Below are 57,671 nucleotides of genomic sequence, written 5' to 3' on the forward strand. Positions count from 1 at the left end.
ACACGCTCACCGCTGTCGGAGTCGAGTGGGCCCACTGCACCCGTTCAGGCAAGGGGTACAACATCTCCGTCGCCCGACGGGCGTCCGTCGCGCTCATGGACGCCCACGTCGGGCCGAAGTACTGAGGACCGACCCTACTTCGGGCCGTCGTCCTCACCGATGTGGTGGACCCGGACCAGGTTCGTCGAGCCCGGGACTCCCGGCGGGGAGCCGGCCGTGATGATCACGACGTCGCCCTTCTCGCAGCGGCCGATCTTCAGCAGCTCCTCGTCGACCTGGGCCACCATCGCGTCCGTCGATTCCACCTGCGGGCCGAGGAAGGTCTCGACGCCCCAGGTCAGGTTGAGCTGGGAGCGGGTGGCCGGGGCCGGGGTGAAGGCCAGGAGCGGGATGGGCGAGCGGTAGCGGGAGAGGCGCCTGACCGTGTCGCCGCTCTGGGTGAAGGCGACCAGGAACTTGGCGCCCAGGAAGTCGCCCATCTCGGCTGCCGCGCGGGCCACCGCGCCGCCCTGGGTGCGGGGCTTGTTGCGGTCGGTCAGGGGCGGGAGGCCCTTGGCGAGGATGTCCTCCTCGGCGGCCTCCACGATGCGGGACATCGTGCGGACCGTCTCGATGGGGTACTTGCCGACGCTGGTCTCACCGGAGAGCATCACCGCGTCCGTGCCGTCGATGACCGCGTTGGCGACGTCGGAGGCCTCGGCGCGGGTGGGGCGGGAGTTGTCGATCATCGAGTCGAGCATCTGGGTGGCGACGATGACCGGCTTGGCGTTGCGCCTGGCGAGTTTGATCGCGCGCTTCTGGACGATCGGCACTTGTTCCAGGGGCATTTCGACACCGAGGTCGCCGCGGGCGACCATGATGCCGTCGAAGGCGGCGACGATGCCGTCGATGTTGTCGACGGCCTGGGGTTTCTCCACCTTGGCGATGACGGGGAGGCGGCGGCCCTCCTCGTCCATGATGCGGTGGACGTCCTCGATGTCGCATCCGCTGCGTACGAAGGAGAGGGCGATGATGTCGGCGCCGGTGCGCAGGGCCCAGCGGAGGTCTTCGATGTCCTTTTCGGAGAGTGCGGGGACGGAGACGGCGACGCCGGGGAGGTTGAGGCCCTTGTGGTCGGAGACCATGCCGCCCTCGATGACGGTGGTGTGGACGCGGGGGCCGTCCACTTCGGTGACTTCGAGGGTGACGCGGCCGTCGTCGACGAGGATGCGTTCGCCTGTGGTGACGTCGGTGGCGAGGCCGTCGTAGGTGGTGCCGCAGGTGTGGCGGTCGCCTTCGATGGGTTCGACGGTGATGGTGAAGTCGTCGCCGCGTTCAAGGAGTACGGGGCCTTCGCGGAAGCGTCCGAGGCGGATCTTCGGTCCTTGAAGGTCGGCGAGGATGCCGACGCTGTGTCCGCTTTCGTCGGAGGCCTTGCGTACGTGGCGGTATCGCTCTTCGTGTTCGGCGTAGGTGCCGTGGCTGAGGTTGAGGCGGGCGATGTCCATTCCCGCGTCGACCAATGCCTTGATCTGGTCGTATGTGTCGGTGGCGGGTCCCAGGGTGCAAACGATTTTTGCTCGGCGCATGGTTCGAGCCTAGACCTTACCTACGGGTAGCTATTTGGCCGCACATGACTGCTCAACAACCTCTGGATGAAGGGTTATTGACAAGTGTTGAATTGTGCGCCGGGGTGCTCGGATGAGCATTCTCTTTATAGTTTTGGCGGTGACATGGTGAAGCGGGCGTTCACCTGGGCGTAGACGGTCTGGCGTTGTGGTTCGAGGTCGAGGGCGGGGGCGGGTTCGGCTGCCGCTCCGCCGTAGGCGGCGCGGCTGCGGTGCCCGCCGGGTGCGGCGGGCATGGGGGCTGCGGTGATGGCGTTCTCCGCGCCGAGGTCGGCGAGTTCGACGAGGGCGGTGAGGTGGGCGCCGAGGGCGTCGGCGTATTCGCGGGCGCGTTGGACGGCTTCGTGTACGGCTTGGCGGCGGGCGTTCGCGTGGGCGGGTGAGTCGGGGCGCAGTGCCCACCAGGGGCCGTTGACGTGGGTCATGTCGAGGTCGGCGACGCGGGTGGTGAATTCGCCGAGTGCGGTGAAGTCGTTGAGGACGGCGGTGACGTGGACGCGGCCGTGGTAGGCGCGGATTTTTTCGTCGCGGCCGCGTTGGGTGAGTTCGGGGGTGATGGAGAATGTGCCGGTTTCGAGTTTTTCGACCGCTTGTCCGTAGGTTCGTGCGAGTTCGAGGACGTGGTTGTTGCGTCGGGTGAGGTCTTCGAGGGCGGCGCGGCGGTCTTTGCCGCGGGCGGTGATGGTGATGGCGATGTGGGCGGTCTCGGGGTCGGCTTCGAGGCGGGCTTCACCTCGGACGGCGACGCGGGGGTGGTCGGGGGTGCCGTAGGGCGGTGGGGTGTCGGTCACGTGTTCACTGTCGCATTCGGGTGCGACAGCTGGTGGTCATCAGATCGAAACCTGCAGGGGGTGTTGCCGGGTGTGGCTCCTGGGTCATTATCTACGCGCGTTGTGTGCTGGGGGCGCTGAGCTGTACGAGCACTGAGCCGTACCAGAACTGAGCTGTACGAGCGAGCACTGAGCTGTACCTGAACTGAGCTGTACGAGATCTGAGATGTGGGAGACGAAATGCCGCTGAACCGTAGGACGTTCCTGGGCACATCGGCGGCTGCCGGTGCCGGTGTGGCGCTCGCGGGTGGCTCCGCCGTTCCCGCGGCCGCCCAGGGTGGTGGCGACGGGAATGGCCAGGGGCATCCGTCGAAGCGGTACTCGTTCACCGTGATGGGGACCACCGATCTGCACGGGAACGTCTTCAACTGGGACTACTTCACCGACGCGGAGTTCGACGACAACGCTCACAACGACGTCGGTCTGGCCAAGATCTCGACCCTGGTGGACCAGGTGCGCCGGGAGAAGGGCCGTCACAACACCCTGTTGATCGATGCGGGTGACACGATCCAGGGCACCCAGTTGTCGTACTACTACGCGAAGATCGATCCGATCACGGCGAAGCGTGGGCCGGTGCACCCGATGGCGCAGGCGATGAACGCGATCGGTTACGACGCGGCGGCGCTCGGCAACCACGAGTTCAATTACGGTATTCCGGTGCTGCGGAAGTTCGAGGAGCAGTGCGATTTCCCGCTGCTGGGTGCGAACGCGCTGGATGCGAAGACGTTGCGGCCGGCGTTCGCCCCGTACGTCATCAAGAAGCTGCGTACTCCGCAGGGCCGGGATGTGAGGGTGGCGATCCTGGGGCTGACCAACCCGGGCATCGCCATCTGGGACAAGGCGAACGTCAGCGGGAAGATGGTGTTCCCGGGACTGGAGGAGCAGGCGGCGAAGTTCGTGCCGCGGCTGCGTTCCATGGGTGCGGATGTCGTGATCGTCTCGGCGCACTCGGGTACCAGTGGTACGTCGTCGTACGGTGATCAGGTCCCGTATGTCGAGAATGCGGCGGGTCTGGTGGCCGAGCAGGTGCCGGGTATCGACGCGATTCTGGTCGGGCATGCGCATCTGGAGATCCCCGAGTACTTCGTGGAGAACAAGCAGACCGGCAAGAAGGTGGTGCTCTCGGAGCCGTTGAAGTGGGGGCAGCGGTTGACGCTGTTCGACTTCGATCTGGTGTGGGAGAAGGGTCGTTGGGTGGTGGAGAAGGCGGGTTCGCGGGTGTTGAACTCCAACACCGTGGATGAGGACCCGAAGATCACGGGGTTGCTCGTGGACGAGCACAAGAAGGTCGTGGCGTACGTCAATCAGGTCATCGGTACGTCGACGGCGGCGATGACGACGGCGGAGGCGGCGTGGAAGGACGAGCCGATCATCGATCTGATCAATGTCGTCCAGGCGGAGACGGTGCAGGCGGCGCTGGCGGGTGGGGCGTACGCGACGCTTCCGGTGCTGTCGCAGGCTTCGTGTTTCTCGCGTACGGCGCGGATCCCGGCCGGGAAGGTGACGATCAAGGATGCGGCGGGGCTGTATCCGTTCGAGAACACCCTTGAGGCGCGGTTGCTGACCGGTGCGCAGATCAAGGATTATCTGGAGTTCTCGGCCCGGTACTACGTGCAGACGGCGGCGGGTGCTCCGGTGGACACGGCGAAGCTGACGAATGCGGCCAACACGCCGGACTACAACTATGACGCGGTGTCGGGTCTGACGTATGAGATCGACATCGCGAAGCCGAATGGTTCGCGGATCGTTGGTCTGGCGTTCGAGGGGAAGCCGATCGATCCGGCGGCGCAGTTCGTGCTGGCGGTGAACAACTACCGGGCGAGTGGCGGTGGCAATTTCCCGCATGTGGCGGGTGCGAAGCAGTTGTGGGCGAACTCGGAGGAGATCCGTAACACGATCATCGGCTGGGTGCAGGCGAAGGGGTCGGTGGATGGTGCGCAGTTCGCTTCGGTGGACTGGCGTCTGACGCGGGACGGTACGCCGGTGTTCTAGGCGTTTGTTCGTCGGGTGGGCGGCCGTCCTTTCCTTGTGGAGGGGGCGGCCGCCTGTTGTCTGTGTGCGGGGGGGGTCAGTTGCCGTGGGCGAGGGGGATGAGGTCGGGGTTCTGGGTGGGGACGGTGGGGGTTTGGGGGGTGAGGCCGAAGGTGGTGAAGGCGGTGCGTGCGGGGAGGGGGTAGGTGTTGGTGCCGGTGAGGTCGTTGAGGATGGTGGCGCTGCGCCAGGCGGCGAGTCCGAGGTCGGGGGCGCCGACGCCGTGGGTGTGCCGTTCGGCGTTCTGTACGTAGACGTGGCCGGTGACGGTGGGGTCGAGGATGAGGCGGAACCGGTCGTCGATGCGGGGGCGTTCGGAGGTGTCGCGGCGGATGTGGGGGTCGAGGCCGGTGAGGATGCGGTCGAGGGAGCGTTCGCGGTAGCCGGTGGCGAGGATGACGGCGTCGGTGGTGAGGCTGGAGCGGGTGTTCTGCTGGGTGTGTTCGAGGTGGAGTTCGACGCGGGTGTTGGCGAGGCGTCCTGCGGTGCGTACGGAGACGCCGGGGGTGAGGGTGGTGTCTGGCCAGCCGCCGTGGAGGGTGCGGCGGTAGAGCTCGTCGTGGATGGCGGCGATGGTGTCGGCGTCGATGCCTTTGTGGAGTTGCCATTGGTGGGGGACGAGTTCGTCGCGTACGGATTCGGGGAGGGCGTGGAAGTAGCGGCTGTAGTCGGGGGTGAAGTGTTCGAGGCCGAGTTTGGAGTACTCCATGGGGGCGAAGGCCTGGGTGCGGGCGAGCCAGTGGAGTTTTTCGCGGCCGGTGGGGCGGGCGCGCAGGAGGTCGAGGAAGATTTCGGCGCCGGACTGTCCTGAGCCGATGACGGTGATGTGTTCGGCGGTGAGGAGTTTTTCGCGGTGGTGGAGGTAGTCGGCGGAGTGGATGACGGGGACGGATTCGGCTTCGGCGAGGGGTTTGAGGGGTTCGGGGATGTGGGGTTCGGTGCCGATTCCGAGGGCGATGTGGCGGGTGTGGGCGCGGCCGAGTGCTTCGGCTTCGCCGTGGGTGTCGAGTTGGGTGAAGTCGACTTCGAAGAGGCCTCGTTCGTTGTTCCAGCGGACGGCGTCGACCTGGTGGCTGAAGTGGAGGCCGGGGAGTTGGTCGCTGACCCAGCGGCAGTAGGCGTCGTATTCGGCGCGTTGGATGTGGAAGCGTTCGGCGAAGTAGAAGGGGAAGAGGCGGTCGCGGGTGCGCAGGTAGTTGAGGAAGGTCCAGGGGCTTGCGGGGTCGGCGAGGGTGACGAGGTCGGCGAGGAAGGGGACTTGGAGGCTGGCTCCGTCGATGAGGAGGCCGGGGTGCCAGTGGAAGGCGGGTCGTTGTTCGTAGAAGGTGGCGGTGAGTGGGTGGGGGTTGCCGGGGATGCCGTGGGCGAGGGCGGCGAGGGAGAGGTTGAAGGGGCCGATGCCGATGCCGACGAGGTCGTGTGGCTGGTTGGTTTCGGGGGTGGGTTGGTCGGTCATCGGGTGGTGTTGCCTTCCGCGAGGTCGGTGGTGAGTCGGGTGACGAGGGCGAGGAGTGTGCGGAGGTCGTCGGGGGTGGTGTGGGGGTTGAGGAGGGTGGCTTTGAGCCAGAGGCGGTCGTCGGTGTGGGCGCGGCCGAGTACGGCGTGGCCGCGGGTGAGGAGGGTGCGGCGGATGGTGGCGACGGTGTGGTCGTCGGCGTCGGTGGGGCGGAAGAGGACGGTGCTGATGGTGGGGCGGTCGTAGAGGTCGAGGGTGGGGGTGTGGGCGATGAGGTCGGCGAGGTGGTGGGCGGTGGCGATGGTGCGGTCGATGAGGTCGGCGAGTCCGGTGCGGCCGAGGGCTTTGAGGGTGACGGCGATCTTGAGGGCGTCGGGGCGGCGGGTGGTGCGCAGGGAGCGGCCGAGGAGGTCGGGGAGGCCGGCCTCGGTGTCGTCGTCGGCGTTGAGGTAGGAGGCGCGGTGGTGGAGTGCGTGGAGGTGGGTGTGGTGGGGGACGGCGAGGATGCCTGCGGAGGCGGGTTGCCAGCCGAGTTTGTGGAGGTCGAGGGTGACGCTGTGGGCGCGGTCGAGGCCGTGGACCTTGCCTCGGTGGGTGGGGCTGAAGAGGAGGGGGCCGCCGTAGGCGGCGTCGATGTGGAGTTCGGCGCCGTGGGTGGTGCAGAGGTCGGCGATGTCGGCGAGGGGGTCGATCTGGCCGGTGTCGGTGGTGCCTGCGGTGGCGGTGACGAGGAATGGGCGGTGGTGTTCGGTGAGGGCTTCGTCGAGTGCGGTGAGGTCCATGACGCCGGTGGGGGCGGGGATGACGACAGGGGTGGGGAGGCCGAGGAGCCAGGTGGCGCGGGTGATGCTGTGGTGGGCGTTGGCGGCGCAGATGGTTTGTACGGGGCCGTTGCGTTCGCGGGCGAGGAGCAGGGCGAGTTGGTTGGCTTCGGTGCCGCCGGTGGTGACGAGTGCGTCGGGTGAGGGGTGGTGGGGGTAGATCTCGGCGGCGAGTGCGGCGGTGATGTCGGCTTCGAGGGTGGAGGCGGCGGGGGCCTGGTCCCAGGAGTCCATGGAGGGGTTGAGGGCGGAGGCGGCGAGGTCGGCGGCGGTGGCGAGGGCGAGGGGTGGGGTGTGGAGGTGGGCGGCGCAGAGTGGGTGTGCGGGGTCTGCGGCGCCTTCGGCGAGGGCGGTGACGAGGGTGCGCAGGGCGTCGTGGGGGTCGGTGCCGTGGTCGGGGATGACGGGGTGGGTGGTGGTGCGTGTGCGGGGGGTGACGGCGTCGGGTCCGCCTGCGGGGAGGGGGCCGTCGCGTCGGTGGGCGCCGTCGTGGAGTGCGGTGAGGACGGTGTCGATGAGGGGGCGTAGGGCGGCGGGGCCGTTGGTGGAGCCGGCGAGGGGTGGGGTGGGCATGGTGGTGGGCCTTCGGGTGCGCGTGGGTGGGTGTGGGCGGGCATGGGTGGACGTGCCAGCTTGTCCGGGTTTTGGGGGGCGCGGCTGGAGAGCTCGGTGATCTGAACTCGAAAGGGGGATGTGGGAGGGGTGGGGGGCCGTATTCGGGGGTTCTGGTGGTATGGGTGTGGCGCCGGATATGGGTGTGCCCGACGCCTCCCTGTGTGGTGGGGGTGGCGTCGGGCACGGGTGGTGCGGGCTTTGCTTCGGGGCCCGTACGGGTGGTGCGGGCCGTGTGGGTCAGTGGGCGTTGCGTACGGCGAGGGCGCGGCGCAGGTCGTCGATCTGGTCGATGAGTTTGCGGCGGAGGGCGGGGATGAGGTCCTTGTCGTTCAGGGCCTGTTCGCCGAGGTGGAGGCTTTCCGCGTCGATGGCGTGTGCGGGGAATGCGTAGCGGCCGGCGGCTTCGGCGATGGCGGGGCCGCGGCGGGCGGCGAGCCGGGTCGCCTCGGGGTAGTAGCGGGGCACGTAGTCCCGTACGAGGTCGGCCTGTTCGGGTTGCCAGAAGCCTTGGGCGGTGGCGGTGAAGAGGTAGTTGGAGAGGCTGTCGTCGTTGAACAGGGCGTGCCAGGCGGCGGCCTTGGCCTCGGGGGTGGGGAGGGCGGCGCGGCAGCGGGCGGCGCCTTGCTGTCCGGTGGCGCTGGGGTCGTCTTCGAGTTCGGCGGCGATGGTGGTTTCGTCGGTGGCGCCGAGGACGGCGAGGCGGGTGAGGATGCGCCAGCGCAGTTCGGGGTCGAGTTCGGGTCCGCCGGGGACGGTGCCGTTGGTGAGCCAGTCGTGGATGGTGTCGGGCTGGGTGGCGGCGTCGATGAGGTGGCGTACGGCGATGAGGCGGAGGCCGGGGTTGTGGCCGTCCTCGGTGCGGCGGATGACGTCGCGGCACAGTGCGGTGAGGGTGGCGAGGGCGGCGGGTCGGTGCTCGGGGGTGAGGTAGTGGTCGGTGATGTGGATGCCGGCGAAGGCGAGTACGCCCTGGGCGAGGGCGAGGTCGGTCTCGTGCGGGAGGTGTGCGCGGGCCGCTTCGAGGTAGACGGTGGGGGTGAGTTCGCCGTCGCGGACCATGTCTCGGGCGGTGTTCCAGATGACGGCGCGGGTCAGTGCGTCGGGGATGCCGGAGAGGTGGCGTACGGCGGTTTCCCAGGATGTGGGGTCGAGGCGGACCTTGGCGTAGCTGAGGTCGCCGTCGTTGAGGACGACGAGGGCGGGGCGGCGGCCGGGCAGGGCCTTGGCCGTGCCGTTGTGGGGGATGTCGATCTCGAACCGGTCGCGCAGGACGAGGCGGTCGGGGCCGGAGTGGGTGTCGGGGTCGTGGTCGTAGGCGCCGACGGCGATGCGGTGGGGGCGGCTGCCGTCGTGGTCGACGGTGAGGGACCAGGTGCCGTCGGATTCCTCGACGTGGGGGGTGAGGGTGTCGACTCCGGTGGTGCGCAGCCAGGCGTCGGCCCAGGCGTGGACGTCGCGGTCGGTGGCCGATGCGAGGTTGTCGATGAAGTCGGCGAGGGTGGCGTTGGCGAACTTGTGGCGGGCGAAGTGGGTGTTGATGCCGGCCAGGAAGTCCTTCTCGCCGAGCCAGGCGACGAGTTGGCGCAGGGCGGATGCGCCCTTGGCGTAGGAGATGCCGTCGAAGTTGAGCATGGCGGACGCGGTGTCGGGGACGGCGGCCGGGTCGGGGGCGACGGGGTGGGTGGAGGGGCGCTGGTCGGCGTCGTATCCCCAGCCCTTGCGGGCGACGCCGAAGTCGACCCAGGTGTCGGGGAAGCGGGTGGCTTCGGCGAGGGTCTGGTAGCCCATGTACTCGGCGAAGGACTCGTTGAGCCAGATGTCGTCCCACCAGGCGAGGGTGACGAGGTCGCCGAACCACATGTGGGCCATTTCGTGGGCGATGACCATGCCGCGGGTCTGGCGTTCGGTGTCGGTGACGGCGGAGCGGTAGATGAACTCGTCGCGGAAGGTGACGAGTCCGGGGTTCTCCATGGCGCCGGCGTTGAACTCGGGTACGAAGGCCTGGTCGTAGGAGTCGAAGGGGTAGGGCTCGTCGAACTTCTCGTGGAAGCGGTCGAAGCAGGCGCGGGTGATGTCGAGGATCTCGTCGGCGTCCGTGTCGAGGTACGGGGCGAGCGAGCGGCGGCAGTGAATGCCGAAAGGCAGTCCGGCGTGTTCGGTGGTCACGGAGTGCCAGGGGCCCGCGGCGACGGCGACGAGGTAGGTGGAGATCGGCGGGGTCGCGGCCAGGGTCCAGCGGCCGTCGGCCCGGTGCTCGGCGATGCCGTTGCCGAGGACGGTCCAGCCGTCGGGGGCGGTGACGGTGAGCTCGAAGACGGACTTGAGGTCGGGCTGGTCGAAGGCGGCGAAGACGCGCTGGACGTCCTCCATGAACAGCTGGGTGTAGACGTATGTTTCGCCGTCGGTCGGGTCGGTGAAGCGGTGCATGCCTTCGCCGGTGCGGGAGTAGCGCATGGCGGCTTCGATGCGCAGTTCGTGTGCGCCGGTGGTGAGTGCGGTGAGCGGGAAGCGGTTCTCGGTGAGGTCGGCGGGGTCGAGGGGCTGTCCGTCGAGGCTGATCGAGCGCAGGGTGGCCGGCTTGAGCTCGACGAACGTGTCTCCGGCCGTGGCCGTGGTGAACCGGATGACGGTACGGGAGTCGAAGGTCTCCTCCCCTCCGGTCAGATCGAGGTCGATCGTGTACCGGTGTACGTCGAGGAATTGGGCTCGGGTCTGCGCTTCGTCGCGCGTCAGTACGGACATGCGTCCATGCTGCCGTACGGGGTGGGCGGGGCGCAGGCGGGTTCTGCCAACGGTGGCCTGGCGGCACTACGCGCTGCGCCACCCGCACCGCTGCTCGGCACTCGTCCAGCCACCCCGAGCCGCACACGGCCGAGGCCGGGGCGCGACTGATCAACATCATGCTCGCCGCCTTCCGCGCCTATGGAATGGCCGACTCCGCGGCGATTCACGCGGCCCGCTGCCTGCGAGCGGCCGTCCACGGCTTCGCGGTTCTGGAGGCCGAGGGCGCCTTCGGACTGCCGGAGAAACTGGACGAGAGCTACGACCTGCTGATCCACATGGTGATCACGGGCTTGCGCGCACCTCGCTGATCAGCCAGTGATGAGGGACCACCGGCCGAGCACCTCGCGGGGCCGCGTCGTCCGCGGCGGCCGAGGTCGGCAGGGGTGATCCCCCGGAGCCGTCCCACGGTGCTCATGACGTCTCCCCGTTCGTCGCCGACTCCTCCGCGATCCGCTCGTGATGGCGGATGACTTCCGCCACGATGAAGTTCAGCAGCTTCTCCGCGAAGGCCGGGTCCAGGTGCGCGCTCTCCGCCAGCTGCCTCAGCCGGGCGATCTGCCGGCTCTCGCGGGCCGGGTCGGCCGGGGGCAGTTGGTGGGCGGCCTTGAGGTGGCCGACCTGTTGGGTGCACTTGAAGCGCTCGGCGAGCATATGGACGACAGCGGCGTCAATGTTGTCGATGCTCTCGCGCAGCCGGTTCAGTTCCGCGCTCACGGACTCGTCGATGTCCCTCGTGGTCATGGTCAGCGAGCTTAGCCCGGCCGGCGAGGGGCGAGTCGCTCAGAGGGCCGGGCCCAGGGGGCTGATCGTCGGCGGGTGATCCGGGTCCGGGACCTGGTCGCTCCAGCCGCCCGGGACGTTGCGGCCCTGCTGTTCGCGGAACCGGACCGGAGCGGCCCCCACCCGGCGGGCGAAGAGGCGGGAGAAGTACGCCGGGTCGTCGTAGCCGACGCGTCGGGCGACCGCGGCGACCGGCAGGTCGGTGGCGGCGAGGAGCTCCTTGGCACGGCCGAGCCGGATGCCGAGGAGGTAGTCCTTGGGGCTGCAGCCCGCGCCCCGCCGAACCACCGTGCGCAGTTCGGCGGGTGTCATGCCGTGCCGGGCCGCGTGTTCGGCGACGGACAGCGGCTGGAAGGCGTCGCGGGCGAGGGCCTGGAGGACCGGGTCGCCGTCGGGGCTGACATCGGCGCGGGCCCGGCGCAGGGCGACGAGGAGTTCGTGGACGGCGGCACCGGTCTCCACCTCCAGCAGCGGGTTGCCGCGCCGGGCCGCCCGCACCATCCGTCCCACCGCGGCCCGGGGGCCGGCCGTGTCGGCGAGCGGGACGAGCGGGCGGTCGGGCTCGATGTAGCCGAGTTCGGTGTACGTGGCGGTGGCGGGGCCGGTGAAGTCGACGAAGCTCTCGTCCCAGCCGGTGCCGGGGTCGGCGCCGTAGTGGTGCGGGGTGCCGGGGGTCAGCCAGATCAGGCTGGGGGCGACGACGGGGACCCGGCGGCCGTCCGTGCCGCTGAACCAGCCGCTGCCGGAGTTGATGACGACGGCCACGTGGTGGTCCAGGGTGCGCGGGCCGACCGTCGGCAGGGCGCCGTGCTGCAGGCCCACGCCGAGGCAGACGAGGCCCAGCCGGTGGTGGAGCGGGCTGGGAGTGAAGAAGCGCATCCAGGTGTGGTACATCGGCCGTTCTTCCTCCCCTTTCATCTTCATCTTCATCGCATTGGTCCGAACAATTGTGTCCAAACAGCAGTGATCTTTGTCCATGGACCGGCCGCACGCCAGGGGGCGAAGGTTGGTTGCAACATTTCTCCCGGGTTCGCCCGCTCCGTGGTGCGTGCCGTCGTGCGACCCGGGGCCGCGCGGCTCCGGGGGACCGCACGCACAGGAGAGTACGAGCACAATGGCTGACTTCACCGTGGGGGACGACCACTTCCGGCTCGACGGGAAGCCCGTACGGCTGCTGTCGGGGGCCCTGCACTACTTCCGGGTCCACGAGGCGCAGTGGGACCACCGGCTGTCGATGCTGCGCGCCATGGGTCTCAACTGCGTCGAAACGTATGTTCCGTGGAATCTCCATGAGCCGCGGCCCGGCCGGTTCCGGGACGTGGCGGCTCTGGGCCGGTTCCTGGACGCGGCGCAGCGGGCCGGGCTGTGGGCGATCGTCCGCCCGGGCCCGTACATCTGTGCCGAATGGGAGAACGGTGGTCTGCCGGCCTGGGTGACGGGGCGGTTCGGACGGCGGGTGCGGACGCGTGACGAGGAGTACCTGGGTGCCGTGGAGCGGTGGTTCACGGCGCTGCTGCCGCAGGTGGTGCAGCGGCAGATCGGGCGCGGCGGCCCGGTGATCATGGTCCAGGCGGAGAACGAGTACGGGAGCTACGGCACCGATCAGGTCTATCTCCGGCGGGTGGCCGGGATGCTGCGGGAGCGCGGGGTGACCGTGCCGCTGTTCACCTCCGACGGGCCGGAGGACCACATGCTCACGGGCGGTTCCGTGCCGGGGCTGCTCGCCACGGCGAACTTCGGGTCGGGTGCGCGGGAGGCGTTCGAGGTGCTGCGCCGCCATCAGCCGAAGGGGCCGCTGATGTGCATGGAGTTCTGGTGCGGATGGTTCGAGCACTGGGGTGCCGAGCCGGTCGTACACGATCCGGAGCGGGCCGCCGGCTCGCTGCGGGAGATCCTGGAGTGCGGGGCCTCGGTGAACATCTACATGGCGCACGGGGGCACGAACTTCGCCGGGTGGGCGGGGGCCAACCGGTCCGGTCCGTTGCAGGACGGCGACTTCCAGCCGACGGTGACGTCGTACGACTACGACGCGCCGATCGACGAGTACGGCCGCCCCACGGAGAAGTTCCGGCAGTTCCGCAAGGTGCTCGCCGAGTACGCGGACGGGCCGCTTCCGGAGCTTCCGCCCGAGCCCGCCGGTCTTGCCGCTCCGGTACGGGCGGAGCTGACGGACTGGGCTCCGCTGACCGCTGTACTGGAGGCGCTGGGCGATGAGGAATCGGCGCCGTCCGGCGTTCCGCCGACCTTCGAGGAGCTGGGGGTCGACCGGGGCCTGGTGCGCTATCAGGTCGCGGTGCCGGGTCCGCGCCGCCCGTACACCCTGGGTGTGGCGGGGCTCCGGGACCGGGCCGTGGTGTACGTGGACGGTGTCCGCGAGGGTGTGCTGAGCGAGGAGAGCAGCACTCTGGACGAGCCGGTGGCCGGGCCTGCGGAGGTCGAGCTGTGGGTGGAGTCCCTGGGCCGCGTCAACTACGGGCCGCGGCTCGGTGAGCCCAAGGGGATCACGGGCGGGGTGCTGCACGAACGGCAGTTCCTGCACGGTGTACGGGCCCGGGCGCTGCGGCTGGAGGCGTTCGAGGAGCCGGACGTGCTGGCCGCAGTGGCTTTCGGGAGCGTCGAGGGGGCCGGGCGTACGGGGCTGTTCCGGGGGGAGTTCGAGGCCGCGGGGGTGGCCGGCACCGGGCATGCGGGGCTCGAACTGCCGGGCTGGACGCGCGGGTTCGTGTGGGTGAACGGCTTCTGCCTGGGACGCTACTGGTCGGCGGGGCCGCAACGGACGCTGTACGTGCCGGGGCCGGTGCTGCGGGAGGGCACCAACGAGGTGTGGGTGCTGGAACTGGAGGACGCGGGCGCGCCGTACGCCGAGCTGGGTCCGGGGGTGCCCGTCCGGACGGGCACCCCCGGGGAGGTTCAGGTGTGAGCCGGACACCGGCCGTGGCAGGAGCCGGTACCGGGGACCGGGGACCGGGGTCAGAGCGTCGACGCCGCGGAGGCGATGGCGGCGGCGAACGTCGAGACCTCGCTGTACACACCCGGGTAGCCGGGCTCGGCGCAGCCCTGGCCCCAGCTGACGATGCCCACCTGGATCCAGGCTCCGGCGTTGTCCTTGCGGAACATGGGGCCGCCGGAGTCGCCCTGGCAGGTGTCCACGCCACCGGTGTCGATCAGCCCGGCGCAGATCTCCTCACCGGGGATGAGATCGCCGCCGTAGGCGGCCTGGCAGTCGGCGTCGGAGACGAACGGCACGGTGGCTTTCGGCAGATAGCGCTGCTGGCCGCCGCCCTCGGTGGCGGCACCCCAGCCGGCGATGGTGAAGGTGCCGTTGTTGTACGTGGTGCTGGTGGCGATCTTCAGGGTCGGCAGGTCGATGGGCTTGGCGAGCTTGATCAGTGCCCAGTCCTTGCCCGCGCCGTTGTAGCCGGGGGCCTGGAGGACCTTGGTGGACTTGACCTCGATCGCATCGGCGGACTGCAGGTCGACGACGCCCGCGGTGGCGGTGATGGAGGTGTTGTTGCCGGAGCCGTCCACGCAGTGCGCGGCGGTGAGGACGATGTCCTTGGCGTAGAGGGCACCGCCGCAGCCCGTCGACAGCCGGACCATGAACGGGAATCCGCCCTGGGCGGCGCGGGTTCCGCCGACGACCGGGGTGGGGGCCGCGGAGGCTCCGGCGGGCTGGAGGCTGACGGCCGCGAGGACCACGGCGGCTATGACGGAGCATCTTTTCACCGCACGCAGAAGCTGCTTCAACGGACTGTCTTCTTTCGTGGGGGGGGGGTTCTTGTGGGGGGTGTACGTGCCCTCGCCGGGGGGCCGGACACGGGCAGAGCCAGCACCCGATAGTCATGCTCCCGACAAACACGCGGTTCGGATTATCGGAACGTGCTCACGCGGCCCACAAGATTCACTTTTCAGCCGAGATCATCCCTAACGCTCCGGCTACAGTGGAGCCCGGTACGCGCGTCACGGAGGGGGTGGGGACGTGCCGGACAACAGCCGGAGGAACGGCCAGGGGACCGGCCGGGACAACAGCCAGGGCAACGGCCGGGGCGGCGGCCCGGTGGTCCACGGCTTCCCCCACCTCGACACCGTCCGGTCCGCGATCACGGCGCTGTACCGGAGGCTGTCGTACGACGGTGTCCGCGGCTACGCCACGAGCCTGGCGCCCGCCGACGCCGCCTTCTGCGACCAGGACGATCTGCACCTCGGCGCCCAGCGGGTGGCGCGCGCCATCGTCCAGCACCTGCATCTGCCGGACGCCCGGGTGATCGTCGGCTTCCGGACGATGGAACACGCCGCCGGTGTCGAACTCGCCGCGGGCCCCGAGTACTTCATCGAACTCAACGACCGCTTCCGCACCCATCGCAGGGACATCGGCGCCGCGCTCTCGCATGAAATCACGCATGTGCTGCTGCACCGCCTCGGCCTGGAGTTCCCCGGTACGCGCGACAACGAGATCCTCACCGACACGGCGACGACGTACCTGGGCGCGGGCTGGCTGCTGCTGGACGCGTTCCGCGAGGACGCCGTCTCCAGCCAGAAGCTCGGCTATCTCACCCCGGAGGAGTTCGGATACGTCCTCGCCAAGCGGGCGTTCGCCTTCGACGAGGACCCCTCCCCGTGGTTCACGAGCCCGCAGGCGTACACGGCCTACACCAAGGGCCGCGCCCAAGCCCTCCACGACACCCGGCTGCCGCCCCTCACGGCCGCGGGCTGGGCGGGCCGGCACCGCTACGCCAAGGACCGGCGGCACGCCCAGGACCACCCGGCCACAGGAGCGGCCCAGGGCTCCGACGCCCCGTACGCCTTCGAGAACGGCCCGCAAGGGCTCCGGGTCTCCTTCGCCTGCCCCACCTGCCACCAGCGCATCCGCGTTCCGGTGCGCGGCCGGGTTCGGGCCCGGTGCGGACTGTGCCGGACCGTCCTGGACTGCACCACCTGAAACAACCGGGGGGCTCCGCCCCGGAACCAGCCGCCCGGCGGCTGAGGACCATGTGGTGACCGGACGGGGCCGCCCGGTCACCACACTCGGTCCGCGACGCTACGCGGCCCTGCGGCCACGCCCCGCCGCCGCACCACCGCGTCCGGCCCCGGAACGCCCGGCCCCGGCACCACGCGCCTCACCGCCGCCACGGCCCCCGCCCGCACCGGCGCCACGGGAAGAACCGCCCGCGCCCCGGCCCTCGACGCCGCCGCCCTGTCCGGCACCACCGCGCCGACCCCGGCCGCGGCTGCCCGAGCGGAAGGCGGAGCCACCGGCCGCCGCCCCGCCCGACCGGGCACGCGCCTTCGGCTGGGTCGGCTGCGGGACCTCGATGACGATCGCGACGCCGGACGGCTCACGGGCCCCGGTGATCCGGGTGAGCTCCTCGTCGCTGGACTTGATGCGGGTGGTCCGCGGGGCGATGCCCGCATCGGCCATCAGCCGGGTCATCTCCCGCTTCTCCTCGGGCAGCACCAGGGTGACGACGCTGCCGGACTCCCCGGCACGCGCCGTGCGCCCACCGCGGTGGAGGTAGTCCTTGTGATCGGTCGGCGGGTCCACGTTCACGACCAGGTCGAGGTCGTCGACGTGGATGCCGCGCGCCGCCACGTTCGTCGCCACGAGCGCGGTGACCTGGCCGTTCTTGAACTGGTCCAGCGTCCGGTTGCGCTGCGGCTGCGAGCGCCCGCCGTGCAGGGCGGCGGCCCGTACACCGCTGGCCAGCAGCCGCTTGGCGAAGCGGTCGGCGCCACGCTTGGTGTCCACGAACATGATCACCCGGCCGTCACGGGCGGCGATCCGGGTGGCGACGGCCTTCTTGTCGGTCTCGTCGGCCACATGCAGCACATGGTGCTCCATGGTGGTGACCGCGCCCGCGGACGGGTCCACCGAGTGCACGACCGGGTCCGTCAGGAACATCTTGACCAGGCGGTCGATGTTCTTGTCGAGCGTCGCGGAGAACAGCATCCGCTGACCGTCCGGCTCGACCTGCTTGAGCAGCGCGACGACCTGCGGCATGAAGCCCATGTCGGCCATCTGGTCGGCCTCGTCGAGGACGGTGATGGCGACCTGGTCGAGGCGGCAGTCGCCACGCTCGATGAGGTCCTTCAGCCGGCCCGGAGTGGCGACGAGCACCTCGGCGCCGCGGCGCAGCGTACCGGACTGCTTGCTGATCGACATGCCGCCGACGACGGTGGCCAGGCGCAGGTTCACGGCCGTGGCGTACGGCGTCAGCGCGTCGGTGACCTGCTGGGCGAGCTCGCGGGTCGGCACGAGGACGAGCGCGAGCGGAGCGCACGGCTCGGCGCGCCGTCCGCCGGTACGGGCCAGCAGCGCGAGGCCGAAGGCGAGGGTCTTGCCGGAGCCGGTGCGGCCGCGGCCGAGGATGTCCCGGCCGGCGAGCGAGTTCGGCAGGGTGGCGCCCTGGATCGGGAACGGATCGGTGACGCCCTGCGCGGCAAGGGTCTTCAGCAGGGCTGCGGGCATGTCCAGCTCGGCGAACGCCTCGACGGCGGGCAGTGCGGGGGTCATGGTTTCGGGCAGGGCGAATTCGCCCTGCGGCGGCGTGGCCCTGCGACGGGGCGACGCCTTGCCGGATCCCTTGCCGGAACCCTTAGCGGTTGCCTGTGCCGGGGCCGTGCCGCGCCCCCTCGACGGGCGGTTGCGGGCGGGTCGGTCCTGGCGTTCGGAGCGGGTCATACGGAATTGCCCTCCTGGGGGATTCCTGAGGATTCCTAGGGATTCCTGGGAACTGCTTGGGACTGCTGGGGACTACTGAGGAGTGCTGGGGACCTCCGCGGGACGGGCGGTGCTTCTTCGCCCTGTCCCGTGGACAGCACAAGCCGGGACCCGCACCTTCACGGTGCGGGCCCCGGCTGCGAGGTACGCGTCCGGCAATTAGGCCGGGACGATGTTCTCCGCCTGCGGGCCCTTCTGGCCCTGCGTGACGTCGAAGGAGACCTTCTGGCCCTCCTGGAGCTCACGGAAGCCCGAGGTGGCGATGTTCGAGTAGTGGGCGAAGACGTCGGCGCCGCCGCCGTCCTGCTCGATGAAGCCGAAGCCCTTTTCCGAGTTGAACCACTTCACGGTTCCAGTAGCCATGTCATTCTCCTAAAAGAGGTGCAGTGCCGGAAATCCGCACTTTACGAATTCCAAGTCGCCGCATTGAGCCCCATCCGGAGAAAGCCGGAAAACAATAATGCGCCTGAGGAAGCATTCCCGTCAGGCGCACATAATGTTCATGGGTACCAAAACTGCAACACGGCAACCGTAGCACGATCTGTCGGTCAGTGGTGGAACACGCCGCGCCGCCGGTCGGCAGATTTTTGCCCGGACCCATGGGCCAACTGGCCGGGAGCAGGCTCGACACGCCGCCGAAAATTTCCCGCGGCAGGTGTCGGCGCGGCCGGGCAGCCCCGGTCCGCAGGCCGTAGCGGCCGCCGGTCCGGGCTCCGGCTCATGCGGCGTCGTCATCAAATTCTGGACCGGTTACGCCGCGTGGGTGACTCGGCACGATCGCACACCGTTGACGTCGGCCTCGTCCTGGGGCGTGTCGCTGCCACTCCCTCTCGTGGGGTCAGATGTCCAGGGCGATGCCGTCCAGGACCATCGAGAGGTACTGACGGGCGATCTCCTCGGGGCTGTGCTGTCCGCCGGGCCGGTACCAGGACGCCGCGACCCAGACGGTGTCGCGGACGAAGCGGTAGGTCAGGCGGATGTCGAGGTCGGCGCGGAAGGCCCGGTCGGCGACGCCGCGTTCCAGCGTGCCGAGCCAGACCTTCTCGAACTTCTGCTGGGAGTCGACGAGGTACTGGAAGCGCGGCTGGGTGGCCAGGTGCTTGGACTCCTGCTGGTAGATGGCGACGGCGGCGCGGTGCCGGTCGATCTCCCGGAAGGACTCGGTGACGAGCGCCTCGATGGTCTCCCGGGGGCCGAGTCCGGCGGCGAGCACCGCGTCGTACCCCTCCCAGAGTTCGGCGAGGAAGGTCGAGAGGATCTCGTCGATCATCGATTCCTTGGAATCGAAGTGGTAGTAGAGGCTGCCCGCGAGCATCCCGGCCGCGTCCGCGATCCTGCGGACGGTGGTGGCGTTGTATCCCTGCGCGGCGAACACCTCGGCGGCGGTGTCGAGCAGTTCGCGGCGGCGCTCGGGCGCAGGGGTCACCTGGGGCTTCTTCTTGTTAGGCACGCGCCCATTCTCCGCCCGCCGGGAAACCGCCCGGGACACCCGCCCGGCCGGGCCGGGCGGGTGTCCCGGGCGGAGGTCAGGAGCAGAGGTCAGGAACAGCGGTCAGGACTCGTACGGGGCGCTGTCGTCCCCGGTCCGGCGGATTGTGCGCAGGGGCTTTCCGGGCCGCCACACCTGGACCACCAGCTCGTCGGAGTCCAGCGTCGTCCGGACCACCTCCTGGAGTTCCGCGCGGAAGAGGTGGAACGGCTCCGGCGGCTTCACCTCCTCGGTGAAGCGGGCCAGGATCCCGGGGTCGGTCTCCTCGACCGCGCGGCCGGAGACCCGGACGTCGCCGTCGGCCATCTCGGCGTCCGGTCCCGGATTGGCCTGTACCGCGAACCGGGGATCGCGCAGCAGGTCCAGCGCCTTGCGCGAGTTCGGCATCATGCCGAGCCACAGTTCACCGAAGAGGACGTACACCTCCAGGCCGGTCACCCGTGGCGATCCGTCCTTGCGCAGGGTCGCCAGGACCTGGTGCTTGTACTGCCCGAAACGGGCCTGGACGGTGTCGGCGAAGGCCGGCTCTGCGGACTGGAACTCTTTCCAGGAACTCGATGTCATGAGGCCATAAAACTCTGGAATCCCGACATCCCCTGTCCGGAATTCCGCTCGGCCCGAAGGTTCGTCCGCCCGACGGCTCGTCCGCCCGCGGCCTCATCCCCTCGACAGGGTCACCACCAGCGCCCACCCCTGGGTCCGGAGCACCCCCGGCGATTCCCCCTGCGCCAACAACGCGTCGTAGCGGTCGAGTGCGACGTCCTGGCCATCGAGCACCGCACCGTCCTCCAGCGCGACGGCCAGCACCGCCCCGCCCCGCGGCACCGCCAGCCGGACGGTGCCGCGTACCACCGCGACCTCCGCGCTCGTACGCTCCCTGCGGTACATCACGTTGAAGTTCACGACCGGGCCGCCGAGCAGCCGGCCGTATGTCTCCAGGTCGCCGGGGAATTCGTGCGGCCAGTACGGCTCGTCGACGATGTGGTGCTCACCGCCCACCATGAGGTCCATCCCGGCGCCCTCGACCACGGTCAGCGTCCGGTCGACGCCGGGGAACGAGGAGAACGGCCCGTCCCCGGACACATCGGCCAGGCTGACCCGCCAGTCGAAGGCGTCCAGCGGCGCGCCCTCGGGGTACGCCGCGATCTCCCGGGTGACTCCCCCGCCGTTCTTCCAGGGCGTGGCCGTGCGGTCGGCCGCCCGCAGCACCCGGGCCGTCACTCGACGATCCCCTGCGTCCGGGCCGCCAGGGCCTGGACGCCGCCGTCCCGGGCGGTCTCCTCGAACTCGCGGAGGCTGATGGCCGGACCTGTGGTGGCGGACGAGCCGACCATGCGCGTTCTCCGAATCCCCGACGTGTCAGAACACTGAGAACACCGAGCGTAAGGCACCCGGATCCGTCCCGGACGGCGGCGTTCGCTATCTTGATCGCCGCCGCCCCCACCGGCCGCTCGTGTCTGCCCACCGTGAAGGAGCCTGCCGTGGAGGCCGCGGTCACCACCTGTTTTCGCCATCCGTCGTACGAGACGTATGTGAGCTGCACGCGCTGCGACCGCTTCATCTGCCCCGACTGCATGCGTGAGGCCGCCGTCGGCCACCACTGCGTGGAGTGCGTGAAGGAGGGGCAGCGCTCGGTCCGGCAGGCGCGCACGGTGTTCGGCGGTGCGGTGCCCAGGAGCGCGGTGCCGCTCGTCACGTACGTGCTGATGGGTCTCAACATCCTGGTGTACCTGGGCGAGTTGGTCCGTCCGGGGATCGTCGACCGGTTCGCGATGCTCGGCGCGGGTATGAACGGCCCGGACGGCGCCCAGTACGTCTACGAGGCCGGGGACTTCCCCGGCTTCGATGTGATCGGTGTAGTGGGTGGTGAGTGGTACCGGCTGCTGACCGGGGCTTTCCTGCATCTCCCGCCGGACGGGTCGTCCTTCGGCTCGCTGCCGTTCGGGGTGCTGCACATCCTCTTCAACATGTACGCGCTGTGGAATCTGGGCCGCGTCGTCGAGGAGCAGCTCGGCCGGGCCCGTTACGTCGCGCTGTATCTGCTGTCCGCGCTGGGCGGTTCGGTCCTGGTGTATCTGATCGCGCCGTCCGACAGCACGGTGGGCGCTTCCGGGGCGATCTTCGGTCTCGGTGCGGCGTTCTACGTCATCAACCGGCGTCTGGGCCGCGACATGCAGGCGGTGAACCGGTTCATGGCCGGGTTCCTGATCTGGATGCTGATCTCGGCCGGATTCACCTCGTGGCAGGGCCACTTGGGCGGGCTGCTGACGGGGGCCGTCGTCACGGTCGCGTACGCGTACGCCCCGGCGAAGCAGCGTACGGCGATTCAGGTGGGCGCGGGTGTGGTGCTGCTCGCCGTGCTGGTGCTGCTGGTGGTGCTCAAGACGTCGGCGCTGACGGGCGGTGCGTGAGCACCGCCCCGGCGGTGTCCCCTCAGAGGGCTTCGCCCAGCGCCAGCCGGTTCACCCCCGGCAGATACGGATCCAGCTCGCCGGGGGCGAACCGGGACATGCCCACCACGTGCCAGAATTCGCCGGCCACATCGCCGTCGTACTTGTAGCCCCCGGCCGGGGTGAGCGTCGCCCAGCCGCCCGGCACCCCGATCAGGGTGGCCGTGGGTTCGGGCACCGTACGGTCGTCGGAAAGGGTCCACAGGCGCACCGTGCCGTCCTCTCCCGCGCTCGCGAGGATGTGCCCGTCCGGGCTGAATGCGAGGGAGAGGACCCGTCCGGCGTGGCCGTCGAGCGCCGCCAGCCGCTCGCCCGACTCCGCGTGCCACAGCCCGATCGTGCGGTCGTCACCCGCCGTGGCGAGCAGGTGGCGTGCGGGGTGCGCCGCGACGGCCCAGAGCTTGCCGGCGTGTCCGGTCAGCCGAAGCTCCGGGACGCCGTCCCGCCACACGACCGTGCGGCCGTCCCAGCCCGCCGTGGCCAGCCATGCGCCAGCGGGTCCGAACGCCACCCCGTACACCCGGTCCGTGTGCTCACGCAGCTCCGCCAGGAGCTCGCCCGTGCCGGGACGCCACAGACGTACGGCCCCGTCGTCGCAGCCGGTGGCGAGCTCGCCTCCGGGGCCGGTACCGAAGGCGATGGAGCGGACCCGGCCCCGGTGCTCGGTCAGGGTGGCGACGGGTGCGCCGGTCGAGCGGTACCAGAGGCGGACGGTGTCGTCGTCGTTGGCGGTGGCGAGGAGGGAGCCGTCGGCGCTGAACGCCCCGGCCCAGATGTGCTCGGTCTCGGCGTCCACCTCGCGCAGGTGGGCACCGTCCGATGCGCTGCGGAGGTAGATGTCGCCGTCATTGCTCGCCGTGGCCAGGATTTCCTCGGCCGGGCTGAAGAAGGCGGAGACCAGGCGGTTGCCCCGGCCCGTCAACTCAGCGGTGCACCGGCCGGTCCGGGTTTCCCACAGCCGTACCGTTCCGTCGTTCCCCGCCGCAGCGAGCTGGGTGCCGTCGGCGCTGAACGACAGTCCGGTGACCCGGCGGCCGTGGCCACGCAGGATGCGGCGGCCGTGCCCGGTGTCGGCGTCCCAGATCTGGGCACCGCCGTCGTTGCCGACGGTGAGGAGCTGCCGGTTCCCCGGACAGAAGGCGCAGGCCCACGCGGAGCCCCGGTGCGCGGTGGGCTGGCGGTCGTGCAGGGCGACGGTGCGGCCCGTGCGGGGAGTGCCGGAGACCGTCCAGAGACGGACCTGGCCGCTGCTGTCGCAGGAGGTGAGGAGCTTCCCGGAGGAGTGGAAGAGCACCTGGTAGACCGCGCCGGCGCAATGTTCCATGGTTCCCGCGGGGGTGCCGACGACCGGATCCCAGAGGCGGACCTCGCCGTCGGTGTCACCGCTGACCAGAAGAGTTCCGTCGGGGTGGAAATCGAGCGCGTACACGCGTCCGGTATGGCCGGTGAACGTGTGCAGCAGCCGGGTGTCCTCGGCCCGCCAGATCCGTACCGTACCGCCGCCCGCCGCACCCTGGTCGGCGGTGGCCAGGAGGGTGCCGTCAGGGCTGAACCTGGCCCGGTAGACAGCGCCCTGATGGCCGGTCAGTTCGCCGTCGACGGAGCCGTCGGACAGGTTCCAGCGGCGGACCCGGGCCCCGGCGTCCCCGGTGATCAGGGTGCGTCCGTCCGGGGAGTACACGGCCGTGTAGACGGGGGCGGTGTGACCGGGAAGCCGGTGCAGGGGCCGCCCGGTGGCCACGGACCAGACAGTGACCAGGCCCTCGCGGTCTCCGGTGGCGACCAGGGTGCCCTCCGGGTCCAGCGCGAGCGGCCACACTCCTTCGGGATGGACGTCGAGCCGGTGGCGGCAGGCCCCGGAGACCGGGTCCCACAGGCGTACGGTGCCGTCGGAGCCGCCCGTCGCGATGGTGTCGCCGGCGAACTTCACCGCGTACACGCGTCCGGAGTGGCCCTGCAGCGTGCGCAGGGCCCGGCCGGTGTCCGCGCCGCAGATCAGCACGCCACCGTCCTCGCTGCCGACGGCGAGGAGTTCCCCGTCGGGACTGTAGGCGATGGGTTCGGGGAGTCTGCTGGTCCGCATGTTGAATCCGTAGGGGACGCCGACGGCCGACGGCCGGTATCCGGCTTCGACGGGCATGCCCGGGGCGATGGCCGCGGCCCGGAGCTCGGGGGCCCGGCGCACGGCATCGTCCAGGATCGGTGCGATCAGCGCGGCCCGGTGCCAGCGGCTCCCGGTGAGTTCGGCGCCGGTGAGTTCGGCGCGGGTGAGGCGGCTGCCGGTGAGGTCGGCACCCGTCAGGTCCGCCCGGGAGAGGTCGGCGTGGTCGAGCCGGGCGCCGGCGAGCCTGCTGTCGCGGAGTACGGCACCGGAGAGGTTGGCTCCGGTGAGACGGGCGTCGGTCAGGTCCGCGCCGGAGAGGTCGGCGCCGGAGAAGTCCCGGTACGAGAGGTCCTCGCCGGCCAGCCGTGCGCCGCGCAGGTCGGCGTTGGCGGGGACCCGGAGCCGGTCACCGATCCGCAGCGCGTTGCGACGGGCCGCTTCGCTGACGACGGGGCCGTCCGGGGCGAGGGTGTCGCGGACCCAGTCGGCGCAGGTCTCATGGTCGGCGAGGTCGCAGAGGAATTCGACGGCGAGCTGGCTGAACGGACGCGCGGCCAGGAGCGCGTCCTGGCCCTCGTCGAGCTGCCGCGCGGCCTGCCGGGCGACCAGCCATTCGAGCACCGAGCCGTGGATGAACTGGAACACTCCGTCGTCGCTGCGGACCAGCAGGCTGCCGGCACCGACCGCCTGGGCCTGTTCGGCGGTGGAAAGCGTGGAGGGCGCCGGCGTGGGCCCGGTGAGTCCGCCGAGGGTGGCGGCCACGGTCTCGGTCAGTTCGTCCAGGCGCAGCGCGGTACGACCGGACTCCCACAGCCGCAGGGCGAGCGCGGTGACGGAGGACCACAGCGCGGCAGCGCCGAGTCCGGGTGCGGCGCCCGCGCCGCCCTGGCCGCGCTGTTCCTCGTAGTCGATCCAGGAGGTGAAGACGTCCTCGTAGAGCCGGGCGGGGCTGAGGGTGCGGCCCGCTCCGGCGACCGCGCGCAGCCGGTCCGGGCTGAGGGCCGCGGCGAAGGAGAGCAGCCGGGGGTTGCCGCACAGGGTGAGCAGGTCGGGGATGTTGCGCAGCAGCTGGAACCGCTGTTCGGCCTGGTGTTCGTCGCCGTAGGTGCGGACGAGGTAGGAACGGACCTGGTCGGGCGTGAACCCTTCGACGGCGAGGATGCGGCGTTGGGGCAGCAGCCCGACGCGTTCGCCGAGCGCGGTCAGGATCTGGTCGTGGGACTTGAAGTGCTGGGTGCGGCTGCTGACGACGATCTTCGCCCGGTCGACGGCGGCGTCGAGAAGGACCTGGAGGTGGTCGGCGGCCCTGTCGTAGCTGACCCGGTTGACGAGTTCGTCGAAACCGTCGAAGAGCAGGACGACGCGGCCCTGGGCGAGCATGTAGCGCAGGGCCCGCAGGTCGATGGTGTCGACGCCGTGGCCCGCGAGGTGGGCGGCGACGAGCCCTTCGAGGCTGTGGGCGCGGTCCAGGGTGTTGAGCGGGATGAGCAGCGGAGTGAGGTGAGGGAGCTGTTCGGGAATGCACCGGGCCAGTTCACGCAGGGCGAAGGTCTTGCCGTGGCCGAAGTCGCCGAGGAGCAGCAGGAACCGGCCGTGGTCGCTCTCCAGCAGGTCGATGAGGTCCTCGACGAGCCCGGTGTGTTCGGCGCCTTCGGGCCGGTCGGCGTCGCGGTAGCGCTGCGGGAGGTAGCGGGCGGGCGGGTACTGTTCACTGCTGTTCAGCCGGGCGGTCTGCGCGGCCACGTAGCCGCGCAGATCCAGCAGCCCCTGGAACTCGACGAAACTGCGCAGCCTGATGCGGACCGTGCGGGTGGCGGCACGGTCGCGCAGCGCCTGGTCGGGCGTGTCCCCCGCGTGCACCAGCACGGCGTCGGCCGCCGCTCCGGTGGCGTGTACCTGGGCGGTGAACCGGTCGAGTTCGGCCTCGGTGGGAACGCCCGGGTGGACGGCGATGCGCTGTTGGCGCACCACCCCGTCCTCCTGCCAGGTGGCCATGACCTGGGCCATGTCGGCGGGGTCGCGGCGGGGGATGTCGCGCAGCCGTACACCGTCCCTGCGGGCGAGGCAGATCTCCTTGACGCGTTCGGTGAGGGAGTCGACGGGTGCGTCGGTGGCCGGCCGGTCGAAGTCGGGTGTGGCCGGGGTGGCGGCCGGGCCGGGGACCGGGAAGACCCGGCCGGTACGACGCCATTCGCCGGGCAGCCGGACGGGGGACGCCGCGGTGGTGCGGTCGTCCCAGCGGGTGACGCCGTCCGCGGCGATCCGCAGGAGCTGGAAGCGGGCGGGGGCCGAGGCGCCGAAGACCGGAAGCCGCGCGGGCCCCGCCGCGACCGTGGTGTGGCTCGGTTCGCCGCCGGTGGTGCGGGGGCCGCCGGTGGGGCCGTGCAGCAGGAGGTTGAGCCGGGGGCCGGTGAGCCGGGTGAGGGCGTCCGCGTCCCGCAGCGCGCCGGGTCCACTGGTGGCGTCGGCGTAGTGGCGGGCGGCGGTGAGCGGGTGGCGTACGGCTCCGATCCGCAGCCAGCCCTCCTCCTCGTATCTGCGCAGGGCCTCGGCGAACCAGGCGGCCTGGTCGCGGCCGATGGAGCCGTACTGGTCGTCGGGGCGGTGGCTGAAGGCCATGGAGGAGTTGAACCCGGCGACCACGGTGCTGAGTTCGGGGACCGGGAACAGGGTCCAGGGCTGGTCGCTGTCGAAGACGGTGTCCAGCCCGTGATAGAAGCTGCGGAAGAGCCGGGTGTGGTGGCGCCACTTGGGCCAGTACGGGGGCTGCGGGGCGACCTCGTCCGCCTCACAGGTGTGGAAGTAGCCGCGGCAGGCGGCCTGGTTCACGTCCTGCGCGCCGGGCACCACCATGACCCGCTGCGGCGGCAGGTCGAGCTGTGATCGGATCGCGGTCAGGAAGCTGAGGGCCTGGTCGCACTCGCGGGGGCTGCCGGACGCGGTGAGGTCGCCGGTGACGACCAGCAGATCGGGGGCGGGTGCCCCGGCGTCCCGGAGTTCGACGATGTCGCCTCGCAGCTGCCGGCTGAGGGAGTCGGGTTCCCGGCCGCGCCCGAAGCCGGGTCCGGCGAGGTGGAGGACGGTGACGGTGTCGCGGGCCACGCCGGCGCCGGTGGCGGGCGGGTATCCGGGGGCGCGGGCGGGTCTGCGCCGGCCCGCCCAGCCGGGGCCGCCGGGCCTGCGGCCGGGCAGGCGGTCCGGGTCGGCGGGGTGCGGGTCCTGCCCGGGCAGGACGACACCGCTGCCGGACGGTCCGGAGCCGGGGTAGCCGGGGCGACGGACCGGCCGGGCGTGCCCGTCCATCGCCTGTCCCACCCGGTTCAGCAGCAGGGAGCGCGCGGTGTCCGCGTCGGCGATGCCGACCAGGTCGACATAGGTGATGGTGGCGAGGAGACCCTCGATGGGCATGTCGTCGACCCGTACGGTCAGCAACCGGCGCTCCGGCGCCTCCGGGGCCGCGCGGAGCGCTGCCTGCCATTCCATGCGGCCGTAGGTGGAGCGTTCGTAATGGCGGGAGAGCACGGCAATGACGGCGGTGGACTCGCTGACTCCGCGGTCCATGTAGTCGATGAAATTGGTGCCGGGCACGAAGTCCCACGCTTGGAGGACGGTGCGGTACCCGGCGTCCTCCAGTGACCACGCTATCCATGAGGCCCACTGTTCATCAGCCGGCGAATAGCTGATGAAAAAATCGAACTCGCTTACTGATAAACCCAGTTCGCTGTCTGCCACCATTACTCCATGGTAGAAGACCTTTCGCCGCAGCGGCTACGAACCAGGCTGCCCAAAAGCCTCGGCCTGTTGCATCCGCTGGACTGGCTGGCCGGCGGGTTGCTCGTGCTCGGGGTGGGCGCGGTGGCGACGGGGCTGCTGCCCGCGGACCCGGCGGCGGCGCAGCTGCGGCGTATCGGTCCGCTGCTGGTGTTCCTGGCCTCGGTGATCGTGCTGGCCGAACTGACCGGCCGGGCCCAGGTCTTCGACGTGGTGGCGACCTGGGTGGCGCGGGCGGGCCGGGGCCGCTATGCGCTGCTGTTCGGGCTCTGTGTGCTGTTCGCCTCGCTCACCACGGTCACGCTGAATCTGGACACGACCGCGGTGCTCCTCACTCCGGTGATGCTGGCACTGGCCACCCGGGTGGGGATCGCGGCGGTGCCGTTGGCGATGACGACGGTGTGGCTGGCCAACACCGCGAGCCTGCTGCTGCCGGTGTCGAACCTGACGAATCTGCTGGCGGCGGACCGGGTGGCGCTGTCGCCGTCCGGACTGGCCGCAGTGATGTGGCTGCCTCAGCTGGTCACGGTCGGAGTGACGGCCGCCTGTCTGTGGGCCTTTTACTGGCGCCGAGGCCGCCGGGGGCAGGACCGGTACACCCCGCCGTCCGCGCCGATCCCCGGCGATCCGGTGCTGCTGCGGATCTGTTCGGTGGCGTGCGCCGGTTTTCTGCTGGCGATCCTGCTCGCCGACGTGCCGCTGTGGGCCGCGTCGACGGTGGCGATGCTGATCGTCGTGGCGGCCTTCGCGCTGCGCCGCAGAGCGGAGTTGCGGCTGTCACTGGTCCCGTGGCGGCTGCTGGTGCTGGTTCCCGGGATGTTCCTGGTGGTGGAGACGGTCAACGCGCACGGTCTGCACGCGCTGCTGGCGTCGGCGCTCGGCTCGGACGACGGATGGGCCGGAATGCTGAGGTCGGCGGGGGTGGGCGCGGGGGTGTCCAACGTACTGAACAACCTTCCGGCGTACGTGGCGGGCGAGGCGGTCGTTCCCGCGGGCAATCACCACCAGTTGCTGGCGCTGCTGATCGGGGTCAACGCGGGGCCGGTCATCACTCCGTGGGCCTCGCTGGCGACCCTTCTCTGGTTCGAACGGTGTCGCTGGCACGGGACGCGGATCGACACGGGCCGGTTCGTGCGGACCGGGCTGGTGCTGTCGGTGACCGGCACGGCGGCCGCCACCTGTGCGCTGGCGCTGATCACCTGACGGCCGGCCCGGGGTCGCGCCGCCCGGTCACCGAAGCCACCTGCGCGAGGACGTAGTCGAGCGTGTCGGTACGGGCGGCGACGAAGCTTCGGTCCGCACCGGATCCCGCGAACCCGGGCCGGAACACCTCGCCGTGCAAGGTGCGCAGTTCCACCCCGGCCTCGGCCGCGAGCAGCGCCCCGGCCGGCAGGTCGAGCCCCTCGGCCCGGTATCCGACGAAACCGTCGATGGTCCCCCGGGCCAGCATGGACCAGCCCAGCAGCGGCGCCCACAGCTGGAGCACCCGCCGACAGCGCAGCTCCAGGTGCTGGCGGAGCACGGCGGCCGCCGTGTCGGCCCGGCCCACCGCGTGACCCTGGGTCCAGGCGATGACCGGGCCGGGGGCGGGGAGCCTGCCGTCGGGACCGGTGAGCGGACCGGAATCGCTGTGCGCGCCGTGGCCGGACACCGCGTGCCAGGTCCGGCCGGTGAGCGGTTCGTGGACCACTCCGACCACCGGCGCCCCCGCGACGCAGAGCGCGATGCCCACGACGTAGGCGGGCAGTCCGATGGCCACGTTGTTGGTGCCGTCGAGCGGATCGACCAACCAGGTGCGGGAACCGGTCCCGTCCAGCAGTCCGGCTTCCTCCGACAGGATGCGGTCGTGCGGGAAGTACCGCCGCAGCCTGCTCAGCACGATCTCCTCGGCAGCCAGGTCGAGTTCGGTGACCACATCGCCCGAGGCGTCCTTCGTACGGACCGTCAGCGGTGCCCGGAACCGGTCCCGGAGCATGGTTCCGGCTTCCTCGGCCGCGGCCACCGCCACCGCGCGCTCACGCGCGTACGGTCCCGCTCCGCCGGCCGCGGAGGCCATTTCCGGATCAGACATCGACGTGTCCATCGAACCTCCCGAGCGCGGTACGGACCGTGCGTAATGTCTGTTCCTCGTCGCACAGCCGGCGCGTCATGGTGCGCGCCGGCCCGTCGAGCGGGCCGAGCGACAGATCCGTCCGGCCGGGCATCGACCGGCCCAGCACGAGTGTGGCGGCCGAGTCCGTGCCTTCGGTGGACGTGGCGTGGAACTCCCCCGCGGTGAGGGTGTACGTCTCACCCGGGCCGCTGATGTGCGCGTGGCCCGGCTCGCCGCGGACCAGCACCGGCGTGGGAACGATCTCGTCCACTCCGCCCGGCCCGCTGCGCACTTCGAAGATCCGGTGGGTGGGTTCGTCCCCGGTGCCGCTGACCCGTACCGGCAGATTGGCGACCCGTCCGTAAAGGACATGGCTGCGCAGCTCCCAGCTGTGGGCATGCCAGGGCGCGGTGTCCGGCTCGGCCACGTACTCGGGGGCGAAGAGATGGACACAGATCCCCCGCAGCCCCTCGCGCAGCAGCGGCAGGCAGAGGAAGCCGAGCGGGTGGCGTACGGCGCGCAGCGCCCTGACGCCGGTGGCGACTTCGGTGAGCGCGCGGACGGCGGAGCCACGGGGGCCCGGGGAGACCGTGTCGCCGTGGGTGAGGGCCATTTCCAGCTCGTCGTAGTCCATGGGGTCGCGCCGGGGGGCGCCTCACCTCCGGTAGGGGTCCTCCGCGTGCAGTGCCTTGACAATGATTTCGCCGATGTCGCTGTCGGTGAACGCACGGGGCAGCGGCAGTTGAAGAGCCTCGAAGAGACCGCGGGCCTCGTCGACGGTGGGCTCCTCGCTCAGCGGCGCCTCCACACGCATCGGAACCACGAGGGCCTGTTCCCGGCTCTGGTGCAGTTCGGTGACGTAGTAGTCGTAGAGCGGCTGTTCCCGCTCGACCAGGAGGTTGACCCGCGAGGTGTCGTCCTGGGTGATGATCAGACAGGATTCGGACAGATCGAAGCGGAGCGTCGGTACGGCGGAGGAGAGGTGCACCGCGATGTCCAGGGTGGTGAGCCTGCGCTGGTACCAGCAGGCGGCCAGCACCGTCGCGTACGACTCCTTGCGCACCCGGTCCGTGGTCCAGTGACCGGCGTGCCCGGTGCTGCTGCGGTTGGCGAACATCTGCCGGAACCGCGCGTACGCCTGGCAGATCCGTTCGTCGTCCGGATTGATGATGTCGATCTTCATGTTCAGCTGGGAGCGCTGCTCCCTGGCGGTGGCCACGCACTGCGGCAGGGTGACAGCCCGTAAGTAGGTGCCGGTTCCGCCCTTGAAGTACCAGAGATTGGTGTGCTGCCGGGCAGTGCGCAGCGCCTCGCCGACATCGTTGCCGGAGAGCGAGCGGACCATGGTGAGGTCCTCCAGCGCGCGGCGGGTACCGGCCATCGCCTCCTGGATCGCGGCAGGCTGGCGCACCCGCTCCACGATCGAACCGAGCGCCAGTGCACCGAGGACGACCAGGGTCGCTCCGGACGCCACGTCACTGGTGACGACATCGCCGAAGATGTCCAGAAATCCGATGGTCAGCGCTACTCCGGCGGCGATGACGACATCGATGTTCTTCAGGATCCAGGCAACGGACCGCTCCAGGCGCCGTCCGTGCACGGTCATGGGCACGCTCCTCCCCCGTGGAATGCCTTCCGATCCTAGGAGAACGGAGCGGCGCGCGGCCAGGGGGTACAAGGGGCTCACGGTGGACATCCGTGCGCCCCGGGGAGTGCGGACGCGCCACGGCGCCTGCCGAGATCGTCCGGTCGGGGACGGGCAGGCGCCGCGTTCAGTTCCGTACGCCGTTGTACGGGACGTCTTGTGTGCCGTGTGATCAGACCGTCAGGGCACGGTCCGTCGGGCGGATCGGGGCCGGCAGGGCGCTGGCTCCGGTCAGGAAGCGGTCCACGCCGCGCGCCGCGGAGCGGCCCTCGGCGATGGCCCACACGATGAGGGACTGGCCGCGGCCCGCGTCACCGGCGACGAAGACTCCGCCGACGTTGGTGGCGTAGTCCGCGTCGCGCGCGACATTGCCGCGCGCGTCGAGCTCCAGGCCGAACTGCTGGACCAGACCGTTGGACTGGTCGGTGCCGGTGAAGCCCATGGCCAGGGTGACCAGCTGGGCGGGGATCTTCCGCTCGGTGCCGGGCTTCTGCTCCAGCTTACCGTCCTTGAATTCCACCTCGACCAGGTGCAGGGCCTGGACGTTGCCGTCCTCGTCGCCCTCGAAGTGGGTGGTGGAGACGGAGTAGACCCGCTCGCCGCCCTCCTCGTGCGCGGAGGTGACCTTGTAGAGCATCGGGAACGTCGGCCAGGGCTGGTTGGTGTTCCGGTCCTCGCCCGGCCGGGGCATGATCTCCAGCTGGGTGACGGAGAGCGCGCCCTGGCGGTGGGCGGTGCCGACGCAGTCGGCGCCGGTGTCGCCGCCGCCGATGACGACGACGTGCTTGCCCTCGGCGGTGATCGGGGAGACCGTCAGGTCGCCCTCCTGCACCTTGTTGGCGAGCGGCAGGTACTCCATGGCGAAGTGCACGCCGTTCAGCTCACGGCCCAAAACGGGCAGGTCACGGGAGACGGTGGCACCGGCGGCGATGACGACCGCGTCGTAGCGGCGGCGGAGCTTGGCGGCGTCGATGTCCTTGCCGATCTCCACCTCCGTACGGAACTTGGTGCCTTCCGCGCGCATCTGCTCGATACGGCGGTTGATGTGCGACTTCTCCATCTTGAACTCGGGGATGCCGTACCGCAGGAGGCCCCCGATGCGGTCCGCGCGCTCGAAGACGGCGACCGTGTGGCCGGCCCGGGTCAGCTGCTGGGCCGCGGCGAGACCGGCCGGACCCGAGCCGATGACGGCGACGGTCTTGCCGGAGAGCCGCTCGGGCGGCTGCGGGGTGACGTCGCCGCTGCCCCATGCCTTGTCGATGATGGAGACTTCGACGTTCTTGATGGTGACGGCCGGCTGGTTGATGCCGAGCACGCACGCCGACTCGCAGGGGGCCGGGCAGAGCCGCCCGGTGAACTCCGGGAAGTTGTTCGTGGCGTGCAGGCGCTCGGACGCGGCCTTCCAGTCCTCGCGGTAGGCGTAGTCGTTCCACTCGGGGATGAGGTTTCCGAGCGGGCATCCGTTGTGGCAGAACGGGATGCCGCAGTCCATGCAGCGGCCGGCCTGCTTGCTGATGATCGGGAGCAGCGAGCCCGTAACGTAGACCTCGTTCCAGTCCTTGACGCGCTCGCCCACGGGGCGGGTCTCGGCGATCTCGCGCCCGGTGGTCAGGAAGCCCTTGGGGTCAGCCATGGGTCGCCGCCTCCATCATCTTCTCGGTGGTCTCCTGTTCGGAGAGACCGGCGAGCTCAGCGGCGTCCTTGGCGGCGAGCACTGCCTTGTACGTGGACGGGATGATCTTGCTGAAGCGGGAGACACCGCCGTCGGCGCTGTCCCACTCGGCGAGCAGCTTCTCGGCGACCGTGGAACCGGTCTCCTCCTGGTGGCGGCGCACCACGTCGTGCAGCCACTGCTGGTCGGTGTCGGAAAGGGCCTCGATCGCGCCGAGGTTGCCGACGTTGACGTTGTCGCGGTCCAGGTCGATGACGTACGCGACTCCGCCCGACATGCCTGCGGCGAAGTTGCGTCCGGTCTCGCCGAGTACGACGGCGTGGCCGCCGGTCATGTACTCGCAGCCGTGGTCGCCCACGCCCTCGGAGACGACGGTCGCACCGGAGTTGCGGACGCAGAACCGTTCACCGGTCCGGCCGCGCAGGAACAGTTCGCCGCCGGTGGCGCCGTAGGCGATGGTGTTGCCCGCGATGGTGGAGTACTCGGCGAGGTGGTCGGCGCCGCGGTCCGGGCGGACGACGACGCGGCCGCCGGAGAGGCCCTTGCCGACGTAGTCGTTGGCGTCGCCCTCCAGTCGCAGCGTCACGCCACTCGGCACGAACGCGCCGAAGGACTGGCCGGCGGAGCCGGTGAACGTGATGTCGATGGTGTCCTGCGGCAGACCGGCGCCGCCGAACTTCTTCGTCACCTCGTGGCCGAGCATGGTGCCGACGGTCCGGTTGATGTTCCGGATCGCGATCTGGGCCCGGACCGGCTGGGCGGCCTCGGCGCTCTCCGCGTTCAGGGCGTCGGCGGCGAGCTTGATCAGCTCGTTGTCGAGGGCCTTGGCGAGACCGTGGTCCTGCTCGATCCGCTGGTGGCGGACCGCGCCCTCGGGCAGCTCGGGGACGTGGAACAGGGGCTCCAGGTCGAGGCCCTGCGCCTTCCAGTGCGTGATCGCGCGGTCGGTGTCGAGCAGCTCGGCGTGGCCGACGGCCTCTTCGATCGTACGGAAGCCCAGCTCGGCGAGGAGCTCGCGGACTTCCCTGGCGATGAACTCGAAGAAGTTGACGACGTACTCGGCCTTGCCTGAGAAACGGTCGCGCAGGACCGGGTTCTGGGTGGCGATGCCGACCGGGCAGGTGTCCAGGTGGCAGACGCGCATCATGACGCAGCCGGAGACGACGAGCGGCGCGGTCGCGAAACCGAACTCCTCGGCGCCCAGCAGCGCGGCGATGACGACATCGCGGCCGGTCTTCAGCTGGCCGTCGGTCTGCACGACGATGCGGTCGCGCAGGCCGTTGAGCAGCAGGGTCTGCTGGGTCTCGGCGAGGCCGAGCTCCCAGGGGCCGCCCGCGTGCTTCAGCGAGGTGAGCGGGGAGGCACCCGTTCCGCCGTCGTGACCGGAGATCAGGACGACGTCCGCGTGTGCCTTGGAGACACCCGCGGCGACGGTGCCGACACCGACCTCGGAGACCAGCTTCACGTGGATGCGGGCCGCCGGGTTGGCGTTCTTGAGGTCGTGGATCAGCTGAGCCAGGTCCTCGATGGAGTAGATGTCGTGGTGCGGCGGCGGCGAGATCAGCCCGACACCCGGGGTGGAGTGCCGGGTCCTGGCGACCCACGGGTAGACCTTGTGGCCGGGCAGCTGGCCGCCCTCGCCGGGCTTGGCTCCCTGCGCCATCTTGATCTGGATGTCGTCCGCGTTGACCAGGTACTCGCTGGTCACACCGAAGCGGCCGGAGGCGACCTGCTTGATGGCCGAGCGGCGCGCCGGGTCGTAGAGCCGGTCGGCGTCCTCGCCGCCCTCACCGGTGTTGGACTTGCCGCCCAGCTGGTTCATGGCGATGGCGAGGGTCTCGTGGGCCTCGCGGGAGATCGAGCCGTACGACATGGCGCCGGTGGAGAAGCGCTTGACGATGTCGGAGACGGACTCGACCTCGTCGACCGGGATCGGCTCGCGGTCGCTCCTGAAGTCGAACAGTCCGCGGAGCGTCATCAGGCGCTCGGACTGCTCGTTCACCCGGTCGGTGTACTTCTTGAAGATGTCGTACCGCTTGTTGCGCGTGGCGTGCTGGAGGCGGAAGACCGTCTCCGGGTCGAAAAGGTGCGGCTCGCCCTCGCGGCGCCACTGGTACTCGCCGCCGATCTCCAGCGCGCGGTGCGAGGCGGAGATGCCGGACGCCGGGTAGGCCTTGGCGTGGCGGATGGCGACTTCCCGGGCGATGACATCGAGGCCCGCGCCGCCGATCTTGGTGGCGGTGCCGTTGAAGTACTTCGCGACGAAGCCCTCGTCCAGGCCGACGGCCTCGAAGACCTGGGCGCCGCGGTAGGAGGCGACCGTCGAGATGCCCATCTTGGACATGACCTTGAGGACGCCCTTACCGAGCGCGTAGATCAGGTTCCGGATGGCCTTCTCGGGCTCGACGCCCTCGATGAACGTACCGGCGCGGACCAGGTCCTCGACGGACTCCATCGCCAGGTACGGGTTGACCGCGGCGGCGCCGTAGCCGATCAGCAGCGCGACGTGGTGGACCTCGCGGACGTCGCCGGCCTCGACCAGCAGCCCCACCCGGGTGCGCTGCTTGGTACGGATGAGGTGGTGGTGGACGGCCGAGGTGAGCAGCAGGGACGGAATCGGGGCGTGCTCGGCGTCGGAGTGCCGGTCGGACAGGACGACGAGGCGGGCGCCGTCCTCTATGGCGGCGTCGACCTCGGCGCGGATCTGCTCGATCCGCTCCGCGAGTGCGTCGCCACCGCCGCCGACCCGGTAGAGCCCGGAGAGCGTGGCGGCCTTCATGCCCGGCATGTCGCCGTCGGCATTGATGTGTATCAGCTTGGCCAGCTCGTCGTTGTCGATCACCGGGAACGGCAGCGTGACGCTGCGGCAGGACGCGGCGGTCGGCTCCAGCAGGTTGCCCGCCGGGCCGAGCGTGGAGCGCAGCGAGGTGACGAGCTCCTCGCGGATGGCGTCCAGCGGCGGGTTGGTGACCTGGGCGAACAGCTGGGTGAAGTAGTCGAAGAGCAGCCGGGGGCGCTCGGACAGGGCGGCGATCGGGGAGTCCGTGCCCATGGAGCCGAGGGGTTCGCCGGCGGTGCGGGCCATCGGGGCGAGGACGACGCGGAGCTCTTCCTCGGTGTAGCCGAAGGTCTGCTGGCGGCGGGTGACGGAGGCGTGCGTGTGCACGATGTGCTCCCGCTCGGGGAGGTCCTCCAGCTCGATCTCGCCGGTCTCCAGCCAGTCCTGGTACGGCTGCTCGGCGGCGAGGGCGGCCTTGATCTCGTCGTCCTCGATGATGCGGTGCTCGGCGGTGTCGACGAGGAACATCCTGCCGGGCTGGAGGCGGCCCTTGCGGACGACCTTCGCGGGGTCGATGTCCAGGACGCCGACCTCGGAGGAGAGCACGACGAGGCCGTCGTCGGTGACCCAGTAGCGGCCGGGGCGCAGACCGTTGCGGTCCAGGACCGCGCCGACCTGGGTGCCGTCGGTGAAGGTGACGCAGGCCGGGCCGTCCCAGGGCTCCATCATCGTGGCGTGGTACTGGTAGAAGGCGCGCCGGGCCGGGTCCATCGAATCGTGGTTCTCCCACGCCTCGGGAACCATCATCAGCACCGAGTGGGGCAGCGAACGGCCGCCGAGGTGGAGCAGCTCCAGGACCTCGTCGAAGGAGGCGGAGTCGGAGGCGTCGGGGGTGCAGACGGGGAAGATCCGGTCGAGCTGCTCCGTGCCGCCGTGTCCATTGTCGGCGGAGCCGAACGCACTCGACGCGAGCTGGGACTCGCGGGCCTTCATCCAGTTGCGGTTGCCCTTGACCGTGTTGATCTCGCCGTTGTGCGCGACGAAGCGGTACGGGTGGGCGAGCGGCCAGCTCGGGAAGGTGTTCGTGGAGAAGCGCGAGTGGACCAGCGCGACGGCGGTGGCGAAGCGGCGGTCGGAGAGGTCCGGGAAGAACGGCTCCAGCTGCCCCGTGGTGAGCATGCCCTTGTAGACGATCGTGCGGGCGGAGAGCGAGGGGAAGTACACCCCGGCCTCCCGCTCGGCGCGCTTACGCAGCACGAAGGCCTTGCGGTCGAGTGCGATGCCGGTGCTCGTACCGTCCGCGACGAAGAGCTGGCGGAACTCGGGCATGGTGGCGCGGGCGCCGTTGCCGAGGATGTCCGGGGTGACCGGGACCTGGCGCCAGCCGAGGACCTTGAGGCCCTCCTCGGCGGAGATCTTCTCCAGCTTCCGGACGGCCTCGGTGGCATCGTCCGCGGGCAGGAAAGAGACTCCGACGGCGTAGGCGCCGGCCTCGGGGAGCTCGAAGGCGACCTCGTCGCGGAGGAAGGTGTCCGGCACCTGGAGGAGGATTCCGGCGCCGTCGCCGGAGTCGGGCTCGGATCCGGTGGCACCGCGGTGTTCGAGGTTGCGCAGTACGGTCAGCGCCTGCTCGACCAGCTCATGGCTGGCCACACCGGTCAGGGTAGCCACGAACCCGACACCGCAGGCGTCGTGCTCGTTACGGGGGTCGTACATCCCCTGCTGGGCGGGGCGACCGTCCATGGGCGACCAGGCGTCGGTACGCATCGGCTCTCCCGTCGTCGTCGTGGCATATGCAGTGCCGAGGGACGACGTTGGCCCTCTGCGAAATTTCGTGTGGGTTACATGATGGGGCGCTTCTCAAGAAGCGGATAGTTCGTTCCAACATACGGACACTGCCGGAGGCGGTGAGGGGTCGCAGTCGGAGGATCGGCGCCCGGGGGACCGCAGAGAGCAGGCGTCGTTGCCTGCGGTGTCTACGGCTCATGCCCGGCGGCAAAGGAAATGAAACCGCCGGGTAATGGCTACTTATGTGGAGCCCTGTATGGAGACTCATTTTACGTGGGGGGATGCCATTCCGCCCAGAGGCGGCCACCAAGACGTACGTCACACGCATGGCGGACGCGTTACGGATGGCGGACACACTGCCGGAACGAAGCCCGTCCGGCGTTCGAGGACAAAACCTTCGGCCGGACGGGCTCGATGCCGCGTCCCCTACCGAGCGGCACTAGCTTCCGAGGGCCACGCCGAACAGTGTGCCGAGACCATAGGTGATCGCCGCGGCGGCGCCGCCGAGCACCAGCTGCCGCAGCCCGCTGTACAGCCAGTTGCGCGCCGTCACCCTGGCGACCACCGCACCGCAGGCGAACAGCCCGACGAGCGCGAGCAGCACGGCCGGCCACAGCGCACTCGCGCCGAGCAGGTACGGGAGTACGGGCAGCAGGGCGCCCAGCGCGAACGCGCCGAACGAGGACACGGCGGCGACGAGCGGCGAGGGCAGATCGCCCGGGTCGATGCCGAGCTCCTCGCGGGCGTGGATCTCCAGGGCCTGCTCCGGGTCACGCGACAGCTGCCGCGCGACCTCGCGGGCGAGGCCGGGTTCGACGCCACGGGACTCGTAGAGCGCGGCGAGCTCCCGCTCCTCGTCCTTGGGGTGCTTGCGCAACTCGCTCCGCTCGACGTCGAGTTCGGCCTCGACGAGCTCGCGCTGCGAGGCGACGGAGGTGTATTCGCCGGCCGCCATGGAGAACGCACCGGCGGCCAGGCCCGCCAGACCGGTGATCACGATCGTCTGCTGAGAGACGGCACCACCCGCGACGCCGGTCATCAGCGCGAGGTTGGAGACCAGTCCGTCCATGGCACCGAACACCGCGGGGCGCAGCCAGCCGCCGTTCACATCGCGGTGGGTGTGGTTGTCGCGGTGCGCCTCGTGCAGTACGGCGTCGGTCTCGATGATGGACACAGCTCTCCCCTTCTCCGGCAGCGGGTTTCACGCGCTCCGCCCCCGCTCGACACCGTCGAAAGTACGCACGAAAAAGGGCCCCCGCCAGCAAGGCAGGCCGTACTTACCTGCCCCCGTGACCAGGTGAGTACGGCCTGCCTCACCGACGCCGAGCCGTCATCCAACTGGCCCTTTTGTTGCGATTATCGGCCTCTGTCGGGGCTCCGCGTGGCACAGATCGAGCGTACGAGAACTGGCTCGGTGTGAGCGAAGGGTCGACGCGATGGAGTCGATTGCGGGAAATCCGGCAGAACCGCGGACCGGCGGCACGGCGGCGGTACGGCACGGCGCGCCGTCGGCGGTACGGCACGGCGCACCGGTGGCGGCGGGGGGCGGCGCGGACCGGGGCGCGGGTGCGCGGGGGGACATGGGCGACCGGGCCCGGGGTTCGCTGCTCGGTCTCGCGGTCGGCGACGCGCTGGGCGCACCGGCGGAGAACCTGCGGCCGTCCGAGATCCGCCGTCGCTGGGGCCGGATCGAGGGCTTCGTGAGCGAGGACCCCGCGGGCACGGACGACACGGAGTACGCGATCTTCTCCGGGCTGCTGCTCGCCCGGCACGGTTCGGCGCTGACCGTCACCCAGGTGGAGCGGGCCTGGCATCTGTGGATCGCCGATCTGGACGAGGGGCCGTTCCGCGGCGCCGGGTTCAGTGAGCGGGGCACGCTGGAGAATCTGCGCCGCGGCCTGGCCGCCCCGATCTCCGCCCAGCACCGGCACGCCTGGAGCGACGGCCTGGCGATAAGAGCGGCACCGTTCGGGGTCTTCGCGGCGGGCCGGCCGTACGAGGCGGCGCGTCTGGTCGCGGTGGACGGGCGGGTCAGCCATGACGGGGAGGGCATCTACGGCGGCCAGGCGGTGGCGGCCGGGGTGGCCGCCGCGATGGTGGGGGCCGGGCTCGCGTCGGTGATCGCCGCCGCGCTGTCCGTCGTTCCCATGGACTCCTGGACGGCGCGCTCGCTGCGGCGCGCGGTGGCGGCCGCGCAGCGCACGTACCCCGACCGGCTCACCATGGAGCGCGCGGTGCGTTCCGCGGTGGTGGTCGGCGGCTACCCGTGGACGGATCTGGCGCCGGAGGCGGTCGGCCTGGCGTTCGGTGCGTTCGCGGCGGCGCGCGGCGACTTCCGTACGGCGGTGCTGACCGCGGTCAACATGGGCCGCGACGCGGACACCACGGCCGCGGTGGCGGGAGCCCTGGCCGGCGCCCTGCACGGGGCGTCCGCGATTCCCCGGCACTGGGGGGAGGCGATCGGCCCGGTCCGGGGCAGCTGTCTGCCGTCGATGCGGGGCTACCACGTCCTGGACATCGCGGAGTTGCTCACCCCGGACGACCTGGACGAGGCGTACGCGGGGGCGGGCGCGGGCGCAGGAGGCGAAGCCGGTACGCCGGACGGCGCCCCGACGCGCGACACCACCTCCGTGTACGTGTCGCCCGGCGCCCCGCCCGTCTCCGACGACGAGGACCCGGACCGGAACCCCCGAGGTACGGACTCGGACCCCGACCGTACGGACGTGGTCCCGGACCCGGACCGTACGGACGTGGTTCCGGACCCGGACCGTACGGACGCGGTCCCTGGCCCGGACCGTACGAACGTGGTCCCGGGCCCCGACCCGGGAAGCGCCCCTCGCGCGCCCGTCTCCCCCGCCGCCCGTCTCCGGACCCGTCCGGCGCCCGGGCACCGGGCCCGGATCGAGGGGCTGTTGCTAGGGCTCGCCGCCGGGGACGCCGCCGGATGGCCGGCCGCGCGACACCGGGCCACCCGGATGCCCGAGTGGACCCGGCGTCTCACCCGGGAGCTCGACACCTTCGCCGAGCAGAACGCCACCACCACGCTGCCCGTCCCCATCGCGCTCAACCAGCCGCCCGAACCGCTGCGGCTCGGGCCCTCCGACGACGCCGAATGGGCGGCGTTCGCCGCCGGGACCGTGCTCACCTCGGCGGCCGGTCCGCTGCACGGGCTGTCCTCGGAACGCCGGATGCGGGCCGCCATCGACGTCGCCTGGAACGCGCTGGCGGCCGAGGTCGCCGCAGCTGCCGCCCGGGCCCCCGAGGTCGAGTCCGCGGTGCTCCCGCTCCGCGCCCGGATCTCGGTGCGGGCCGGGCTCGGCAATCTCGCCGCCGGGTTGCGCCCGCCCGCCACCGGCCACGACAACCCGCACTACTTCGACGACGCGGCCTGCGTACGGGCCGCCGTGCTCGCCGTCGTCCACCCCGCCGACCCCGCCGCCGCCGCCGACCTCGCCGAGTTCGACGCCCGCTACACGCAGGACGGCGACGGTGTGCACGGCGCGCGGGCGATGGCCGCCGCGATCGCCGAGGCGCTGGGCGGCGCGGACGTGGACACCTCGGTGAACGCCGCGCTCGCCCAGCTCCCCGCCGGCACGGAGATCGCCCGCAACGCCGCCCACGCCGTCCGGATCGCCCGTGACTTCGTCGGCGAGGCGGCGGGCGCGTTCGCCCTCGTACCGGTGCTGGAGCATCAGATCGTCGACCACGTCTACAGCTACGGGATCGCCGCCGCCGAGACCGTCCCGGTCGCCCTCGCCCTGGCCACGGCGGCGCGCGGGCAGATCGCCCAGGCCGTTCCCGCGGCGGCGTGCCTGTCCCGGGTAGCCGACTCGGCGCCCGCCCTGGCCGGTGCGCTGACCGGTGCGCTCGGCGGCATCGGCGCCGTTCCGAACGGCTGGCGCGAGGCCTGCCGCACCCTGGCCGGCTGTGCGCTGCCCCGCCTCGCGGGGACCGATCTCATCGAACTCGCCGGGTTGCTGGCAGACACGGAACCGAAGCCCACGGGTGGACAATTCGGACATGACATCCACCATGCCCACGCGGTCCGAGGCGAGGACCACGGCACTCACACTCGATGAACGGATCACGGGAGCGCTCGTCGGCGCGGCGGTCGGCGACGCGCTCGGCGGTCCGGTCGAGGGCCGGTCCCCCGAGCAGATCACGGCCCGTCACGGCGGGCGGATCAGCGGCATCGTCGGCCCGTGGGACGGCGACGACTGGCGTACGGCCCGTCCTATCGCCCCGTACCACAAGGGCGACGGACACGTCACCGACGACACCTTGATGACCCATGCGCTGGTACGGGTGTACGGGGCGGTGCGCGACCACCTCGACGCGTACGCGGTCGCCGACCATCTGGTGCCCGAACTGATCTCCACGCCCCGCTGGATCCCGGAGCTGGAGGCGGACGCGCTGCCGCTCCAGCGGATCTTCCTCGCCGAGAAGTGGATCGTCGCACGGCTGCACTATGGTCATGTCGATCCGCGCGAGGCGGGCTCCGGAAACATCGTCAACTGCGGTGCGGCGATGTACATGGCGCCGGTCGGTCTGGTCAACGCCGCGCACCCGCACGCCGCGTACGCCGAGGCGCTGGATGTCGCCGGGGCCCATCAGTCCTCGTACGGCAGGGAGGCCGCCGGAGTCTTCGCGGCGGCCGTCGCCGCGGCCTGCGCCCCGGGTGCGACGCCCGCCGCCGTCGTCGACACCTGTCTCTCGCTCGCCAAGGACGGCACCCGGTCCGCCATCGAGGCGGTGTGCGAAGCGGCGTGCCGGTACGGCGACTTCGAGTCGGCGCTGGACCCACTGCGTACCGCCGTCGCCCCCTTCGACACCGTCGGTCCCGACTACCGCTCCCCCTCGCTCGGCGCCCGCCGGCCGTCGCGGCTGCACTCCATCGAGGAACTCCCGATCGCGCTCGGCATGCTGCTCGTCGCGGACGGCGACTACCGGCACACGGTGCTCGGCTCGGTCAACTACGGCCGGGACTGCGACTCGATCGCCACGATGAGCGGCGCCCTCGCGGGCGCGCTCCACGGCGAGCGGGCGATCCCCGCCACCTGGGTGAAAACGGTCGCCGAGGCCAGCCGGCTCGATCTGCATGCCCCGGCGCGGATCCTGGCGGACGTCGCCCGCCAGGTGTACGTACGGGACACGGCCCGGCGCCGCGCGCACGAGTCGGCGTTCGCCGCGCTGGCGGGCACGCCATGACGGTACGGGTGACGTGGGTGCAGCCCGAGGACCTGGTGGGCCACGAGCTGCGCCAGGCGGCCGAGGACGGACGGGACGCACGGGCCGTCGCACGCCGGTGGTACGAGGCAGGCGGCGCCCCCGCCCCGGAGCGCGCGGGGGCGTCGACTGCTCCGGCACCGGAGCTGCGCGCGCTCGCGGAGCGGCTGCTGGACGAACTCGCCCTGCTGGAATCGCCGCTGGACCGGGACGAGCCGACGGAGCTGGCCGCCATCCGGGCCGCCTGCCCCGACTGGCCCGCCCCGCGTACGCAACCACCGTCGGTGAGTCGGGACCGGCTGCACGCCGCCTGGCTGGGCCGGGCCGCCGGCTGTCTGCTCGGCAAACCCGTCGAGAAACTGCCGCTCGCCGGCATCCGCGCACTGGCCCGCGCCACCGGCAACTGGCCGTTGACCACCTGGTTCACGGCCAGGGGGCTGCCCGCCGAACTGACCGCCACCTACCCCTGGAACCGCCGCTCCGCGCCCACCTCCCTGGCCGAGAACATCGACGGCATGCCGGAGGACGACGACCTCGACCACCCCCTGCTCACCGTGCTGTTGCTCCAGCGGTACGGACCGTCCTTCACCACCTGCGACCTCGCCCGGCTCTGGCTCGACGAACTCCCGGCCGGCCGGACGTTCACCGCCGAACGGGTCGCGTACCGCAATCTGCTCGACGGCATCGAGCCCCCGCACACCGCCAGGTACCGCAACCCGTTCCGGGAGTGGATCGGCGCGCAGATCCGGGCGGACGTGCACGGCTGGACGCATCCGGGCGACCCGTCGGCCGCGGCGGAACAGGCGCATCGGGACGCCGTCCTCACCCATACCGCCAACGGGGTGTACGGGGCGATGTTCACCGCCGCGATGCTCGCCGAGGCGGCCGGCGGCGGAAGTGACGTGCACGGCTGTCTGGCCGCCGGGCTGCGTGTCGTACCGCCGCGTTCCCGGTTCGCGCACGCCGTGCGTTTCGGTGTCGGGGCGGCCCGTGGTGACGGCTTCGACGCGGCCGTCGACCGGCTGCACGCCGAGTACGGCGGCCACCACTGGGTCCATGTGCTGCCCAACGCCGCGCTGCTCGCTGCCGCCCTCACCCACGCCGACGGCGACTTCTCCGACTCCATCTGCCGTGCGGTGTCGGGCGGCTGGGACACCGACTCCAACGGTGCGACCGCCGGTTCGCTCGCCGGTCTGCTGGCCGGGAGCCCGGACGCGCTGCCCGACCGCTGGACCACCCCGCTGAAGAACCGCCTCGCCACGTCCGTCCCCGGTTTCGACTCCATCGGCTTCGACGCACTCGCCGAACAGACCCACCGGCTCATCCACAAGGAGGCACTCCGCCCATGACCGCCATCGCGGTGCTCGGCAGCACCCATATGGACCTCGTCGCCTACGTCGCACGGGCCCCGGAGCGTGGCGAGTCCGTCACCGGACGGGAGCTGCGCACCGTCCCCGGCGGCAAGGGCGCCGACCAGGCAGTCGCCGCCGCACGCGCGGGCGCCGATGTGACGATGATCGGCGCGGTCGGCGACGACGCGTACGGCACCCTGCTGCGGTCCAACCTGGAGCACGCCGGCGTCCACACCGGTCTGCTGCACACCGCCGAGGGACCCAGTGGCACCGCGCACGTCGTCGTCGACGACACGGGCGCCAAATCCATCGTGGTGATCCCCGGCGCCAACGGCACCGTCACCGGCCTCGGCCCCGGCGAAATGGCCGCCATCGCCGGAGCCGATCTGCTGCTCCTCCAGCTGGAGCTGCCACTGTCCGCCGTGCTGGAGGGCGCGCGAGTCGCCCACGCCCAGGGCGTACGGACCATCCTCACCCCGTCCCCCGTACAGCCCCTGCCGTCCGAACTCTTCGACTGTGTCGATGTGCTGATCCCCAACGAGCACGAGGCAGCCGCGCTCTCCGGCTCCGCGGACCCCCGCACGGCGGCGCAGATCCTGCTCGGCCAGGTCCCGGCGGTCGTCATCACACTCGGCTCCAAGGGCTGCCTGTACGCGGCCCGGGGCGGCGAACCCGTGCTCTTCCCCGCGCCCGAGGTCACCGCCGTCGACACCACCGGGGCCGGGGACACCTTCGTCGGCACGCTGGCCGTGGCGCTCGGCGAGCGACGGCCCGTACCCGAGTCACTGGCCTGGGCGTCGTCCGCCGCCGCTCTCTGCGTGCAGCGGCCGGGCGCCTCGGCCTCCATGCCGTACCGCAGCGAGATCGACGCCGCATGAACGCGCCCGCGCAGGCACCCCTGACCGGACTGCGGGTCATCGACCTCGCCACGCTCTTCGCCGGCCCGCTCTCCGCCACCATGCTCGGCGACTTCGGCGCCGAGGTGATCAAGGTCGAGCATCCGCGCAGGCCCGATCCGTCGCGCGGGCACGGCCCGACGAAGGACGGCGTCGGCCTGTGGTGGAAGCTGCTCGGCCGCAACAAGCGCAATCTGACCCTCGACCTGTCCAGCCCCGGCGGACGCGACATCCTGCTCCGGCTGGCCGCCGGAACCGATGTGATCATCGAGAACTTCCGGCCCGGGACGCTGGAGCGCTGGGGCCTCGGCTGGCAGGAACTGCACGCCGTCAACCCGCGGCTGGTGCTGGCCAGGGTCACCGGCTTCGGCCAGTTCGGCCCGTACGCGCACCGCCCCGGCTTCGGCACCCTGGCCGAGGCGATGAGCGGATTCGCCGCGATCACCGGGGAGCCGGACGGGCCGCCCACGCTCCCGCCGTTCGGACTCGCCGACTCGATCGCGGCGCTGGCCACCGCGTACGCCGTGATGGCCGCGCTCGCCGGACGCGACCGGACCGGGGAGGGGCAGATCGTCGACATGGCGATCATCGAGCCGATCCTGACCGTGCTGGGGCCGCAGCCCGTCTGGTACGACCAGCTCGGCTACGTACAGCCGCGCACCGGCAACCGCTCCCGCAACAACGCGCCGCGCAACACGTACCGCACCTCGGACGGGCACTGGGTCGCGGTCTCCACCTCCGCGCAGTCGATCGCCGAGCGGGTGATGCGTCTGGTAGGCCGGCCCGGACTGATCGACGAACCCTGGTTCGGCTCGGGCACCACCCGCGCCGAGCACGCCGACGAGCTCGACGAGGCGGTCGGCGACTGGATCGCCCTGCACACCCGTGAGGAGGCGGTCTCCGCGTTCGAGAAGGCGGAGGCGGCGATCGCGCCGATCCACGACGTCCAGGACGTGATGGAGGACCCGCAGTACCGGGCCCTCGGCTCGATCACCGAGGTCGACGACCCGGAGCTGGGGCCGCTGCGGATGCAGAACGTCCTGTTCCGTCTGTCCGGGACGCCGGGCGCGATCCGCTGGGCGGGCCGGCCGCACGGCGCGGACACCGACGAGATCCTCACCGGTCTGGGCCTGTCGGCTCCGCAGATCGCCGCGCTGCGGGCGGAGCACGTGCTGTGACGGCGGCGGTCCCCCTCACCTTGCTGTACGTCCCCGGCGACCGGCCGGAGGTGGTGCGCAAGGCGCGCGACGCGGGCGCGGACGTGGTGATCGTCGATCTGGAGGACGCGGTCGCGCCGGACCGCAAGGAGTACGCGCGGTCGGCCACCGCCGAGCTCCTGTCCGAGCCCGCCGAGGACACGGCCGTGCCGGTCCACGTCCGGGTCCACACCGAGGCGGACATCCTCGCCCTGGCCGGACTTCCGGGCCTCGCCGAACTCCGGCTGCCCAAGATCACACACGCGGCGTCCGTCCATCACATCGCGGCCGTGGCACCGGGGGTCGCGCTCTGTCCGCTGCTCGAATCGGCGCTCGGCATCGAGCACGCGTACACGGTCGCCGCCTCCCATCCCCAGGTGCGCTCCATCGCCCTGGGCGAGGCGGACCTCCGGGCGGATCTGGGGGTGCGGGACGACGCCGGGCTCGACTGGTCGCGCAGCCGGGTCGTGGTCGCCGCCCGTGCGGCCGGACTGGCGCCGCCCACCCAGTCGGTGTTCCCGGACGTACGGGACCTGGACGGCCTGGCGGCGTCCTGCGTGCGCGGCCGGGCACTGGGTTTCCTGGGGCGGGCGGCGATCCATCCCCGCCAGCTCCCGGTCATCGAGCGGGCGTTCCGTCCCACGGCTCAGGAGGTCGAGGCGGCGTCGGAGATCGTGACGGCTGCCGCGACGGACGAGGGCGCGCTGGCCCTCCCGGACGGCCGGTTCGTCGACGCGGCGGTAGTGGCCTCGGCCCGTCGCACGCTTGCGCTGGCCACGCGGGAGGGGTGACGGGGAAGGCCGGTGCGTTATACGTGTGTGGGGCCCAAACCGGATGGTTGGGGCCCCACACACGTAACGCGTACAAGCACGACGGCTCAGCCGTTCTTCGCCGCCTCCGCGGCCGCGGCGCCGTTCTTCTCCGCCGCCTTCGCGGTACCGTCCGCGTCGCCGTCCTCCGCATCGCGGTCCTTCGCATCGCGGTCCTTCGCGTCGCCGTCCTTCGCGTCGCCGTCCTTCAAGGCATCGACGCCTTCGGCGTCACCCGCGTCCTCGGCGTCTTCGGCGGCCACCGCGTCCGGTTCCACGATCTCCTCGCGTCCCGGCCGTACCTTCGCCGAGATCACCATGTACAGCACCGCCAGCGCGAACACGATCCCCGCGGTCCACACATTGAGGCGTACGCCCAGGATGTGGTGGGCCTCGTCGACCCGCATGTACTCGATCCAGGCCCGTCCCGCGCAGTACGAGGCGACGTACAGCGCGAACGCCCGGCCGTGTCCGAGCCTGAAGCGGCGGTCCGCCCAGATCACCAGCACGGCGACACCGATGCACCACAACGACTCGTACAGGAACGTCGGGTGGTACGTGCCGGCAACCCGGTTGGGGCCCTCGCTGATCTCCAGCGCCCACGGCACATCGGTCGGCTTGCCGTACAGCTCCTGGTTGAACCAGTTGCCCCAGCGGCCGCAGGCCTGGGCCAGGGCGATCCCCGGGGCGAGCGCGTCGGCCCAGGCCGGCAGCGGGATCCCACGCCGGCGGCAGCCGATCCAGGCACCGACGGCGCCGAGGGCGATCGCGCCCCAGATGCCGAGGCCGCCCTGCCAGATCTTGAAGGCGTCGACCCAGTCCTGACCGTCGCTGAAGTACAGCTGGTAGTCGGTGATGACGTGGTAGAGCCGGCCGCCGACAAGACCGAAGGGCACGGCCCAGACGGCGATGTCGGCGACGGTGCCGGCTCTGCCACCTCTGGCGATCCAGCGCTTGTTGCCGAACCAGACGGCGGCGAAGACACCGATGATGATGCAGAACGCGTAGCCGCGGAGCGGGATCGGGCCGAGATCGATCACGCCGGTCGACGGGCTGGGAATGTAGGCAAGGTCCATGGCAGGGTCGACGCTACCTTGCCGAGTGGGGCATACGGCAACCCACTCGGCAACGTCTGGGTAACGGGCAGGTCAACCGTGCCCCCCGGCGTTTCCCCGTGCCGGACACCGGTCAGGAGCCCGACGGAGCCGGGGTGACCGTGCCCGGCTTCTTGCCCTTGTTGGCCTCGGCGACCCACTTCTTCAGGTTCGCCGACGTGATCGGTTCATTCCCCTTCTTCGGGAAGATCGGCTCTCCGTTGAGCAGTGCGGTCGGCGTGCCCTGGAATCCGCCGTTCTGGAAGGCCTTGTTGGACTTCTGGACCCAGCTGTCGTGCTTGCCGTCCTCCACACAGCTGCGGAAGGCGGGGGTGTCGAGCCCCGGGACCTTCCCGGAGAGCTCGATCAGCTTGGCGTTGTCACCGAAGGCGTCGTCGGTCTCCGGCGGCTGGTTGCGGAAGAGGACGTCGTGATACGCGGAGAATTTGCCGACGTTCTGTGCGCAGGCCGCCGCGTTGGCCGCCCGCAGCGAGCCGCTGCCGCCCAGATTGCCGTCGATGAGCGTGGCGAGGTGGTACTCGATCTTGATCTGTCCGCTGTTCTCCAGCTGGTGGGCGGTGTCCCGGAACGCGTTCTCGAACTGGGCGCAGACCGGACAGCGGAAGTCCTCCCAGATGGTGAGCGTGGACGGGGCATTGTCGGCGCCGGCCCGGATGGCCAGGCTGTCCTTGCCGGTCGCGCCGGACGGGGCGACGACGGGCCCCGCCGCCGTGCCCTTGCCGCCCTTGCCGTTCGTGTTCGCGGCGATCACGCCGACGACCGTGGCCAGCGCCAGCACACCCACCACGGCGCTGCTGACGATCAGCGTGCGCCTGCGGCGCTCGTGCGCCTGCTGGCGCTCTCGCTGCTGGACGAGCCGGTCTCGCGCGGCCCTTTTTCCCTGTTCGTTCTTCTCGCTCACACCCGCAGCAACGAACCGGGGAGGCACGTGCGTGCCTCCCCGGTCCAGGTCCACCCGTTTGGGTTACACCCGATTCAGCGCTTTCGAACGCCTTCGGCGAGTTCGCCCGCCAGGGAGCGGACCGCGGCCAGGCCCGCCTCCTCGTCGGGGGCGTCGAGCATGCCCTTGACGAAGGCGGAGCCGACGATCACCCCGTCGGCGAAGCCCGCGACCTCGGCGGCCTGTCGGGCGTTGGAGACGCCGAGACCGACGCAGACCGGGAGGGACGTGGTGGCGCGGGTGCGCGCGACCAGGTCCTGGGCCTGCTCGCCGACGGACTCGCGCGTGCCGGTGACGCCCATCAGCGAAGCCGCGTAGACGAAGCCGGAGCCGGCCGCGGTGATGGTGGCGAGGCGCTCGTCCTTGCTGCTCGGCGCGACGACGAAGACGGTCGCGAGACCGTGCTTGTCTGCGTGCTCGCGCCACAGTTCGGACTCCTGGACCGGCAGGTCGGGCAGAATGCACCCGGCGCCGCCCGCCTCGGCGAGCTCGGCCGTGAAGCGCTCGACGCCGTACCGGTCGATCGGGTTCCAGTACGTCATGACGAGGATCGGGACCCCGGTCGCCTCGTGCGCCTCGCGGACCGTACGCATCACGTCGGCGATCTTCACGCCGCCGCGCAGGGCGATGTCGTCGGCGGTCTGGATGACCGGACCGTCGAGCACCGGGTCGCTGTGCGGCAGCCCCACCTCGACGATGTCCGCACCGCCCGCCACGACCGCCTTCACGGCGGCGATCGCACCGTCGACGGTCGGGAAGCCGGCCGGGAGGTACGCGATGAGCGCGGCCCTGTTCTCCGCCTTCGCCGTCGCGAGGGAGGAGCTCAACAACTCCACGTTGCCGCTCACTTGGTGATCTCCTCTTCCCCGTCGGCCACATCGGCCTCGACGGTTCCGTCGGTCCCGCCGTACAGCCCGAAGTAGCGGGCCGCCGTGTCCATGTCCTTGTCGCCGCGGCCGGACAGATTGACCACGAGCAGTCCGTCCTTGCCGAGCTCCTTGCCGACTTCCAGGGCTCCGGCCAGCGCGTGGGCGCTCTCGATGGCCGGAATGATCCCTTCGGTGCGGGAGAGGAGGCGCAGCGACTGCATGGCGGCGTCGTCGGTGACCGCGCGGTACTCGCCGCGGCCGATGTCCTTGAGGTACGCGTGCTCCGGGCCGATGCCCGGGTAGTCGAGACCGGCCGAGATGGAGTACGGCTCGGTGATCTGGCCCTCGTCGTCCTGGAGGACGTAGCTCCGCGAGCCGTGCAGGATGCCGGGCTCGCCAGCGGTCAGGGTCGCCGCGTGCTCACCGGTCTCCACTCCGTGTCCGGCGGGCTCGCAGCCGATCAGCCGGACGCGGGCGTCCGGGATGAAGGCGTGGAAGAGCCCGATGGCGTTGGAGCCGCCGCCGACGCAGGCGATGGCGGCGTCCGGCAGCCGGCCGGTCCGCTCCAGGATCTGGCGGCGGGCCTCGACGCCGATGACGCGGTGGAAGTCGCGGACCATGGCGGGGAAGGGGTGCGGTCCCGCGACGGTGCCGAAGAGGTAGTGCGTGTGGTCCACATTGGCGACCCAGTCGCGGAACGCCTCGTTGATGGCGTCCTTCAGGGTCCTGGAGCCGGACTTCACGGCGATGACCTCGGCGCCGAGCATCCGCATCCGCGCCACGTTCAGCGCCTGCCGCTCGGTGTCGATCTCGCCCATGTAGATGGTGCATTCGAGGCCGAAGAGCGCGCAGGCGGTGGCGGTGGCGACGCCGTGCTGGCCGGCGCCGGTCTCGGCGATGACCCGGGTCTTGCCCATGCGCCGGGTGAGCAGCGCCTGACCCAGCACGTTGTTGATCTTGTGTGAGCCGGTGTGGTTCAGGTCCTCGCGCTTGAGGAAGATCCGGGCGCCGCCCGCGTGTTCGGCGAAGCGCGGGACCTCGGTCAGCGCGCTGGGGCGGCCGGTGTAGTTGACCATGAGCTCGTTGAGCTCGGCGGCGAAGGCGGGGTCGGCCTTGGCCTTGTCGTACTCGACGGCGACCTCGTCCACGGCGGCGACGAGCGCCTCCGGGATGAACTTGCCGCCGAACGCACCGAAATACCCCTCGGCGCTGGGGATCAGACCCTCCGGGTCCGGAATGAAGAAGTCAGATGACATCCGACGTGCTCCTCGACATCGCAATGGGTGGATTCACCGTATGCGCCGTGAGCGGAGCGCCGCCGCGACCGGGGTGGTCGGGCGGTGCGGTCGTACGTACGGCAGGAGTGGTGCGGTTACGTCGGCCGGGGCTCGCTACAGCGCGGACCCCGTGCGCCATCGCATGCCGTTGACCTGGCCGGGCTCGTCGCCGATCACGTAACGCACGCGCCTGCCGTGCACGCGCCGGGCCGGGGCGCGGCAGCCGCGGGGGCGGCAGCCGCGCGCCAGCGGCGCGTGCGGATCCCGGGCGGCCGTCGTGCCGGCGGGGCGCAGGCCCGGCCGGACACGGGACGCGGGACGGTGGGCGGACACGGTTGCGGTCAGCTCCGTCCGTGCCGGAGTGCCGGGTGGGCGCCCGCGGCGACCAGGTCGGCGACGGCGGCCCGCGGGTCTCGGCCGGTGACCAGGGATTCGCCCACGAGCACCGCGTCGGCACCCGCGTTGGCGTACGCGATCAGGTCGTGCGGACCGCGGACGCCGGACTCGGCGACCTTGACGATGTGGTCCGGGATCTCGGGGGCGACGCGCTCGAAGGTGGAGCGGTCGACCTTGAGGTCCTTCAGGTTGCGCGCGTTGACACCGATGATCTTCGCCCCGGCGTCCACGGCGCGCTCCGCCTCCTCCTCGTCGTGCGCCTCGACCAGCGGCGTCAGGCCGATGGACTCGGCGCGCTCGATCAGGGAGACCAGGGCCTGCTGGTCGAGGGCGGCGACGATCAGCAGGGCGAGGTCGGCGCCGTAGGCGCGGGCCTCCCAGAGCTGGTACGAGGTGACGATGAAGTCCTTGCGCAGGACCGGGATGTCGACCTTGGCGCGGACGGCCTCCAGGTCGGCGAGCGAACCGCCGAAGCGGCGCTCCTCGGTGAGGACCGAGATGACGGACGCGCCGCCCGCCTCGTAGTCCGCGGCGAGCGCGGCCGGGTCGGCGATCGCGGCAAGGGCCCCCTTGGAGGGGCTTGAGCGCTTGACCTCGCAGATGACGGTCACACCCTCGCCGCGCAGTGCGGCGACTCCGTCCTTGGCCGCCGGAGCGCGCGCAGCGCGTTCCTTCAGCTCGTCGAGGCTTACACGCGCCTGCCGCTCTGCGAGGTCGGCGCGTACGCCGTCGATGATCTCGTCGAGCACACTCACGCGAGCGGCCCCCTTCCGGGACGGTAATGAGGGAACAGGATCAGCCACGTCAATGCTATCCGCAGGAGGCCGGAGGCCTCGAATCCGGTGGGCGAATATCCCAGTACCTGGGCATTCAAGGCGCCAGCGCCGAGCCGAACGGCAGGTTTCGGACGACCGAGAAGGTCAGCAGCAGCACCCCGATCCCCCACCAGACGACGGGTTTCGCGGTGATGCTCATGGGCCGTCCCCGGGCGGCGTGGGACATCCAGGCCACCCAGAGGACGGCGAAGATCCCGTAGCCGACGACGGCGAGCGCGTTCGAGCCGAGGGCGGCGGCGACGTCGCCGTGCGCGACGGCGTGCGCGCTGCGCAGCCCGCCGCAGCCCGGGCAGTACAGGCCGGTGAACCGGAGCAGCGGGCAGACCGGGTAGTGGCCCGGCTCATTGGGGTCGACGGCGCCGACGTAGCCGAAGGCGCCGATGACGAGGGCCATCACTCCCACCGGGGTGGCGAGCCGCCGCACGCGCGAAGCGGGGACGGGGGCCGATGGGAAGACCGGCGGGTACGGGTGGCCCGGCGTCGGTGGTTGCTGCTGTCCGGAGGGTGGTTCCGTCGGCGGGTGGCCGGGCGTCGGTAGCCGGCCGGGCATCGGTGGCGGCGGCTGGTGGCCCGGGGCGGGCAGGGAGCCCGGTGCCAGGGGTGCGGCGGCTGGAGTAGGCGTTGCGTCCACCCGGTGATTGTCCCCGCTGATGCGGAAAGGCGCAGCCCGGGTCGGGCTGCGCCTCGCGATTCGTACGTGTGCTGCGTGTGTCAGGAGATCTGGGCCTGCCCGGCCCGCGCCCTTGCCTCGGCCAGCTCCGCCGACTCCTTCGGCATGCCGAGGCCCGCGGCCTTCATCGCGAGGCCGACGACTCCGCCGAGGAGGATGACGGCCATGCTGGCCCAGAAGCCGATCGGGCTGGCCGCGACCACGAAGACGCCCGCGGCGCAGAAGCCGAAGAAGGAGATGATGACACCGGTCCAGGCGGCCGGGGTGTGTCCGTGGCTGCTGCCCGCCATGAGTTGCTCCTTGTTGGTGATGCGCTGTTGGTATCGCTGTACGCAAAGCTGGTGCCGCTGTTGGTGCCGCTGTGCAGAAAGCTCGGCTTCATTGTCCCGTACGTGCGGGAAGGACATGAGCTGGGGGGTCATGCCTCGCGCGTCGGGTCCTCGCCGCGGTCCAGGGCCTTCCACAGGTCCTCCGGCCGGTCCGGGTCCGGGGCGGTGCGGGCGGCCTTGCGGGGACGGGGGGTGCCGTCCCGTTCGTACCGTCCCGACATGGTGGGCCAGAGCTTCCCGTACCGCAGGGCGAGCAGCCCGGCGAGGAAAATCAGCAGGCCGCCGGCCGCGGTGACGTAGGGCCACGCGGTGTGGCTGAGGGCGTCGATGGTCGCCGAGGCGTCACCGGTGGTCTGGGCGGCCTTCTCGTCGAGCGCCGCGCTGTCGGAGGCGCCGAGGTAGGCGCTCAGTGCGGCACCGAGGCCGCTGAGGGCGAGGAGCCCGGCGACGATCAGCCGCCCGCCGCTGCGGACGGCGAACACGGCGACGAGGGCGGCGAGGCCGACTATGGCGAGGGCCGCCGGGAGGCCGGTGACGTCCTGGCCGTCGGCGGTCAGCGGCAGGGAGCCACCACCGACGGCGGCCCGGCCCTCGGCCCACGTCTGGCCGGAGGCGAGGAGGACGACGGTGGCACCGGCCGCCCCGAGGAGCAGGCCGGCGGCCAGGCTGCGGCGGCTTCCCGTCGCGTCGGGCGCGGTGGCCGCTCGGGCACGGGGCTGGGGTACGGGGACAGCACTCACGTACTCCACTATCCCTTACCGCCTCAGACGCCGTGGAGCCGGTTGGCCGTATGCACCGCCCGGAGCACGGCCGCGGCCTTGTTGCGGCACTCGGTGTCCTCGGCCACCGGATCGGAGTCGGCGACGACACCCGCTCCGGCCTGGACGTACGCCGTGCCGTCGCGGAGCAGGGCGGTACGGATGGCGATGGCGGTGTCGGAGTCCCCGGCGAAGTCGAGGTAGCCGACGCAGCCTCCGTACAGTCCGCGGCGGGTCGGTTCGAGCTCCTCGATGATCTGCATCGCGCGGGGCTTGGGGGCGCCGGAGAGGGTGCCCGCGGGGAAGCACGCGGTGAGGACGTCGAAGGCGGTGCGGCCCTCGGCGACGCGGCCGGTGACGGTGGAGACGATGTGCATGACGTGCGAGTACCGCTCGATCGACATGAAGTCGACGACCTCGACGGTGCCGGGTTCGCAGACCCGCCCCAGGTCGTTGCGGCCGAGGTCGACGAGCATCAGGTGCTCGGCCCGCTCCTTGGGGTCGGCGAGGAGTTCCTCGGCGAGGGCCTGGTCCTCCTGCGGGGTGGCGCCGCGGTGCCTGGTCCCGGCGATCGGGTGGACCATGGCGCGGCCGCCCTCGACCTTGACGAGGGCTTCCGGGCTGGAGCCGGCGACGTCGAAGCCGTCGAAGCGGAAGAGGTACATGTACGGCGACGGGTTGGTGGCGCGCAGCACCCGGTAGACGTCCAACGCGCTTGCCGTGCACGGGGTTTCGAAGCGCTGGGAGGGGACGACCTGGAAGGCCTCGCCGGCCCTGATGCGTTCCTTCACGTCCTCGACGGCGTCCTGGTACGCCTTACCGCCCCACAGCGCGGTGTACGGGGGGAGCTCGGACGGCGGGAGGGCGGCGGGGGTGTTCTCGACCGGGCGGGAGAGGTCCTGCTCCATGGCGTCGAGCCGGGCGACGGCGTCCGCGTACGCCTCGTCGACGCCGGTCGCGAGGTCGTTGTGGTTGATCGCGTTGGCGATCAGCAGGACGCTGCCGTCCCAGTGGTCGAGCACGGCCAGGTCCGAGGTGAGCAGCATCGTCAGCTCGGGGAGGTGGAGGTCGTCCTCGACGCTGTCGCCGATCTTCTCCAGGCGGCGCACGATGTCGTACCCCAGGTAGCCGACCATGCCGCCGGTGAACGGGGGCAGTCCGTCGTCGACGACCAGGTCGTGCGGGGTGTGCAGGGTCTCGATGGTGGCGCGCAGGGCCCGCAGCGGGTCACCCTCGACGGGGACGCCGACGGGCGGGGTGCCCAGCCAGTGGGCCTGCCCGTCGCGTGCGGTGAGGGTGGCGGCGCTGCGTACCCCGATGAAGGAGTAGCGCGACCAGGTGCGGCCGTTCTCGGCGGATTCGAGGAGGAAGGTGCCGGTGCGCTCGCCCGCGAGTTTGCGGTAGAGCCCGACCGGGGTGTCGCCGTCCGCGAGGAGGCGGCGGCTGACGGGGATGACGCGCCGGTCGACGGCCAGTTTGCGGAAGGTTTCAAGATCCATGGCGGCTGACCCTACTGCGCGAGCGGGAGGACGTCGGCGTCGAAGCAGGTGCGGTCGCCGGTGTGGCAGGCGGCACCCGTCTGGTCGACCTTGACGAGGACGGTGTCGGCGTCGCAGTCGAGGGCGACGGACTTGACCTGCTGGATGTGGCCCGAGGTGTCGCCCTTGACCCAGTACTCCTGGCGGCTGCGGGACCAGTAGGTGCAGCGGCCGGTGGTGAGGGTGCGGTGCAGCGCCTCGTCATCCATCCAGCCGAGCATCAGCACTTCGCCGGTGTCGTACTGCTGGGCGATGGCCGGGACGAGGCCGTCGGCGCCGCGCTTGAGTCGGGCGGCGATGGCCGGGTCGAGGTTGCCGGACGGCGGCGGGGTGCTGGGCGTGGGCGCGCTGGTCATGCGCCCATTGTGCCGTGGGCTCGGGGGCGGTCCGGGCTCCCGTCCACTGGGCGGACCGCGCGCGACGGTCGTACGCTGGCGACCATGTCGACCCATGCGAAGCGTGAACGACTTCTGCTCGCCGACCTGTTGGAGGCGGCGGGACCAGAAGCCCCGACCCTGTGCCACGGCTGGACGACCCGGGACCTGGCCGCCCATGTGGTGGTCCGGGAGCGCCGGCCGGATGCGGCGGGCGGGTTGGTGCTGGGACTGCTGAGAACCCGCCTCGAACGGGTGCAGGAGGAGTACACGGCGAAACCGTACGAGGAACTGATCCAGCTGATCCGCACCGGGCCGCCACGGATGTCCCCGTTCGGTCTGAAGCAGATCGACGAGGCCGCCAACACCGTCGAGTTCTACATCCACACGGAGGATGTGCGCCGGGCCCAGCCGGACTGGTCGCGGCGGGAGCTGGACCCGGTCTTCGCCGATGTGCTCTGGTCGCGCGCCGAGCGGACGGCCCGGCTGCTGGGCCGCAAGTCCCCGGTGGGGGTGGTGCTGCGCCGCCCGGACGGCCAGACGGCGGTGGCGCACAAGGGCACCCCGGTGGTGACGGTCACCGGCGAGCCGGGCGAGCTGCTGCTCTTCGCGTTCGGCCGGCAGGACGCGGCGACGGTGGAGCTGGAGGGCGACCAGGAGGCGGTGGCCCGGCTGCACACGGCGGAGCTGGGGATGTAGGGCCTGTCCGGCGGATCGGGGTCGGACAGGTCCCGAGGTGTACGGGTCCGGGTCAGCGGGGGAGTTCCGCGCGGCGCAGCCGGGTGAAGGCCAGCGCGGCCGTCGCCCCCGTCGCGGCCACCGCGGCACCGGCGACGAAGACCGGGCCCGTCCCCCAGGCCGCGACGGCGATTCCCGTGACCGGGAAGCTGAGCGGGGCGATCGCGTGGGTGAAGAGCGTCGAGACCGAGGTGACCCGCCCCAGGTAGGCGGGGTCGGTGACGGTCTGCATCAGGGCGCCGCACAAGGAGCCGCCGAGGCCGGCGAAGAGACCGATGCAGACGGCGACGACGGCGGCGAGGCCCACCGAGGGGACGTACGCCAGGGCTCCTATGGCGACAGCGCCGATCAGCACCGTCAGGCACATCACGAGCCCGGCTCGCGGCACCCGGCCCCGCACGGCGAGCACCAGGGCCGACGCACCGGCGCCGATCCCGAACGCGGCGATGATCCAGCCCATCCCGGAGGCGCCCCAGTCGCGCTCGCGGGCGAGCAGGATCAGTCCGAGGTTGAGCGGTCCGGCGAAGCCCAGTTCGCTGAGGGCGACGGCAAGCATCAGCGGTCCGAGCACCGGGTGGCGGCGGATGTGCCGCAGCCCGTCGGCCAGTTCGCGCCAGGCGTTGCCGGACGGTTCGGCGCTCTCCTGCTGGGCGGGCAGTGGGCTGATCCGCAGGGACAGGAGCAGCGGCAGCGATACGGCGAAGAGCACTCCGGCCGCGGCGAACGCGAGCCTCGGACCGCCGGCGGCCACCGCGACACCACCGAGCGGCGCTCCGACGACATTGGCGCTACGGGCGGCGAGTCCGCGCAGCCCCTGGACGCGGGCCAGCTGTCCGGCGGCGGTGATCCGGGGTGGCAGGGCGCCCACGGCGGGCAGGAAGAGGGCGTCGACCGCGCCGAAGACGAGCGCGACGGCGATC

45 protein-coding genes and 2 pseudogenes (2 of these 47 running past the window's edge) are annotated in these 57,671 nt (G+C 71.2%); 15 read left to right on the forward strand and 32 right to left on the reverse strand.

Annotated features, from left to right (window positions below; all coding sequences use genetic code 11):
* Nucleotides 1-125: pseudogene (locus tag OG936_RS07485) on the forward strand (terminase gpP N-terminus-related DNA-binding protein) (it extends 651 nt beyond the left edge of the window).
* 9 nt (nucleotides 126-134) lie between these two features.
* Here OG936_RS07485 and pyk read toward each other — a convergent pair.
* Nucleotides 135-1,568, reverse strand: a complete 1,434-nt coding sequence (gene pyk / locus OG936_RS07490; protein WP_406493382.1) for a pyruvate kinase — start codon at nucleotides 1,566-1,568, stop codon at nucleotides 135-137.
* 125 nt (nucleotides 1,569-1,693) lie between these two features.
* Nucleotides 1,694-2,398: an SIMPL domain-containing protein gene (locus tag OG936_RS07495; RefSeq protein ID WP_406493383.1), complete on the reverse strand. Its 705-nt coding sequence runs from the start codon at nucleotides 2,396-2,398 to the stop codon at nucleotides 1,694-1,696.
* Between the two features lie 219 nt (nucleotides 2,399-2,617).
* Between OG936_RS07495 and OG936_RS07500 the strand changes: the two genes are divergently transcribed.
* The gene (locus OG936_RS07500; RefSeq protein WP_406493385.1) at nucleotides 2,618-4,429 is read left to right on the forward strand and encodes a bifunctional metallophosphatase/5'-nucleotidase; all 1,812 of its coding nucleotides are present in this window, start codon (nucleotides 2,618-2,620) and stop codon (nucleotides 4,427-4,429) included.
* Between the two features lie 76 nt (nucleotides 4,430-4,505).
* On the opposite strand, the gene OG936_RS07505 is transcribed toward OG936_RS07500, so the two are convergent.
* From OG936_RS07505 to pepN, 3 genes are all read right to left on the reverse strand, one after another.
* Entirely contained in the window at nucleotides 4,506-5,924 is a 1,419-nt protein-coding gene (locus tag OG936_RS07505; RefSeq protein WP_383750055.1) for a lysine N(6)-hydroxylase/L-ornithine N(5)-oxygenase family protein, read from the reverse strand.
* Nucleotides 5,921-7,318: a pyridoxal phosphate-dependent decarboxylase family protein gene (locus OG936_RS07510; RefSeq protein ID WP_406493386.1), complete on the reverse strand. Its 1,398-nt coding sequence runs from the start codon at nucleotides 7,316-7,318 to the stop codon at nucleotides 5,921-5,923. Before OG936_RS07510 ends, OG936_RS07505 begins: the two co-directional genes overlap by 4 nt.
* A gap of 279 nt (nucleotides 7,319-7,597) precedes the next feature.
* The gene (pepN, locus tag OG936_RS07515; RefSeq protein ID WP_406493387.1) at nucleotides 7,598-10,102 is read right to left on the reverse strand and encodes an aminopeptidase N; all 2,505 of its coding nucleotides are present in this window, start codon (nucleotides 10,100-10,102) and stop codon (nucleotides 7,598-7,600) included.
* A gap of 158 nt (nucleotides 10,103-10,260) precedes the next feature.
* On the opposite strand from pepN, the gene OG936_RS07520 reads away from it, so the two are divergent.
* Nucleotides 10,261-10,452: a TetR-like C-terminal domain-containing protein gene (locus tag OG936_RS07520; protein WP_406493389.1), complete on the forward strand. Its 192-nt coding sequence runs from the start codon at nucleotides 10,261-10,263 to the stop codon at nucleotides 10,450-10,452.
* A 103-nt stretch (nucleotides 10,453-10,555) separates the two neighbouring features.
* Here the strand turns inward: OG936_RS07520 and OG936_RS07525 are convergent, their stop codons facing one another.
* Together OG936_RS07525 and OG936_RS07530 are read right to left on the reverse strand one after the other, a co-directional pair.
* Nucleotides 10,556-10,885 carry a chorismate mutase gene (locus tag OG936_RS07525; protein WP_266745594.1) on the reverse strand — a complete coding sequence of 110 codons (330 nt, stop codon included), beginning with the start codon at nucleotides 10,883-10,885 and terminating at the stop codon, nucleotides 10,556-10,558.
* A 39-nt stretch (nucleotides 10,886-10,924) separates the two neighbouring features.
* Nucleotides 10,925-11,818, reverse strand: a complete 894-nt coding sequence (locus tag OG936_RS07530; protein WP_266752129.1) for an AraC family transcriptional regulator — start codon at nucleotides 11,816-11,818, stop codon at nucleotides 10,925-10,927.
* Nucleotides 11,819-12,038: 220 nt separating this feature from the next.
* Between OG936_RS07530 and OG936_RS07535 the strand changes: the two genes are divergently transcribed.
* Nucleotides 12,039-13,844, forward strand: a complete 1,806-nt coding sequence (locus OG936_RS07535) for a glycoside hydrolase family 35 protein (protein WP_406493390.1) — start codon at nucleotides 12,039-12,041, stop codon at nucleotides 13,842-13,844.
* 50 nt (nucleotides 13,845-13,894) lie between these two features.
* Here the strand turns inward: OG936_RS07535 and OG936_RS07540 are convergent, their stop codons facing one another.
* Nucleotides 13,895-14,671, reverse strand: coding sequence for a S1 family peptidase (locus tag OG936_RS07540; RefSeq protein WP_406493392.1), 777 nt, complete (start codon nucleotides 14,669-14,671; stop codon nucleotides 13,895-13,897).
* Nucleotides 14,672-14,981: 310 nt separating this feature from the next.
* On the opposite strand from OG936_RS07540, the gene OG936_RS07545 reads away from it, so the two are divergent.
* Complete coding sequence (locus tag OG936_RS07545) at nucleotides 14,982-15,863, forward strand: hypothetical protein (protein ID WP_406500349.1); 882 nt, start codon at nucleotides 14,982-14,984, stop codon at nucleotides 15,861-15,863.
* Between the two features lie 99 nt (nucleotides 15,864-15,962).
* Here the strand turns inward: OG936_RS07545 and OG936_RS07550 are convergent, their stop codons facing one another.
* The 5 genes from OG936_RS07550 to OG936_RS07570 all read right to left on the reverse strand — a co-directional run bounded on the left by OG936_RS07550 (nucleotide 15,963) and on the right by OG936_RS07570 (nucleotide 20,352).
* A complete protein-coding gene (locus tag OG936_RS07550) occupies nucleotides 15,963-17,603 on the reverse strand; it encodes a DEAD/DEAH box helicase (protein WP_406493393.1) in 1,641 nt (546 codons plus the stop codon).
* Nucleotides 17,604-17,801: 198 nt separating this feature from the next.
* Nucleotides 17,802-18,005 carry a cold-shock protein gene (locus tag OG936_RS07555; protein WP_003969786.1) on the reverse strand — a complete coding sequence of 68 codons (204 nt, stop codon included), beginning with the start codon at nucleotides 18,003-18,005 and terminating at the stop codon, nucleotides 17,802-17,804.
* 475 nt (nucleotides 18,006-18,480) lie between these two features.
* Complete coding sequence (locus tag OG936_RS07560) at nucleotides 18,481-19,092, reverse strand: TetR/AcrR family transcriptional regulator (protein WP_406493395.1); 612 nt, start codon at nucleotides 19,090-19,092, stop codon at nucleotides 18,481-18,483.
* Nucleotides 19,093-19,194: 102 nt separating this feature from the next.
* A complete protein-coding gene (locus OG936_RS07565) occupies nucleotides 19,195-19,695 on the reverse strand; it encodes a pyridoxamine 5'-phosphate oxidase family protein (RefSeq protein WP_406493396.1) in 501 nt (166 codons plus the stop codon).
* 93 nt (nucleotides 19,696-19,788) lie between these two features.
* Nucleotides 19,789-20,352 (reverse strand): HutD family protein, encoded by a 564-nt coding sequence (locus tag OG936_RS07570; protein ID WP_406493398.1) that lies wholly within the window; start codon nucleotides 20,350-20,352, stop codon nucleotides 19,789-19,791.
* Between the two features lie 260 nt (nucleotides 20,353-20,612).
* Here OG936_RS07570 and OG936_RS07575 point away from each other — a divergent pair, with 260 nt between their 5' ends.
* Nucleotides 20,613-21,542: a rhomboid family intramembrane serine protease gene (locus OG936_RS07575; RefSeq protein WP_406493400.1), complete on the forward strand. Its 930-nt coding sequence runs from the start codon at nucleotides 20,613-20,615 to the stop codon at nucleotides 21,540-21,542.
* A gap of 22 nt (nucleotides 21,543-21,564) precedes the next feature.
* Here the strand turns inward: OG936_RS07575 and OG936_RS07580 are convergent, their stop codons facing one another.
* On the reverse strand, nucleotides 21,565-27,420 hold the full coding sequence (locus OG936_RS07580; protein ID WP_406493402.1) for a TIR domain-containing protein: 5,856 nt from the start codon (nucleotides 27,418-27,420) through the stop codon (nucleotides 21,565-21,567).
* Between the two features lie 6 nt (nucleotides 27,421-27,426).
* Between OG936_RS07580 and OG936_RS07585 the strand changes: the two genes are divergently transcribed.
* The gene (locus OG936_RS07585) at nucleotides 27,427-28,659 is read left to right on the forward strand and encodes an SLC13 family permease (RefSeq protein WP_383750081.1); all 1,233 of its coding nucleotides are present in this window, start codon (nucleotides 27,427-27,429) and stop codon (nucleotides 28,657-28,659) included.
* Here the strand turns inward: OG936_RS07585 and OG936_RS07590 are convergent.
* The 6 genes from OG936_RS07590 to OG936_RS07615 all read right to left on the reverse strand — a co-directional run bounded on the left by OG936_RS07590 (nucleotide 28,652) and on the right by OG936_RS07615 (nucleotide 38,606).
* The gene (locus OG936_RS07590; RefSeq protein WP_406493404.1) at nucleotides 28,652-29,527 is read right to left on the reverse strand and encodes an inositol monophosphatase family protein; all 876 of its coding nucleotides are present in this window, start codon (nucleotides 29,525-29,527) and stop codon (nucleotides 28,652-28,654) included. The genes OG936_RS07585 and OG936_RS07590 overlap by 8 nt on opposite strands.
* The gene (locus OG936_RS07595) at nucleotides 29,520-30,182 is read right to left on the reverse strand and encodes a hypothetical protein (protein ID WP_406493406.1); all 663 of its coding nucleotides are present in this window, start codon (nucleotides 30,180-30,182) and stop codon (nucleotides 29,520-29,522) included. Before OG936_RS07595 ends, OG936_RS07590 begins: the two co-directional genes overlap by 8 nt.
* A 21-nt stretch (nucleotides 30,183-30,203) precedes the next feature.
* Nucleotides 30,204-31,154, reverse strand: a complete 951-nt coding sequence (locus OG936_RS07600) for a hypothetical protein (protein ID WP_383067557.1) — start codon at nucleotides 31,152-31,154, stop codon at nucleotides 30,204-30,206.
* Between the two features lie 211 nt (nucleotides 31,155-31,365).
* Entirely contained in the window at nucleotides 31,366-32,826 is a 1,461-nt protein-coding gene (locus tag OG936_RS07605; protein WP_406493407.1) for a glutamate synthase subunit beta, read from the reverse strand.
* Entirely contained in the window at nucleotides 32,819-37,411 is a 4,593-nt protein-coding gene (gltB, locus tag OG936_RS07610; protein WP_406493408.1) for a glutamate synthase large subunit, read from the reverse strand. Before gltB ends, OG936_RS07605 begins: the two co-directional genes overlap by 8 nt.
* A 460-nt stretch (nucleotides 37,412-37,871) precedes the next feature.
* Nucleotides 37,872-38,606, reverse strand: a complete 735-nt coding sequence (locus OG936_RS07615; RefSeq protein ID WP_406493410.1) for a VIT1/CCC1 transporter family protein — start codon at nucleotides 38,604-38,606, stop codon at nucleotides 37,872-37,874.
* A gap of 262 nt (nucleotides 38,607-38,868) precedes the next feature.
* Here OG936_RS07615 and OG936_RS07620 point away from each other — a divergent pair.
* The 7 genes and pseudogenes from OG936_RS07620 to OG936_RS07650 all read left to right on the forward strand — a co-directional run.
* Nucleotides 38,869-40,002: pseudogene (locus tag OG936_RS07620) on the forward strand (ADP-ribosylglycohydrolase family protein); the annotation flags it as partial.
* Nucleotides 40,003-40,332: 330 nt separating this feature from the next.
* The gene (locus OG936_RS07625) at nucleotides 40,333-41,511 is read left to right on the forward strand and encodes an ADP-ribosylglycohydrolase family protein (protein ID WP_406500350.1); all 1,179 of its coding nucleotides are present in this window, start codon (nucleotides 40,333-40,335) and stop codon (nucleotides 41,509-41,511) included.
* Nucleotides 41,453-42,640, forward strand: coding sequence for an ADP-ribosylglycohydrolase family protein (locus OG936_RS07630; protein ID WP_406493413.1), 1,188 nt, complete (start codon nucleotides 41,453-41,455; stop codon nucleotides 42,638-42,640). The genes OG936_RS07625 and OG936_RS07630 overlap by 59 nt, the downstream gene beginning before the upstream one ends.
* Nucleotides 42,637-44,007 (forward strand): ADP-ribosylglycohydrolase family protein, encoded by a 1,371-nt coding sequence (locus tag OG936_RS07635; RefSeq protein ID WP_383750094.1) that lies wholly within the window; start codon nucleotides 42,637-42,639, stop codon nucleotides 44,005-44,007. The genes OG936_RS07630 and OG936_RS07635 overlap by 4 nt, the downstream gene beginning before the upstream one ends.
* Entirely contained in the window at nucleotides 44,004-44,888 is an 885-nt protein-coding gene (locus OG936_RS07640; RefSeq protein WP_406493415.1) for a ribokinase, read from the forward strand. The genes OG936_RS07635 and OG936_RS07640 overlap by 4 nt, the downstream gene beginning before the upstream one ends.
* On the forward strand, nucleotides 44,885-46,084 hold the full coding sequence (locus tag OG936_RS07645; protein ID WP_406493417.1) for a CaiB/BaiF CoA transferase family protein: 1,200 nt from the start codon (nucleotides 44,885-44,887) through the stop codon (nucleotides 46,082-46,084). The genes OG936_RS07640 and OG936_RS07645 overlap by 4 nt, the downstream gene beginning before the upstream one ends.
* The gene (locus OG936_RS07650; protein WP_383750101.1) at nucleotides 46,081-46,893 is read left to right on the forward strand and encodes an HpcH/HpaI aldolase/citrate lyase family protein; all 813 of its coding nucleotides are present in this window, start codon (nucleotides 46,081-46,083) and stop codon (nucleotides 46,891-46,893) included. The genes OG936_RS07645 and OG936_RS07650 overlap by 4 nt, the downstream gene beginning before the upstream one ends.
* Nucleotides 46,894-46,979: 86 nt before the next feature.
* On the opposite strand, the gene lgt is transcribed toward OG936_RS07650, so the two are convergent.
* The 11 genes from lgt to hisI form a co-directional block, all read right to left on the reverse strand.
* On the reverse strand, nucleotides 46,980-47,987 hold the full coding sequence (gene lgt / locus OG936_RS07655; RefSeq protein WP_406493419.1) for a prolipoprotein diacylglyceryl transferase: 1,008 nt from the start codon (nucleotides 47,985-47,987) through the stop codon (nucleotides 46,980-46,982).
* Between the two features lie 112 nt (nucleotides 47,988-48,099).
* Nucleotides 48,100-48,927 carry a DsbA family protein gene (locus OG936_RS07660; protein ID WP_406493420.1) on the reverse strand — a complete coding sequence of 276 codons (828 nt, stop codon included), beginning with the start codon at nucleotides 48,925-48,927 and terminating at the stop codon, nucleotides 48,100-48,102.
* A 74-nt stretch (nucleotides 48,928-49,001) separates the two neighbouring features.
* Nucleotides 49,002-49,814, reverse strand: a complete 813-nt coding sequence (trpA, locus tag OG936_RS07665) for a tryptophan synthase subunit alpha (protein WP_406493422.1) — start codon at nucleotides 49,812-49,814, stop codon at nucleotides 49,002-49,004.
* Entirely contained in the window at nucleotides 49,811-51,091 is a 1,281-nt protein-coding gene (gene trpB, locus OG936_RS07670) for a tryptophan synthase subunit beta (RefSeq protein ID WP_383750108.1), read from the reverse strand. The genes trpA and trpB overlap by 4 nt, the downstream gene beginning before the upstream one ends.
* A gap of 135 nt (nucleotides 51,092-51,226) precedes the next feature.
* Complete coding sequence (gene trpM / locus OG936_RS07675; protein ID WP_266752132.1) at nucleotides 51,227-51,406, reverse strand: tryptophan biosynthesis modulator TrpM; 180 nt, start codon at nucleotides 51,404-51,406, stop codon at nucleotides 51,227-51,229.
* A gap of 47 nt (nucleotides 51,407-51,453) precedes the next feature.
* Nucleotides 51,454-52,263, reverse strand: a complete 810-nt coding sequence (trpC, locus tag OG936_RS07680; RefSeq protein ID WP_383750109.1) for an indole-3-glycerol phosphate synthase TrpC — start codon at nucleotides 52,261-52,263, stop codon at nucleotides 51,454-51,456.
* A gap of 115 nt (nucleotides 52,264-52,378) precedes the next feature.
* Nucleotides 52,379-52,768, reverse strand: a complete 390-nt coding sequence (locus OG936_RS07685; RefSeq protein ID WP_406493424.1) for a DUF2752 domain-containing protein — start codon at nucleotides 52,766-52,768, stop codon at nucleotides 52,379-52,381.
* Nucleotides 52,769-53,055: 287 nt separating this feature from the next.
* Nucleotides 53,056-53,304 carry an HGxxPAAW family protein gene (locus tag OG936_RS07690; protein WP_406493426.1) on the reverse strand — a complete coding sequence of 83 codons (249 nt, stop codon included), beginning with the start codon at nucleotides 53,302-53,304 and terminating at the stop codon, nucleotides 53,056-53,058.
* A gap of 128 nt (nucleotides 53,305-53,432) precedes the next feature.
* The gene (locus OG936_RS07695; RefSeq protein ID WP_406493427.1) at nucleotides 53,433-54,092 is read right to left on the reverse strand and encodes a TIGR02234 family membrane protein; all 660 of its coding nucleotides are present in this window, start codon (nucleotides 54,090-54,092) and stop codon (nucleotides 53,433-53,435) included.
* Between the two features lie 14 nt (nucleotides 54,093-54,106).
* Nucleotides 54,107-55,600 carry an anthranilate synthase component I gene (locus OG936_RS07700; protein ID WP_406493429.1) on the reverse strand — a complete coding sequence of 498 codons (1,494 nt, stop codon included), beginning with the start codon at nucleotides 55,598-55,600 and terminating at the stop codon, nucleotides 54,107-54,109.
* 11 nt (nucleotides 55,601-55,611) lie between these two features.
* Nucleotides 55,612-55,995, reverse strand: a complete 384-nt coding sequence (hisI, locus tag OG936_RS07705; protein ID WP_093894911.1) for a phosphoribosyl-AMP cyclohydrolase — start codon at nucleotides 55,993-55,995, stop codon at nucleotides 55,612-55,614.
* 84 nt (nucleotides 55,996-56,079) lie between these two features.
* Between hisI and OG936_RS07710 the strand changes: the two genes are divergently transcribed.
* Nucleotides 56,080-56,712 carry a TIGR03085 family metal-binding protein gene (locus tag OG936_RS07710; RefSeq protein ID WP_406493431.1) on the forward strand — a complete coding sequence of 211 codons (633 nt, stop codon included), beginning with the start codon at nucleotides 56,080-56,082 and terminating at the stop codon, nucleotides 56,710-56,712.
* 52 nt (nucleotides 56,713-56,764) lie between these two features.
* On the opposite strand, the gene OG936_RS07715 is transcribed toward OG936_RS07710, so the two are convergent.
* Nucleotides 56,765-57,671, reverse strand: partial view of an MFS transporter gene (locus tag OG936_RS07715; protein WP_406493432.1) — the 3' portion only. Its footprint extends 341 nt past the window's final position; 907 of the gene's 1,248 nt are visible here — the last part of the coding sequence; its start codon lies beyond the right edge, outside the window — the gene reads right to left on this strand; the stop codon is at nucleotides 56,765-56,767.

Source organism: Streptomyces sp. NBC_00846, assembly GCF_045207325.1.
Classification (GTDB): domain Bacteria; phylum Actinomycetota; class Actinomycetes; order Streptomycetales; family Streptomycetaceae; genus Streptomyces.

Bases quoted from the DNA above. Each gene is read 5' to 3' on its own strand.
- OG936_RS07520 (WP_406493389.1), top strand. From the start codon at position 10,261: ATGCTCGCCGCCTTCCGCGCCTATGGAATGGCCGACTCCGCGGCGATT.
- OG936_RS07555 (WP_003969786.1), bottom strand. From the start codon at position 18,005: ATGGCTACTGGAACCGTGAAGTGGTTCAACTCGGAAAAGGGCTTCGGC.
- OG936_RS07565 (WP_406493396.1), bottom strand. From the start codon at position 19,695: ATGACATCGAGTTCCTGGAAAGAGTTCCAGTCCGCAGAGCCGGCCTTC.
- OG936_RS07640 (WP_406493415.1), top strand. From the start codon at position 44,004: ATGACCGCCATCGCGGTGCTCGGCAGCACCCATATGGACCTCGTCGCC.
- pyk (WP_406493382.1), bottom strand. From the start codon at position 1,568: ATGCGCCGAGCAAAAATCGTTTGCACCCTGGGACCCGCCACCGACACA.
- gltB (WP_406493408.1), bottom strand. From the start codon at position 37,411: ATGCGTACCGACGCCTGGTCGCCCATGGACGGTCGCCCCGCCCAGCAG.
- OG936_RS07635 (WP_383750094.1), top strand. From the start codon at position 42,637: ATGACGGTACGGGTGACGTGGGTGCAGCCCGAGGACCTGGTGGGCCAC.
- lgt (WP_406493419.1), bottom strand. From the start codon at position 47,987: ATGGACCTTGCCTACATTCCCAGCCCGTCGACCGGCGTGATCGATCTC.
- OG936_RS07550 (WP_406493393.1), bottom strand. From the start codon at position 17,603: ATGACCCGCTCCGAACGCCAGGACCGACCCGCCCGCAACCGCCCGTCG.
- OG936_RS07525 (WP_266745594.1), bottom strand. From the start codon at position 10,885: ATGACCACGAGGGACATCGACGAGTCCGTGAGCGCGGAACTGAACCGG.
- hisI (WP_093894911.1), bottom strand. From the start codon at position 55,995: ATGACCAGCGCGCCCACGCCCAGCACCCCGCCGCCGTCCGGCAACCTC.
- OG936_RS07530 (WP_266752129.1), bottom strand. From the start codon at position 11,818: ATGTACCACACCTGGATGCGCTTCTTCACTCCCAGCCCGCTCCACCAC.
- OG936_RS07505 (WP_383750055.1), bottom strand. From the start codon at position 5,924: ATGACCGACCAACCCACCCCCGAAACCAACCAGCCACACGACCTCGTC.
- OG936_RS07630 (WP_406493413.1), top strand. From the start codon at position 41,453: ATGACATCCACCATGCCCACGCGGTCCGAGGCGAGGACCACGGCACTC.
- OG936_RS07600 (WP_383067557.1), bottom strand. From the start codon at position 31,154: ATGACCGTGCACGGACGGCGCCTGGAGCGGTCCGTTGCCTGGATCCTG.
- OG936_RS07580 (WP_406493402.1), bottom strand. From the start codon at position 27,420: ATGGTGGCAGACAGCGAACTGGGTTTATCAGTAAGCGAGTTCGATTTT.
- OG936_RS07500 (WP_406493385.1), top strand. From the start codon at position 2,618: ATGCCGCTGAACCGTAGGACGTTCCTGGGCACATCGGCGGCTGCCGGT.
- OG936_RS07590 (WP_406493404.1), bottom strand. From the start codon at position 29,527: ATGTCTGATCCGGAAATGGCCTCCGCGGCCGGCGGAGCGGGACCGTAC.
- OG936_RS07510 (WP_406493386.1), bottom strand. From the start codon at position 7,318: ATGCCCACCCCACCCCTCGCCGGCTCCACCAACGGCCCCGCCGCCCTA.
- OG936_RS07700 (WP_406493429.1), bottom strand. From the start codon at position 55,600: ATGGATCTTGAAACCTTCCGCAAACTGGCCGTCGACCGGCGCGTCATC.
- OG936_RS07690 (WP_406493426.1), bottom strand. From the start codon at position 53,304: ATGGCGGGCAGCAGCCACGGACACACCCCGGCCGCCTGGACCGGTGTC.
- trpB (WP_383750108.1), bottom strand. From the start codon at position 51,091: ATGTCATCTGACTTCTTCATTCCGGACCCGGAGGGTCTGATCCCCAGC.
- OG936_RS07710 (WP_406493431.1), top strand. From the start codon at position 56,080: ATGTCGACCCATGCGAAGCGTGAACGACTTCTGCTCGCCGACCTGTTG.
- OG936_RS07595 (WP_406493406.1), bottom strand. From the start codon at position 30,182: ATGGACTACGACGAGCTGGAAATGGCCCTCACCCACGGCGACACGGTC.
- pepN (WP_406493387.1), bottom strand. From the start codon at position 10,102: ATGTCCGTACTGACGCGCGACGAAGCGCAGACCCGAGCCCAATTCCTC.
- OG936_RS07535 (WP_406493390.1), top strand. From the start codon at position 12,039: ATGGCTGACTTCACCGTGGGGGACGACCACTTCCGGCTCGACGGGAAG.
- OG936_RS07585 (WP_383750081.1), top strand. From the start codon at position 27,427: ATGGTAGAAGACCTTTCGCCGCAGCGGCTACGAACCAGGCTGCCCAAA.
- OG936_RS07605 (WP_406493407.1), bottom strand. From the start codon at position 32,826: ATGGCTGACCCCAAGGGCTTCCTGACCACCGGGCGCGAGATCGCCGAG.
- OG936_RS07645 (WP_406493417.1), top strand. From the start codon at position 44,885: ATGAACGCGCCCGCGCAGGCACCCCTGACCGGACTGCGGGTCATCGAC.